The organism is Providencia sp. 6390, assembly GCF_058148425.1.
This window is the reverse complement of the sequence record NZ_JBYVYL010000010.1, coordinates 1-57,671: the sequence shown is the minus strand read 5'-3', so window position 1 is coordinate 57,671 and position 57,671 is coordinate 1. Positions and strand designations below refer to the sequence as shown.

Annotated in this window: 45 protein-coding genes (1 of these 45 running past the window's edge); 29 read left to right on the top strand and 16 right to left on the bottom strand. The window is 40.6% G+C overall.

Going from position 1 to position 57,671, the window contains the following annotated elements; all coding sequences use genetic code 11:
- From AC3Z9T_RS18255 to AC3Z9T_RS18245, 3 genes are all read left to right on the top strand, one after another.
- A protein-coding gene (locus tag AC3Z9T_RS18255) for a DeoR/GlpR family transcriptional regulator (RefSeq protein ID WP_490127520.1) crosses the window boundary here: on the top strand, nt 1–303 show its final stretch. It extends 456 nt beyond the left edge of the window; the window shows 303 of its 759 coding nt (coding positions 457–759); its start codon lies beyond the left edge, outside the window; its stop codon occupies nt 301–303.
- A 273-nt stretch (nt 304–576) separates the two neighbouring features.
- Complete coding sequence (glpD, locus tag AC3Z9T_RS18250) at nt 577–2,085, top strand: glycerol-3-phosphate dehydrogenase (RefSeq protein WP_490127519.1); 1,509 nt, start codon at nt 577–579, stop codon at nt 2,083–2,085.
- 281 nt (nt 2,086–2,366) lie between these two features.
- The gene (locus AC3Z9T_RS18245; RefSeq protein WP_490127518.1) at nt 2,367–3,953 is read left to right on the top strand and encodes an ATP-binding cassette domain-containing protein; all 1,587 of its coding nucleotides are present in this window, start codon (nt 2,367–2,369) and stop codon (nt 3,951–3,953) included.
- An 85-nt stretch (nt 3,954–4,038) separates the two neighbouring features.
- Here AC3Z9T_RS18245 and AC3Z9T_RS18240 read toward each other — a convergent pair whose 3' ends face one another.
- Both AC3Z9T_RS18240 and AC3Z9T_RS18235 read right to left on the bottom strand, forming a co-directional pair.
- Complete coding sequence (locus AC3Z9T_RS18240) at nt 4,039–5,160, bottom strand: porin (RefSeq protein WP_490127517.1); 1,122 nt, start codon at nt 5,158–5,160, stop codon at nt 4,039–4,041.
- Between the two features lie 899 nt (nt 5,161–6,059).
- Complete coding sequence (locus AC3Z9T_RS18235) at nt 6,060–6,275, bottom strand: hypothetical protein (RefSeq protein ID WP_490127516.1); 216 nt, start codon at nt 6,273–6,275, stop codon at nt 6,060–6,062.
- A 973-nt stretch (nt 6,276–7,248) separates the two neighbouring features.
- On the opposite strand from AC3Z9T_RS18235, the gene AC3Z9T_RS18230 reads away from it, so the two are divergent.
- The 3 genes from AC3Z9T_RS18230 to AC3Z9T_RS18220 all read left to right on the top strand — a co-directional run bounded on the left by AC3Z9T_RS18230 (nt 7,249) and on the right by AC3Z9T_RS18220 (nt 14,835).
- Nucleotides 7,249–8,964, top strand: coding sequence for an amidohydrolase (locus AC3Z9T_RS18230; RefSeq protein ID WP_490127515.1), 1,716 nt, complete (start codon nt 7,249–7,251; stop codon nt 8,962–8,964).
- A 532-nt stretch (nt 8,965–9,496) separates the two neighbouring features.
- On the top strand, nt 9,497–9,742 hold the full coding sequence (locus AC3Z9T_RS18225) for an acyl carrier protein (protein ID WP_490127514.1): 246 nt from the start codon (nt 9,497–9,499) through the stop codon (nt 9,740–9,742).
- 893 nt (nt 9,743–10,635) lie between these two features.
- Nucleotides 10,636–14,835, top strand: a complete 4,200-nt coding sequence (locus tag AC3Z9T_RS18220; RefSeq protein WP_490127513.1) for an RHS repeat domain-containing protein — start codon at nt 10,636–10,638, stop codon at nt 14,833–14,835.
- Nucleotides 14,836–14,884: 49 nt separating this feature from the next.
- On the opposite strand, the gene AC3Z9T_RS18215 is transcribed toward AC3Z9T_RS18220, so the two are convergent.
- The 3 genes from AC3Z9T_RS18215 to AC3Z9T_RS18205 all read right to left on the bottom strand — a co-directional run bounded on the left by AC3Z9T_RS18215 (nt 14,885) and on the right by AC3Z9T_RS18205 (nt 16,490).
- Nucleotides 14,885–15,379, bottom strand: coding sequence for a DUF2569 family protein (locus tag AC3Z9T_RS18215; protein ID WP_490127512.1), 495 nt, complete (start codon nt 15,377–15,379; stop codon nt 14,885–14,887).
- A 152-nt stretch (nt 15,380–15,531) separates the two neighbouring features.
- On the bottom strand, nt 15,532–15,891 hold the full coding sequence (locus AC3Z9T_RS18210) for a DUF488 domain-containing protein (RefSeq protein ID WP_490127511.1): 360 nt from the start codon (nt 15,889–15,891) through the stop codon (nt 15,532–15,534).
- A 41-nt stretch (nt 15,892–15,932) separates the two neighbouring features.
- On the bottom strand, nt 15,933–16,490 hold the full coding sequence (locus AC3Z9T_RS18205; RefSeq protein WP_490127510.1) for a DUF2569 domain-containing protein: 558 nt from the start codon (nt 16,488–16,490) through the stop codon (nt 15,933–15,935).
- A gap of 137 nt (nt 16,491–16,627) precedes the next feature.
- Between AC3Z9T_RS18205 and AC3Z9T_RS18200 the strand changes: the two genes are divergently transcribed.
- A complete protein-coding gene (locus AC3Z9T_RS18200) occupies nt 16,628–17,527 on the top strand; it encodes a DNA-3-methyladenine glycosylase family protein (protein ID WP_490127509.1) in 900 nt (299 codons plus the stop codon).
- A gap of 200 nt (nt 17,528–17,727) precedes the next feature.
- Here AC3Z9T_RS18200 and poxB read toward each other — a convergent pair whose 3' ends face one another.
- Nucleotides 17,728–19,452 (bottom strand): ubiquinone-dependent pyruvate dehydrogenase, encoded by a 1,725-nt coding sequence (poxB, locus tag AC3Z9T_RS18195; RefSeq protein WP_490127508.1) that lies wholly within the window; start codon nt 19,450–19,452, stop codon nt 17,728–17,730.
- Nucleotides 19,453–20,338: 886 nt separating this feature from the next.
- Between poxB and proP the strand changes: the two genes are divergently transcribed.
- The 3 genes from proP (at nt 20,339) to AC3Z9T_RS18180 (ending at nt 23,688) form a co-directional block, all read left to right on the top strand.
- Complete coding sequence (proP, locus tag AC3Z9T_RS18190; protein WP_490127507.1) at nt 20,339–21,841, top strand: glycine betaine/L-proline transporter ProP; 1,503 nt, start codon at nt 20,339–20,341, stop codon at nt 21,839–21,841.
- A 26-nt stretch (nt 21,842–21,867) separates the two neighbouring features.
- On the top strand, nt 21,868–23,313 hold the full coding sequence (gene phrB, locus AC3Z9T_RS18185; RefSeq protein ID WP_490127649.1) for a deoxyribodipyrimidine photo-lyase: 1,446 nt from the start codon (nt 21,868–21,870) through the stop codon (nt 23,311–23,313).
- A 63-nt stretch (nt 23,314–23,376) separates the two neighbouring features.
- Complete coding sequence (locus AC3Z9T_RS18180) at nt 23,377–23,688, top strand: monooxygenase (RefSeq protein ID WP_490127506.1); 312 nt, start codon at nt 23,377–23,379, stop codon at nt 23,686–23,688.
- A gap of 59 nt (nt 23,689–23,747) precedes the next feature.
- Here AC3Z9T_RS18180 and paaZ read toward each other — a convergent pair whose 3' ends face one another.
- Nucleotides 23,748–25,811, bottom strand: coding sequence for a phenylacetic acid degradation bifunctional protein PaaZ (gene paaZ, locus AC3Z9T_RS18175; RefSeq protein ID WP_490127505.1), 2,064 nt, complete (start codon nt 25,809–25,811; stop codon nt 23,748–23,750).
- Nucleotides 25,812–26,128: 317 nt separating this feature from the next.
- Between paaZ and paaA the strand changes: the two genes are divergently transcribed.
- The 17 genes from paaA (at nt 26,129) to AC3Z9T_RS18090 (ending at nt 44,205) form a co-directional block, all read left to right on the top strand.
- The gene (gene paaA, locus AC3Z9T_RS18170; protein ID WP_490127504.1) at nt 26,129–27,067 is read left to right on the top strand and encodes a 1,2-phenylacetyl-CoA epoxidase subunit PaaA; all 939 of its coding nucleotides are present in this window, start codon (nt 26,129–26,131) and stop codon (nt 27,065–27,067) included.
- 32 nt (nt 27,068–27,099) lie between these two features.
- Nucleotides 27,100–27,387 carry a 1,2-phenylacetyl-CoA epoxidase subunit PaaB gene (paaB, locus tag AC3Z9T_RS18165; RefSeq protein ID WP_490127648.1) on the top strand — a complete coding sequence of 96 codons (288 nt, stop codon included), beginning with the start codon at nt 27,100–27,102 and terminating at the stop codon, nt 27,385–27,387.
- A 9-nt stretch (nt 27,388–27,396) separates the two neighbouring features.
- Complete coding sequence (paaC, locus tag AC3Z9T_RS18160; protein ID WP_490127503.1) at nt 27,397–28,155, top strand: 1,2-phenylacetyl-CoA epoxidase subunit PaaC; 759 nt, start codon at nt 27,397–27,399, stop codon at nt 28,153–28,155.
- A gap of 4 nt (nt 28,156–28,159) precedes the next feature.
- A complete protein-coding gene (gene paaD / locus AC3Z9T_RS18155) occupies nt 28,160–28,669 on the top strand; it encodes a 1,2-phenylacetyl-CoA epoxidase subunit PaaD (protein WP_490127502.1) in 510 nt (169 codons plus the stop codon).
- Nucleotides 28,670–28,678: 9 nt separating this feature from the next.
- Nucleotides 28,679–29,737 carry a 1,2-phenylacetyl-CoA epoxidase subunit PaaE gene (paaE, locus tag AC3Z9T_RS18150; RefSeq protein ID WP_490127501.1) on the top strand — a complete coding sequence of 353 codons (1,059 nt, stop codon included), beginning with the start codon at nt 28,679–28,681 and terminating at the stop codon, nt 29,735–29,737.
- An 8-nt stretch (nt 29,738–29,745) separates the two neighbouring features.
- Nucleotides 29,746–30,519 carry a 2,3-dehydroadipyl-CoA hydratase PaaF gene (gene paaF / locus AC3Z9T_RS18145; protein ID WP_490127500.1) on the top strand — a complete coding sequence of 258 codons (774 nt, stop codon included), beginning with the start codon at nt 29,746–29,748 and terminating at the stop codon, nt 30,517–30,519.
- Nucleotide 30,520: 1 nt separating this feature from the next.
- Nucleotides 30,521–31,315, top strand: coding sequence for a 2-(1,2-epoxy-1,2-dihydrophenyl)acetyl-CoA isomerase PaaG (paaG, locus tag AC3Z9T_RS18140; protein WP_490127647.1), 795 nt, complete (start codon nt 30,521–30,523; stop codon nt 31,313–31,315).
- A 1-nt stretch (nt 31,316) separates the two neighbouring features.
- The gene (locus tag AC3Z9T_RS18135; protein WP_490127499.1) at nt 31,317–32,855 is read left to right on the top strand and encodes a 3-hydroxyacyl-CoA dehydrogenase; all 1,539 of its coding nucleotides are present in this window, start codon (nt 31,317–31,319) and stop codon (nt 32,853–32,855) included.
- Complete coding sequence (gene paaI / locus AC3Z9T_RS18130) at nt 32,852–33,289, top strand: hydroxyphenylacetyl-CoA thioesterase PaaI (RefSeq protein ID WP_490127498.1); 438 nt, start codon at nt 32,852–32,854, stop codon at nt 33,287–33,289. Before AC3Z9T_RS18135 ends, paaI begins: the two co-directional genes overlap by 4 nt.
- Nucleotides 33,289–34,491, top strand: coding sequence for a 3-oxoadipyl-CoA thiolase (pcaF, locus tag AC3Z9T_RS18125; protein WP_490127497.1), 1,203 nt, complete (start codon nt 33,289–33,291; stop codon nt 34,489–34,491). Before paaI ends, pcaF begins: the two co-directional genes overlap by 1 nt.
- A gap of 277 nt (nt 34,492–34,768) precedes the next feature.
- Nucleotides 34,769–36,082 (top strand): phenylacetate--CoA ligase PaaK, encoded by a 1,314-nt coding sequence (gene paaK / locus AC3Z9T_RS18120; RefSeq protein ID WP_490127496.1) that lies wholly within the window; start codon nt 34,769–34,771, stop codon nt 36,080–36,082.
- A gap of 200 nt (nt 36,083–36,282) precedes the next feature.
- Nucleotides 36,283–37,221, top strand: coding sequence for a phenylacetic acid degradation operon negative regulatory protein PaaX (gene paaX / locus AC3Z9T_RS18115; protein ID WP_490127495.1), 939 nt, complete (start codon nt 36,283–36,285; stop codon nt 37,219–37,221).
- 37 nt (nt 37,222–37,258) lie between these two features.
- The gene (gene paaY / locus AC3Z9T_RS18110) at nt 37,259–37,852 is read left to right on the top strand and encodes a phenylacetic acid degradation protein PaaY (protein WP_490127494.1); all 594 of its coding nucleotides are present in this window, start codon (nt 37,259–37,261) and stop codon (nt 37,850–37,852) included.
- 1,176 nt (nt 37,853–39,028) lie between these two features.
- Nucleotides 39,029–39,607 (top strand): fimbrial protein, encoded by a 579-nt coding sequence (locus AC3Z9T_RS18105; protein ID WP_490127493.1) that lies wholly within the window; start codon nt 39,029–39,031, stop codon nt 39,605–39,607.
- 312 nt (nt 39,608–39,919) lie between these two features.
- The gene (locus tag AC3Z9T_RS18100; protein WP_490127492.1) at nt 39,920–40,612 is read left to right on the top strand and encodes a fimbrial biogenesis chaperone; all 693 of its coding nucleotides are present in this window, start codon (nt 39,920–39,922) and stop codon (nt 40,610–40,612) included.
- Between the two features lie 19 nt (nt 40,613–40,631).
- Complete coding sequence (locus AC3Z9T_RS18095; RefSeq protein ID WP_490127491.1) at nt 40,632–43,124, top strand: fimbria/pilus outer membrane usher protein; 2,493 nt, start codon at nt 40,632–40,634, stop codon at nt 43,122–43,124.
- Between the two features lie 13 nt (nt 43,125–43,137).
- Complete coding sequence (locus tag AC3Z9T_RS18090) at nt 43,138–44,205, top strand: fimbrial protein (protein WP_490127490.1); 1,068 nt, start codon at nt 43,138–43,140, stop codon at nt 44,203–44,205.
- 66 nt (nt 44,206–44,271) lie between these two features.
- On the opposite strand, the gene AC3Z9T_RS18085 is transcribed toward AC3Z9T_RS18090, so the two are convergent.
- On the bottom strand, nt 44,272–45,798 hold the full coding sequence (locus tag AC3Z9T_RS18085; RefSeq protein ID WP_490127489.1) for a DHA2 family efflux MFS transporter permease subunit: 1,527 nt from the start codon (nt 45,796–45,798) through the stop codon (nt 44,272–44,274).
- Nucleotides 45,799–45,814: 16 nt separating this feature from the next.
- Entirely contained in the window at nt 45,815–46,987 is a 1,173-nt protein-coding gene (emrA, locus tag AC3Z9T_RS18080; protein ID WP_490127488.1) for a multidrug efflux MFS transporter periplasmic adaptor subunit EmrA, read from the bottom strand.
- 484 nt (nt 46,988–47,471) lie between these two features.
- Between emrA and glgB the strand changes: the two genes are divergently transcribed.
- Together glgB and glgA are read left to right on the top strand one after the other, a co-directional pair.
- Nucleotides 47,472–49,673 (top strand): 1,4-alpha-glucan branching protein GlgB, encoded by a 2,202-nt coding sequence (gene glgB, locus AC3Z9T_RS18075; protein ID WP_490127646.1) that lies wholly within the window; start codon nt 47,472–47,474, stop codon nt 49,671–49,673.
- 9 nt (nt 49,674–49,682) lie between these two features.
- On the top strand, nt 49,683–51,122 hold the full coding sequence (gene glgA, locus AC3Z9T_RS18070; protein WP_490127487.1) for a glycogen synthase GlgA: 1,440 nt from the start codon (nt 49,683–49,685) through the stop codon (nt 51,120–51,122).
- Nucleotides 51,123–51,154: 32 nt separating this feature from the next.
- On the opposite strand, the gene AC3Z9T_RS18065 is transcribed toward glgA, so the two are convergent.
- The 7 genes from AC3Z9T_RS18065 to AC3Z9T_RS18035 all read right to left on the bottom strand — a co-directional run.
- Entirely contained in the window at nt 51,155–52,450 is a 1,296-nt protein-coding gene (locus AC3Z9T_RS18065; RefSeq protein ID WP_490127486.1) for a type II toxin-antitoxin system HipA family toxin, read from the bottom strand.
- Nucleotides 52,440–52,733, bottom strand: coding sequence for a helix-turn-helix domain-containing protein (locus AC3Z9T_RS18060; protein ID WP_490127485.1), 294 nt, complete (start codon nt 52,731–52,733; stop codon nt 52,440–52,442). Before AC3Z9T_RS18060 ends, AC3Z9T_RS18065 begins: the two co-directional genes overlap by 11 nt.
- A gap of 107 nt (nt 52,734–52,840) precedes the next feature.
- Nucleotides 52,841–53,674: a hypothetical protein gene (locus AC3Z9T_RS18055; protein WP_490127484.1), complete on the bottom strand. Its 834-nt coding sequence runs from the start codon at nt 53,672–53,674 to the stop codon at nt 52,841–52,843.
- A 25-nt stretch (nt 53,675–53,699) separates the two neighbouring features.
- Nucleotides 53,700–55,328 carry a hypothetical protein gene (locus AC3Z9T_RS18050; RefSeq protein ID WP_490127483.1) on the bottom strand — a complete coding sequence of 543 codons (1,629 nt, stop codon included), beginning with the start codon at nt 55,326–55,328 and terminating at the stop codon, nt 53,700–53,702.
- A 90-nt stretch (nt 55,329–55,418) separates the two neighbouring features.
- Complete coding sequence (locus AC3Z9T_RS18045; protein ID WP_490127482.1) at nt 55,419–55,688, bottom strand: PAAR domain-containing protein; 270 nt, start codon at nt 55,686–55,688, stop codon at nt 55,419–55,421.
- Between the two features lie 81 nt (nt 55,689–55,769).
- On the bottom strand, nt 55,770–56,699 hold the full coding sequence (locus AC3Z9T_RS18040; protein WP_490127481.1) for a DUF4123 domain-containing protein: 930 nt from the start codon (nt 56,697–56,699) through the stop codon (nt 55,770–55,772).
- Nucleotides 56,699–57,671, bottom strand: a 973-nt coding sequence (locus AC3Z9T_RS18035) for a type VI secretion system Vgr family protein (RefSeq protein WP_490127480.1), incomplete at its 5' end; no start/stop codon positions are given. The genes AC3Z9T_RS18035 and AC3Z9T_RS18040, both read right to left, overlap by 1 nt.

The window sequence follows — 57,671 nt, the reverse complement described above, 5'->3', positions numbered from 1 at the left end:
GGCGAAGCGACCTTAGACTTTATTTCTCAATTTAGGCTCGATTACGGCATTTTAGGGATCAGCGGCATTGATATGGACGGCTCTTTACTTGAGTTCGATTACCATGAAGTACGCACCAAACGAGCCATTATTGAAAACTCACGTTGCGTGATGTTAGTCACTGACCATTCAAAATTTGGCCGCAATGCGATGGTTAACCTCGGTAACATGAACCTTATCGACTACTTATTCACCGATAAGCAACCACCAGATAGTATTCAAAAAGTCATTGAACAACATAATGTCCAATTAGAACTTTGCTAATCCTTTGAGATGGTAGGCTCTCTATCATCTCATCATTTCCCCCTTATCTCCATTTGTTGCTCTCCTAATGACGATCGCTCGTTAATGTTCGAACATGTTCATTCATTCAAAATAGACTTATAATTTTTGTGGTTATTGAAAAAAAATTGTTACCTTTATCACGCAGTTGTTGTTTTTTGTCGCTAAATAGTTGGCATATTAATCGATTTTGATTACAATGAATGAGCGAAAACGAACATTATAGAAAGTGTTTCGAACATCTCAGGGGGATGCATGGAAACTAAAGACTTGATTGTAATCGGCGGCGGTATCAACGGCGCTGGTATTGCGGCAGATGCCGCTGGCCGTGGACTATCTGTATTGCTGCTTGAGGCTCAAGACTTAGCCAGTGCAACTTCATCTGCGAGTTCAAAACTGATCCATGGTGGTTTGCGTTATTTGGAACACTATGAGTTCCGCCTAGTCAGCGAAGCACTGGCTGAGCGTGAAGTCCTGTTAAAATTGGCACCACACATTGCATTTCCAATGCGTTTCCGTCTGCCACATCAGCCTCACCTTCGCCCAGCTTGGATGATCCGTATTGGCTTGTTCCTATATGACCATTTGGGTAAACGTACTAGTCTGCCAAGTAGTAAAGGGTTAAAATTCGGCCAAAATTCTGTGTTAAAACCAGAACTTAATAAAGGTTTTGAATACTCAGATTGCTGGGTTGATGATGCTCGTTTAGTGGTATTAAACGCTCAAGAAGTGGTCCGTAAGCAAGGTGAGGTTCGTACTCGGACTAAAGTCACTCGTGCATATCGTGAAGATGGCCTTTGGGTTGTCGAAGCTGAAGATCTGCGCACTGGCGAAAAAGAAACCTGGAAAGCAAAAGGTCTTGTGAACGCAACTGGCCCATGGGTAAAAGAGTTCTTTGATGATGGCTTAAAACTCAAATCACCTTATGGCATTCGCTTGATCAAAGGTAGTCATATTGTGGTACCACGTGCTCACGACGAACCACAAGCGTATATTTTACAAAACGAAGACAACCGTATTGTTTTCGTCATTCCTTGGATGGATGAGTTTTCTATCATTGGTACCACCGATGTTGAATACAAAGGTGACCCGAAAGATGTCCACATCGATGATAATGAAGTGAATTATCTGTTGAAAGTCTACAATGATCACTTCAAGAAACAATTAACTAAAGATGACATTGTTTGGGATTACTCAGGGGTTCGCCCGCTATGTGATGATGAGTCAGACTCACCTCAAGCAATCACTCGTGATTACACATTAGATATTCACGATGAGAATGGCAAAGCACCATTATTATCTGTTTTCGGTGGTAAATTAACCACTTACCGTAAACTTGCAGAAGCGGCAGTGGGCAAACTTGCTCATTACTACCCAAATGCAGGCACGGCATGGACAAAAAATGGTGTGCTACCGGGCGGTGATATCGAAGGCTGTGATCGTGACGGCTATGCACGCCTACTGCGCCAGCACTATAGCTGGTTACCTGAAGGGATAGCACTACGTTTTGCGAGAACCTATGGTAGTCAAAGCAAACTGATCCTTGAAGGTGCAAATTCCCTCAGTGATCTTGGCGAAGCATTTGGCCATAACGTCTACGAAGCAGAACTGCGCTATCTTGTTGAACATGAATGGGTCACTGAATTAGATGATGCCATTTGGCGTCGTACCAAATTGGGCATGTGGCTGAATGAAAGTGAAAAACAGCGCATCGCACAATGGTTGGCAGAGCATTTGAAAGCGGCTCAGTCGACTGCAATCTAGCCATAAAAATCTCGTTGGCAATGCACCAAAACCAGTTAGTGTTGAACTAACTGGTTTTTACTTAATTAATATTTGCCTAAACGAGTAGAGTTTGCTTAAATATTTAAATCGCTTTTTCACTTTAAGGTATCCCCCGACGATGATTTGAGATCTGCCAGAAAATGTTCACAAATACCCAATCAGGTATTTCTTTTTCTGTTTTTGGCAGACAATGGTCGTCACTCGCTTTTCTCCCTAAGAGATAATCCAACGTTGTCTGCCCCTGTTCTCAGGAGGTACACATGACTGTTGCGTGTCATTTCTCACAACTTAGTATTGAATTTAGCCAAACCACTCTGTTTTCTCATTTGAGTGGAACCTTGTTATGCCAAAAAAACGCGCTCATTGGCAATAATGGTAAAGGCAAGTCCGTTTTAATGCGTCTGCTCGCAGAGCAAATAACGCCAACATCTGGCCATATAAAGTGGATGATGCCTTTTATCCATGTCGACCAATTAACCCGATTGCAAGGCAATTCGATTGCTGATGCATTAGGTATTAGTCAGCTCACCAACACATTTGCACGGGTTAACGCAGGCCACCCGACGATGGATGATTTGGTTCTATTAGAGGATAAATGGCATTTACCCGCCAAATGGCAAAGCCTATTAGATTCAGCCAAGCTACCCGTTACACTAGATACGCCAATTAATCATCTTAGTGGTGGCGAACGCACACGACTTGCCTTATGTCGTGCCTTTTTAAATAAAAATCATTTTTTATTATTAGATGAACCGGATAACCATTTGGATCATGATGGGCGTCAGTGGCTAAGCGAAAAACTCACAGAACATAGTGCAGGTTCATTAGTGATCACCCATAACCGCGCTTTATTGGCACATATGCACACCCTTTTTGAATTAACCGATAAGGGGTTACATGAATATGGGGGTGGCTATGCGCTGTATGAAGAACAAAAAAGCTTTGCAACCGCGGCAATTGAAGCTAAAACCGAACGACTAGGTAACCAAATTCGCCAAGAAAAACGCCAACAACAAACAACACTGCAAAAAGCCGAACAGCGCCGAAAACAAGGTGAGAAAGTTCGCTATAGCGGCTCACAATCGTTATTACTACTTGATATGAAAACCAATCGAGCACAAAAAAGGCAATCAAACGTTGCGGAGCGCCATCAAAGAGTAATGGGTGATTTGCAACAGCAGCAACAAGAAGCTCAAGATCAACTTATCCATACTAAACAGCAAAAAATGACACTGAATTACCAAGCCGATGGGAAAAAAGTGACTGTTTTTGCCTCTGAGCTACAGCTGCCTTACGGTCATACAGAACCTTTATCATTTACTGCCTATACAGGAGAGCATTGGCATATTAAAGGCCATAATGGCAGTGGAAAATCAACGCTCTTGAAAACCCTTGCAGGAAAAATATCTGCACTAACAGGTGAATATCGTATCAGTCCAATGTTCTGCTATCTCGATCAACACCTAAATTTGTTGGATAAAAGCCTACCTGTCGCCGAAGCATTACAGCGTTATCAGCCTGCATTTACCGTTGAACAATGGCGAACTCAACTTGGTATGTTAAGAATTCGAGGCGATAAATCCCTACAGCCTCTCCATCAACTCAGTGGTGGCGAGCAACTAAAGGCAACACTATTGGCACTGACAAATAGCCCAACGCCGCCCGCGGTTTTGCTATTAGATGAGCCAGACAATCACCTTGATATTGATTCAAAGACATTACTGGAAAGATTATTGCGTGATTACCAAGGCACATTACTGCTGGTTTCACATGATGAAGTGTTTGTTGAGCAGTGTGGGATAACTCATACCCTTTGTTTAGTAAAATCTACCGATACTCTCGATTAGAATAAACTGCTCCCATAAAGAATATAAAATAAATTTTGCTAAAAAGCAGGATACATATCTCGCTTTTTAGCAAAGATAGTATTTATTAAAATTGATATACTAAGCCAAGACCAAGTACATTATCTGTATTGATACCATACTCTTTGGTGAACTCGTTGTTTTTTAGCAAATTAATTTTGTAGTCAACAACTGCTGATATATTTTTATTAAAACTGTAGAAAGAGGCTAAAGAAATATATTTAATCAAATCTTCATTATCATAGCCATTACCTAAATTTTTACCTTTAGATTGACTATAGCCAATAGATGGCTTCAGACCATTATCGAATTGGTATTGAGCAACTAGTTCTATATTTTCAGTTTTATTAGCGATTAAATCCAAATCACCATAGCGAGTTGTATTTAATGTTTCACCATACATAGCTGCTAGATAAATATTATTTGCATCAAATTTACCACCGACGTTCCAAGCCTGAGCGCGACTACCTGTTGCACTATAATAGTTAACTCCATTAGAAACTACCGAGTGAGATTGTTGGCTCGGTGTACGTGAGGAACTTGAGTACCCTCCCCCTACCGTTAATCCCCAACCAAGATCATAGGCAGTAGAAAAACCGAAACCATCGCCATTACTATCTTTAGGTATACCTGTACCTGACTTATTATTATCGCCATTTTTACCTTGATATTGCAGAGCAAAACTTAACCCATCAATATAACCAAACCCATTATTATTACGGTAGGTTAACAAATTACGACCACGTTTAGTCATAAAATTATCCGTTTGGGCCATGGTATCAGCACCCCAATGAGGAAGTACATCTGTCCATGCATTTGTGTCATAGATAACACCGTAGTTTCGACCGTAATCTATCGAGCCAAAATCAGCAAATTTTAAACCGACATAGGCTAAGCGATTTTTATTTTCATTATTAGCTTCAGATTTGTTAGTTTTAGTTTCCCATTCATAACGCCCGAAACCAGTTAATTTATCAGTGATTTGAGTATCACCTTTTAAACCTAAACGGACGCGAGAATCATCACCATCTTCACTCTTTTCACCACTACTATTGGAGAGATAATGGCGTACATCAATTTTTCCGTAAACATCTAGTTTATTACCATCTTTATTATAAACTTCAGCAGCATTGGCTGCATCTGCTGCTAATAAAGCAGTGATGATCATTGTCAAGATACTGTATTTCATTATTAGGTTCTCACATATTAGATTGATTCTATTTTGGTACTTTTGAATTTGAAACTTTAACTCTCATAAGTTCTGAAACTATTATCAATTAACTCCAATTCTCAGATCAAGTTTTATTTCAAAAAATTGAAATTTTGTGATCTTAAAAACCATAAAACAAACAAAATGCAGATGAAATCACCCAAAGTAAAGCAAGAAACAGAACAATGCACTAATGAAGGCTTGCGATTTAAAACAACATTACCGCAAGCATTTATTGAAGTATCACGAATGCTACCTTAGGTAAGATAAAATTACTGATTAATATCGAAACCTCAACTGAGGTATTATCTATGTTGAGAATGACCTTATAGAACTTCTATATAGCCTTTATTTAACGGTAGAACACTCTATGTATCTCTAATTATTACCTAAAATAGTTCATAGCTTATACATATTTAAGGCTACTAAGCTCACATTTTATTTGAGGATAAACAACAGCCTTTTCCACATAATGATCACTAAAATAGTTTATACTTTCGATATAGATATGTATAAAAAATCAATTGTTAATAACTTAATACAATAAGAAACATGGCTCATATTGATGGTAAAGTATATTAACTAGTTAAGCTATCCAATAAAGTTCTAGAAATGTTATGGGCATTAGCCGCCATTGAAGTTGAAGCTGAAGTTTGATTATTCTTAGTAGAATCTGATAGTGTAACTAGCAAAGGAGTAGTAACTAGCGTAATTTTTATTAATAAACGCTGAAAATGATTGGAATGTTTTCTGTTCATTGCTATTTTTTAATCTAGTTTTTTTAGTTCGCTTAATATTCAAATGATAATGTTAGCTGTTTTAGAGTTAACAACGAAAAACGAAAAACCATAATTAGTCGCTTTTCGTTGTATTTGATTTTACTTAATCAGTTTAGCAGTAACGTAGGAATAATCCCCCATTCTAGCGCTAGTTATTTCATAAGATACTCCTAATTTTTCAGCTTCCTGAGCAATCTTACTTTCAGCTTCTCCCATTGTACTTCCCCATGCAGATATAGTATTTCCCGCAGCAAGGCTAGAAAATGATGCTAATCCCAAAATAGAAATTGCGATAAGTTTAAAAATATTTTTCATAATAGTTCCTTTTCTATGTTTGTTCAAAAACGAGATTGCCGTCACAAAATGATAATTGTTTTTTGTAACAAAATGCAAGCAAAAGTAAAATTTTTAGTTTTAATGTTTAATTTTTAATCTATTGATGACTAAAAATAGCTTTATACAATACCTATTTCGACCAAGCAGAATGAGTCATAAAATCGAGTAATTCATTATGCACTCTATTTTCTTGACATACATTAACGGCGGTTCTAACTAGCTATATTAGCTAGAAATTAAGCAATATTCTTAATTCAATTTTCGCTGCTAACTTTCTAGAATATTAATATTCAACATACTCATTATCAACAAGAAATTATTATCTCTTTCAGAGCATGCCACTAGATGTATTTTATATTATCCAATTTCACCTCACTGAATTTAAAAGATCTTGTATTAACAAATTAAATCGGATTGTACTAACCGTTAATTAAACGAATCATTAATAAATTCTAAAAAACACCCACTTCAAGATTGTTATTAAAAATATTTAACTTGTTAAATTTTTGTTAATTATTTATTTGGCAGTGGATACTTTTCAAGAATCAATATTGACAGAAACAAACTAGAATCAACAAATTTTAATATTCATATTAAAAAGTTTATGTAAGCACCAATACTAAAAGTGATTGCAAATCTATTTTCATCACGGACCAGTTAACTTATTGACCAACCTTACAAATATAACTGACAAAGCATGATGATCCCCTCCTAAATAAAGTCATTCACACCAATTAAAATGGTTTTTATAGGTTAATCTTTCATAAACAAATAATAAACAAGATTCATGAACTGGTTGAGGTGTCGGTGGCAAGTTGAATATATTGAAAAGGAGAATTTTTCTGGATTATTAATTCATAAAGATTATTGGATAAGTTCCAGTCTTAGCATTTAAAAGATTGAACAAAATACATAGCAATAACTTGCAATATCTATCTTGTAAGGATAAAAAATGAAACAAAAAAAGCCATTATTTGCACTAATGTTTACAACAGCTCTTCTTAGTAATTCTGGGCTATCCTATGGGCTATCCGGAACACAGCTAGCAGATGTGATTGTAATCAATGGTGACATTCGTACTGTTGATCCTAAAAAACCTCGAGCTCAATCATTCGCTATACGTGATGGCAAATTTATTGCTGTTGGAAGCGAATTTTATGTCAAACAGCTACAAGGTAAAAACACAACGATTATTGATGCGAAAGGACGCACGATTGTTCCTGGTTTTACTGATGCGCATACCCATTTATTAGGAGGAATAGATCTTACCTACGGAGTCGATCTTTATGATATTGCAGATCGCTCAGAATGGTTAAAAATAATATCTAAAAAGGATAAAGAACTGCCAGCAGGTGCTTGGATTGTTGGTGGGCGATGGGATGTCACTTTAACTGAAAACCAAGAGTTACCGACTCGTCAAGAATTAGATGCTGTGGTCAGTGAACGACCTATCGCCCTTCTTGATAGCGATTACCACTCTATGTGGCTTAATACCGCTGCATTGAAACAAATCAATGTCACAAAAGATACAATCTCACCTCCAGGGGGTGAAATTGTCAAAGATCCTAAAACAGGTGAACCTACTGGTATTTTAAAAGAAAATGCAATGGAGCTTGTTGCTGCAGCCTCTAGCTATAAAACCGCTCAGGCTCAATTACCAAAAACGGCTGCATTAAAAGATATAATTCACCATTTCAATAGTTTAGGAGTAACATCGGTTCATGATATGTGGGCTGGCGGGCTAGACACTTATCAAGAACTATTATCACAACCTTATTCTATGAGAGTTTGGTTTGGATTAATGGCTGATAGCTCTGATAAACAAGCTACACCGGAAAGTTTTAAACGATATGCTAAACAACGCGATGACATGAATAAGTTATCCCATAAGCAAGAAAGCTTATGGAAGCAAGGTCCTCAATTCAAATTCGGATATATTAAATATTTTGCTGACGGAGTATTATCAACTTATACCGCAGCATTAAATGAACCTTATTCTGACCGTCTAGATATACACGGTACCCCAATTCACACACAAGAAAAATTAAATAAGCTAGTTCAATTAGCCCATAATGAAAGATTTCCTGTTGCTATTCATGCAATTGGAGATAATGGTGTAGATATGGCTATGGCTTCTTTTATTAATTCGCCATCAAAAACTACACTACCAGATAGAATTGAACACATTGAAGTTGTAAATAAAGAGACAATTCCTAAATTCTCGCAATACAATGTCGTCGCTTCTATGCAGCCAAATCATGCAATCCATGGTAGCTATACTCCATCCAGATTAGGTGAGCCAAGGCTTGAGCGCAGTTATGCTTGGCAAACTTTATTAACTAGTGGAGTACAATTAGTTTTAGGAAGTGATTGGCCAACGGCAGTAGAAACACCAATGTTACAGTTAGGTGATGCCGTATTACGGGAGCGTGATGGTAAGCCTTGGCATGGAGAAAATGCACTCTCATTTGACGAAGCATTATATGCTTATACTCAGGCACCCGCTAATATTGCTGGGTGGGGAGATCAAATAGGTAGTATTAGCGTTGGTAAATGGGCTGATTTTGTCATTATAAATGGAACAGTAACGGATCCATTACCTCAAGACATTCGAAACTGGAAAATAAATCAAACATGGTTCGCCGGTAACAAAGTTTACCAAATGTAATACCTATACTCTAAATAATTCGAGTTGCAGGTAGGCGACAAGTGAAGATAAACGGGGAGCATTGATAAACTATGTGACTCGGCTAGCTGAACGTAGTCAACCCTCCTGCAGCTTGAAGTATGATGAGTATAGAACTTTATTTGGGGTTTAGCTCATATATTGAGCTACCCATATCAAAATAGGATCAGTAAAAATATTAGAATTAAATTATTTATTATATCAGTAGAGTAATTTTTTAATATTATGATATTACATCATAATGTTTAATAAGAATTGGAAATTCTATTAATATAGTTTACCTTATTTATCCCTCTACTGAATATTGCTAATCAATAATTAAATTTAAAATAAAATTATTTAAATTAACCACCAATTAAAGCTAGTTTTATTTAATTAAATCTGAAAATAAAACACTAAGTTAAGATATTTTATCATAATTTATCTATTTTTTCAGGAATAGAAAACAAGCAGGAATTTTATTCTTAAGCGAAAAAAGCCATAAATTTATATCGAAAAGAGTAAGGAGAATGAAATGAATAGTCATATTTTCAAAGAGATAAAGGAAAAGATTTTTCTAATGAAAGATGTAAGTGAAGATAAGATATTCTATGAATCATTATTTTCAACACTAGATTTTGATAGTCTAGATTATGTTGAAATGCAAATTTTTATATTTAGTAATTATGGTGTCCGTATCGTAGATGAGTTTTTCTCTCAACAGAAAATAATATCTATCGAACAACTTGTTAATTACGTCAAAGAAAACATCAAAGTATAAAACCAGTTTTTAAATATAATATGAATAGGTATATATTAGATTCTTGGCATGCCTGTATCCTTTACAAAAATGCTACAGATACTAGTTGGGTTTGCCGTTTAATTTATTCCCATCAAAGGAAAGCATATATCCCTCTGGTGATTAAAAAAAACATGAATGCAGTACGGATAAGCTCTTTTACTATTAAAGAATTATCTAATCGATGCTATGTAAATGGATACCATCCATGCCATATTCAAATATCTATGCTAAAAGAGACGACCACTGGAGATCTTAAAAAAATACCTTTAACTGAAGATGAGATAGAGTTAATCCGACTTGTTACTTTTTCTGCTTCGTTAGATAGTTCAATCCTTCTTTCAGCAATTCCCTCTACGATTATTAATAATATATATCCTACTTTAAAAACAATACAGAGTCGCCAAAAAAATGTGACTAAAAGTGATATGCATCATCAAATAATGGAGCCCTATACTTGGCCACTTCCCTATAACTTACGTTCACTATCTCGCTCTAAAGATAATTAAACAGACTATTTTTGCAATCTTGAAAATACTCATAGTAGTAATCGTTTTTTATTTAAAGGGTGTTTTACACCGTAGGTATATCTCGCGTAAATGTTCGGGATGAAATGGGAAGAAGTTGCGTCTGGGGCTACAGTGTCACTGGGTGCTCATGGGCCAGTCCTTCGTAGACTGGTATATATGAAATGTGGTTAATCGATAATTATGGTACTGAGCATCAGTTTGTGATTTCTCTAGCTGATACAGAAAGAACACTGACTTTAAGTCGAGTGGGTGTCTGACTATATTTTTGAATATATGAAACAACCATTATAAATTTTTATTCATAATGGTTATTCCCCCTTAAATATATCAATGAGGATAATTAATATGGGTGAATTATACTCCAATGCATTTAATTTTAATTCATATCTTTCTGCCGGTGTTGACCCTAGGACAGGTCAATATTCTGCATCACTTAATTTAATTACATTATCACCTTTTAATATACAAGGCTCTTCTTATCTAATTAAATTATCATTTTCTATTTTTAATAATTTAAATAATGGATTTGGTACTGGATGGAATCTATCCTCAACTCGTTATGATCTTAAAAACCGCCTTCTGACAAGAAATAATGGAGAAAGCTTTAAAAGTGAGGTCGTTATACCAGGAAAAGAAGTTGTGTTTTTGGACAAAAAGCTCAATACTTTCCGTCTTCTATCACAAAGTCATAATCTCTTTTATTTATATAATAAAGATGGCACGGTTGAAACTCTACAAAAAGTTGCTCTCAACAGCGAATTATTAGTCACTACTGCTGTAACATTCGAAAATGGTGAATCTTATGATTTTATATATGGGCGATTTATTCTAGGTTCACCTTGCCTGACTGAAATTAGATATCGAAATACTGGAACTGTTATATTTCAATTAGATTACTTGAATCAAGTCTGTAGTCGTGCCAGATATCCCGATGATAATGGTAACATGCTGACAATACTATTTAAGTATAATAATAACCAACTTACTTATGTAAGTTTACCATTTTCTTCATTGGCTCTATCTGTTGGCTATAAATTTAACTATCAAACCTTGCAAAACACTTTTTTAGCAATAAGCCATTTTCATACACCAACCGGTTATTATGAGCAAGTTCAATATGATGCTACAGGAATGAGATTAACTAATACAAAAACAATTCCTTGCGTAACCATGCTTCATGCATTTCCCGGCAATGAACAACCTGCAATTATTAAAAATTATCAATATAGTCCCACATTTAATTTCACGGGCTTTTCCTCCGGTAGGAATCAAATTGATCCAGAGCAGGATAATTTATATCTTGTTACAGGTAATTATAATTATTCATCAACAGAAAATATTGTTGAGAATGGCAATATAGTTTCTAGTATTGAGCGAACATTTAATCGGTTTCATCTACTGATTTTAGAACAAAAAACCGAAGGCAATAAACGCCTAACTCGTCAATTTACCTATAATGAAACTACCGGTTTGAATTACTACTGGCAGCCCGCTAACCTACAACTGCTTGCCAGACAGGATACCATTTATACTGATTTAAGCTCTGGCGCATTTCGTCAAGAAAAAGAACTCTATCAAACAGATATATGGGGAAATACCTTACTCACTAGATACGTAGATGGAACTCAGGAAATTAATGAGTATTATCCTGCTGCGGGTGAAGAGGACAATTGTCCTGCCGATCCCCTAGGCTTCAGCCGTTTCTTAAAATCAACAATTAAAAAACCAGCTTACGGTAATGCACCCAACAAAATTGCTCATTATTTCTGGAAAAACATACCAACCTTTGAAGGCTCAGTAATAACAAAATATATCTGCCTCGATCGACATGAGCTTTTTGGTCTTCTAACTAAACGTTATAGTTATTTCAATTCTCCAGAACAACGTCAACACAGTTTATTGTCTCGTATAGATTCATCAATGAATAATCTCGAAACAATATCTACATTTGCATATCAATTTACGGATTCCACTATTAATTGTACAGAAACCACTATTGGCCACGATAGCGTACAAAAACAGTTTTCAACTACCACTGCGTTAATCTCAAAGCGAAAATTAAAAATCTTAGATGAAAATAACACAATGCTTGATTATCGCTATACGCCTGAAGGTTTACTCAGTGAAGAAATTATTGCTGCGGATACATATCAAGAAGTTAAGCGCTTATATACTTGGCAATATCCTTCTTCTACAGAGGGAAATCTTTGGCCAATCATGACGGAAACTACACCTGAAGGGATTAATCGTCGGATCCGGTTTGATGGAATGTCACGAATATGTTCAATTGAAGAACAGGATGATGATGCCATCCATTTATCAGAAAATTACACTGGAACTTATCGTGAAACACTTTCTCGACAATTTAATGTGCAAGGTTTAGTCACGAGCGAAACTAATACCGACTGGCTATGGGATTTATCGGCCTCAAATCAACAAAGGCAGCTAAGCCCCATCAAAGCCATAAAACACCACCTATATGATGGCTGGGGAGGGTTAATTAGCACTTCTTATAATGATGGACGGATCGAAGAAGATAGTTATGATCCAATATCCATGACTTCTCGACAATGCCAGCCAGGGCTAGGCATCATGATTAGCCAAAAAAATCTATTTGGCAAAATAGAAATAATAAATATGGTGAAGTCTGATAAAACAATATGCGCGAGTACATCATATGAATACGATGGCTTTGGCCGCAAAATAACAGAAATCAACAGTACTGGAGATATAACTCGTTATGAATTGGATATTTTTGATAGATTAGTGAGAACGACCCTGCCAGATGGCACAAGAATGGATTCAACATACGCCAGTTTTTCTGCTGACAAATTTACAACAGGCCTTTCAATAAATAACCACAAATTCGCGGAAGCCAGCTATGATGGTTTAGGAAGAGTAAGTAGTGACATTGTTGGCGGACGGATCACTCAATACGGTTATCACAGAGGGGAATCATTGCCAAATAAAATTATTACTTCTGATAATAATTATCAGTCTCGCCGCTATGAATATCTGCTAGGAGGAGTATTAAGCGACCTTCAAACACCACAAGTCAACCAACATTTTTCTTATTCCCAATTTACAGGCAAGCTAAAAAAAGCATCGGATGGACAACTCAAAAACATACTTGAATACTATCCTTCTGGTAAAATAAAAAATGAGCAACTCAATGAGGAAGAACATAATAAAAGCTCATGTGAATATAAATATTCTATGTTAGGAAAGTTACAGTATTACTGTGATGCACTGAGAAAAGAACATTTTTATGAATATGATGACTATGGTAGATTAAAACAATTCAAACAAGGTGGACAATCGGTAACTTATACTTACGATAACTTTAGTCGCCTAGAAAATATTCTCGTAGTTGGAGAAGATTCTACTCTGAATACAAATATTGGTTATGATGAGTTTAATCGTGAAATCCGTAGAGCATTTAGTACACAAGACTCTATGGAAATTTTAACACAATCTTATACTACAGAAGGTAAATTGAGTCGCCGTATACTAATACGGGATAATCTAATTTTAAATAATGAGCAATTTGAATATGACAGTAATGGTCGCCTACATCATTATTATTGCTCTGGTATAGAATCACCCAAGGATAGTAGTAAACGAAAGTTATTAGGTCAAACATATCATTATGATTATTTTGGAAATATCTGCAGAATGGAGAATTTATATTCATCTGGCTCTGAATCTATCCATTATGAATTTAATAAACTAGATCCTACACAACTTATATCTATTTCTGATCGGACTGGAGTTATTCATCTACAATATGATGAAAAAGGAAATCTGATTAGAGATGAGAAAAAACAAATCTTGATTTACGACAGTAAAAATAGATTGCTTGAAGTAAGAAGTCAAAGTAACCAATTAGTTTGCCGCTATCAATATGATGCTCAAGATAAACTGATTGCCCAATATCTCCCTGATGGCCAAATTAACCGCTATTATTATGCAAACCATCATATTTCTAATGCAGAAATCGGAAACAAAAAAATAACATGGTTTAATGATAGCACTTATAAATCTTTTGGTCATATGAGTGAAACCAGCCATCAAAAGAAGCAGTATCAATATGGGTTATTGACTAATGGGACACCTTGCCTAGTGCAATCTGGTGATGCTATTTCACATTTAAGCTATACACCATATGGTTTTCGCTGTTTATTTTCTAACAGCCCAGGCCAAACAGGGATACATATTGATCCAGTAACTGGCTGGTACTTTTTAGACAATGGCTATCGTGTATTTAACCCTACTCTGATGCGTTTCCATAGCCCTGATAGTTGGAGCCCATTTAATAAAGGTAACATTAACCCTTATATTTATAACCTAGGAGATCCTATAAATCGTATAGGTATTAATGGACATCCCAGTACATCAGATATTATTGGTATCACTTTTGACTCAATCAGCTTATTACTAGCCATTCGAGGGGCCACGACCGAGGCTAAGAATAACAATACAGACTTGAACAATTTTACCAGTTTAACCCGTATTTTGGCCTCAATACAAGACGTTAGCTTTTAGTTAAAGAGAACTTCCTCCTTAGGAGGAAGTTCTGACGACTAATAGAACGTTAACGCGTAAACGTCTGTTTCACTCTTTCAGAAACCAAAAAATAAGGGATCCAAATGAAACAATAAAACCCGCTGTTAACCACCGTCATCACATAACCATATTTGACTTCAATACCAAATAGGTTTGGGAACACGAAGCGAGAAGCGATAATCATCAAACTGTATAACAACATAGTAATAATAAATAAGGTCTTGGCCTTTTTTTGCCATTTTAGTGCAGCCACAAACGCCCATATGAACAATACAGCTAATATGCCATAACTCACTTGTAACGCATAAAACGCCGCAGAAAAACCACTAATATAAAAATCAGAGTTCACATCTGTGACTAAATGCCACACCGTTTTAACTTGATTAATATCGAATAACACCATCATTAAGGTTTGATATAGCATATAAAACAAACCAATCACAGGGAAAATAAGCCATCCACCAATCCCCTGTAGTGGCGCTTTTTGTGAAGCCGTTGCAGCAGTCGGCTGGTTTACATCCATTTTTAATAACCTTATTTCTTAATCTACTCTAAATAATTCAAGATGCAGCTAAGCGACAAATAATTGAGTCGTAAGAAGCATACAGAAGTATGTAACTAGTGCGAACGAGTGCAGTCACTTATACCTCAACTACCTCAACGAAAAGCGGCAACTTAAAGTATGACGAGTATACTATTTTCTAGGTAAGACTGAAGCACCCTAGCTTGATTATGCTCCCGATCCTTAGCGCTGTACAACAATGTTAAATTACCCTGTTGTATCTTTTTTACCAAAGCTTTCCATGCATCTGCATTCTGATCTAGCTCTTGATGATAACGCTCTACAAACTCTTCAAATCGGTCTGTATGTTGATGAAACCATTTACGCAATTCATTGGATGGAGCAACCGCTTTATTCCACTCATCATACTGCAAATCAGTTTTTCTTATTCCACGAGGCCATAACCGGTCAATCAGCACACGATATCCATCTTCTGGTGAAACTGGATCATAGACTCTTTTACAGTAAATCATGCCCCCTCCTTTCAACCATCGAATTATTTAGAGTATATTCGTTAATTCACAAAGGTATTTTTCACCCTAACTGAGACTAAAAAATAAGGTATCCAAATAGCACAAACCACTGCACCTCGCATAATGTCTATAATATCTTTGTCATCGACAGGAACTGAAAGCAATGCTTTGACTAGCATAACATCCGTAATAACTAATACTAATGAAAATGCGTAGAAGAAAATAATTACTTTCACTGTTAATTTATTTTTAGTGAAAAAAAGATAACAGAGGTACAACAGCGTTGCATAAAGAATGGCATTACCCATAACTTCAAAATAGGTTAATTCCTTAAACAACGGCATAAAATAAGAGGATGTTGGATCTGTTAACAAAGTCCAATATTCAAATACATCTGCGTAGGCTGCCCAGAAAGTGAGTGGCAAATAAAATAGAGAGATAATGATGCCAATCATTGGCAATATTAACCACCCACCCAAGCCTGCTGGACTTAAGGACGGTTTAACCTCACAGGTGGTACTTAGTGTATTCGGAATATCATGAAGAAATGCCTTATTGCTACCCTCATGCACTGAGCGATCTTCTGGATCCTTCATCATCACATCCTTGCTTTGTTTTATTCAACAGCATCAGATTAAACTCTAACTCTTTTCTTATCGGATAACTAGGATAACACCCTTGAAATCAAAATTAATAATGCCAAAATGCGTTGTGTCACAATATAAAGGTTCACACCATGCCAACTGCAACCTCACAGCTTATTCTACCTGCTAATTTTCGTGCTGATGATTTTTTTGCATTTCATTTAAGAGATAGACAAAACATTGCAGAAATCGTTGAAAATAATGTGCTCCGTAAAGGCATACTTTGTAGTAACTTGCCGGCGCAATTGATTATTGCTATCAATGAACAGACCGCCTCAATCACACTAGAAGTAGATGGTTCAAATAATGCCACCAGCGATCATAAAATGGTTGAAATTGGTAAGCATATGCTTGGTTTACAACAATCAATTGAACAATTCGAAACGCAATATTTATCTCATCCCGTCATTGGCCAATTAATTCAGCGCCAACGTGGCCTGCGCATCTATCAATCAGCCAGTGCATTTGAAGCATTAGTATGGGCAATTATTGGCCAACAAATTAGTGTAACTGCAGCAATTGCAATACGTCGACGTTTTATCCAAGCGGCAGGAAGTATGCACTCATCGGGTATTTGGTGCTTTCCTGACGAGCAACAGGTTGCCGCCATCGACGATGACACCTTACGGCAAACAGGTTTTTCTGCGGGAAAAATTGTCACGATCCGTGCACTTTGTGCCGCTATTATTGATAAACAGATCGATTTATCGCTGCAAGTGGATCCACACAATCAACAGCAGCTCACAAATCAACTGCTCAGCCTAAAAGGCATCGGCCCATGGACGGTGAGTTATGCACTTTTGCGTGGTTTTAATTACCTTGATGGCTCATTGCATGGTGATGTGGCTGTGAGACGCAATTTACAACCATTATTAGAAATGGAAACACAACCGACCGCAAAAGAGACCGAAAAATGGTTAGCAGAGTTTTCGCCTTGGCGTGCTTTAGTCGCAGCACATTTATGGCGAAGCCAGTCTGCGGCAGGATATTAAACCCGCCATTTTAATCATGGCGGGTGAGGTTGTTGACGAAGCGGGATAAAAGCATGGTTTTTCCCGCTCCGTGTTATCAGTCGAAAATCAATAAATTGATTTTCCTAATTGATGTCAAAAACCCTAACGACCGCCGCCAAACACAATACGTTTGTCAGCGGTCTGACCCGCCATTTTAATCATGGCGGGTTATTTATGTTCTAACGTAACCAGTTAGTTTTTGCTAATTCAACCACTTCATCGCCTCGACCACTGAGGATGGCTTTCAGCATATACAAGCTAAAGCCTTTTGCCTCTTGCGCATTGATCGTTGGTGGCATTGAAAGCTCTTGTTTTGCCGTCACAACATCCACTACCACTGGGCCATCATGGGCAAATGCTTCTTTCAGTGCTGCATCAATGTCTTCACTTTTCTCCACGCGGATCCCTTTAATACCTGCTGCATTTGCTACCGCAGCAAAGTTAGGGTTATGCAGATCAGTTCCTTCTGTTAAGAAGCCACCAACTTTCATTTCCATCGCCACGAAGCCAAGCACACCATTATTCAGGATAACCACTTTCACCGGCAGATTCATTTGCGCTAGTGATAACATATCACCCATCAGCATGCTGAAACCACCGTCACCACTCATTGTCACCACTTGGCGTTTCTTATCGACAGACTGAATACCCATCGCTTGCGGCATCGCATTTGCCATAGAACCGTGGTTGAATGAACCGATTAAACGGCGCTTACCATTCATTTTCAGGTAACGAGCAGCCCATACCGTTGGTGTGCCCACGTCACAGGTGAAAACGGCATCATCATCAGCTAATTCACTGATTCGGCTGGCTAAATATTGTGGGTGGATCACCCCTTCTTTACCCGGTTTTGCCAAATCATCGAGCCCTTTACGCGCCTCAACATAGTGCTTCAGTGCACTATCTAAATGGTGACGATCTTGTTTAACCTCTAAATGAGGCTGCAACGCAGTTAAAGTCGCTTTAATATCACCAATCATACCCATATCGATATGACAATGTGAGCCCAAGCTCCCTGCATTGATATCGATTTGAATGATCTTAGCGCCTTGAGGGTAGAACGGACGATATGGGAACTGAGTACCTAATAGAACAACAGTATCCGCATTCATCATCGCATGATAACCAGATGAGAAACCAATAAGCCCTGTCATGCCTACGCTGTATGGGTTATCCCATTCAATATGCTCTTTACCACGTAATGCATGTACAACTGGCGCTTTCAGAGTTTCAGCCAATTTGATCACTTCATCATGAGCACCTGCACAACCTGCACCACAGAATAGTGTGATATTAGTTGATTCATTGAGTGCATCTGCCAATTTAGCAATTTCAGTATGCTGTGGCATGATCAGGGGAGCCTGTGGCTGATACCATGTATCAACCGCATTTTCAGGCGCATCGCGCAGTGCGATATCACCAGGCAATACAATCACAGAAACGCCTCTTTCCAAGATGGCTTTGCGCATTGCAATACCAAGAACTTGTGGCAATTGTTCTGGATTAGAAATCATTTCGCAATAATGGCTACACTCACGGAACAACTCGGTTGGGTGAGTTTCTTGGAAGTAATTACTGCCAATTTCGCTCGATGGAATATGTGCAGCGATAGCCAATACGGGTACGCGGTTACGGTGACAATCATACAATCCATTAATCAGATGCATATTGCCCGGTCCACAGGAGCCAGCACAAACCGCAAGTTCGCCCGTCATTTGCGCTTCAGCACCTGCTGCAAACGCAGCCACTTCTTCATGACGAGTGCCTAACCATTCAATGGTTCCAAGGCGACGTAAGCTATCACTTAAACCGTTTAGTGAATCTCCGGTAACGCCCCAAATACGCTTAACACCTGCATTATCAAGAACTTTCGCGACATAGGTTGCAACAGTCTGTTTTTTCATAGTGGCACTCTTTTAAAGTCAGATTAGATTAAAATCATTTACGTAGGGTGATAATAAAACCCCTGTCATACTTCATTTTTATTAAATAATACTCTAAATAATTCGAGGTACAGCTAGGCGGCAAGTGAGTATGTCTCTGGGACCATACACAAGTATGTGGCCTGTGCGAATGAACGCCGCTCAACAACGCTGCAACTTGAAGTATGACGAGTATATATGCTGCATTCAGTGTAACTAATTAAACCCACTGTTCCTACCAGCTAAAACCAATAGCCAACAAGAACAGAACAATCATCCACTAATATCAAAAGAAGAGTCTAGGTTCAGCATAAATCAAGTTTTAACTTAAACTTAAAAATGACAAAAAAAATAATATTTACAATTATTTAATAAACTACGAAATAAGAATGTCAAATAAATATTCTAAATTATCGAATGCAAAATAAGGCGAACAATAAGCGAAAAGAATACCTGTAGCCAAGAGCTAATGTATTGAAAATAGTAAGAGAAATAAACGCCATTTTTTTAGACTAAACACACAAAATAATAGCATTAATTAGCATAAACAGCCGGCATTTTACATTTAATCGATATTATTATATAATTACTCAAATGTTAGGTCATATAAAGGTTTAAATTTTGCTTTTTCTATCTCATTTATTACAACAAAATTTCTCTCGTTATTCTCCTGTTCTGTGCACTTCTCCTCGCAATTATTAGCGATAGTTTTACCCTTATTATTAGTAAAAGTTCAACATTACATATTGCCCATATTGAGGGCTTTTAAAAATAATAATTAATTTATTGATGTGTACTGCAAATTATGACTAATCTAATAATGCAGCTCAGCACATTTTTGAAATTCAGACAATAGGATGATGCCATTATGAAGTTCAGAAAGAAAAAAGAAAAACCGCTAAATATTAACGACATCACCATCATTGACGATGGTAAATTGAAAAAAGCAATCACAGCTGCTTCGCTGGGTAATGCGATGGAATGGTTTGACTTTGGTGTATATGGCTTCTTAGCCTATGTACTTGGCCAAGTATTCTTCCCTGGCGCATCACCGAGCGTTCAGATGATCGCTGCATTAGCCACCTTCTCAGTCCCCTTTTTAGTTCGTCCATTAGGCGGCGTTGTTTTTGGGATTTTAGGGGATAAGTATGGTCGACAAAAAGTATTGTCCGTCACCATTATTATTATGGCGGTCAGCACCTTCTGTATTGGCTTAATACCGTCATATGCCAGTATTGGTATTTGGGCACCGATTTTATTGTTACTGGCTAAATTAGCACAAGGTTTCTCTGTTGGTGGTGAATATTCAGGTGCAGCGATCTTTGTTGCCGAATATTCCCCTGACCGTAAACGTGGATTTATGGGAAGTTGGTTAGACTTTGGTTCTATCGCCGGTTTCGTCCTAGGTGCAGGTGTCGTAGTGCTGATCTCCACGATTGTTGGGGAAGAAAACTTTCATGATTGGGGTTGGAGAATTCCATTCTTCTTAGCATTGCCATTAGGTATTATCGGCCTGTATTTACGACATGCACTTGAAGAAACGCCTGCATTCCAACAGCACATTGAAACGTTAGAGAAACAAGATAAAGCCAATATTCAAAACCCTCCGAAAGTATCTTTCCGTGAAGTGGTATCAAAATATTGGAAGAGCCTGATGATCTGTGTTGGCTTAGTTATCGCTACTAACGTCACTTATTATATGTTGCTGACCTATATGCCAAGCTACCTATCACATAACTTGAATTATTCGGCTGATCACGGTGTGTTAATCATCATTGCCATCATGATAGGTATGTTATTTGTCCAACCAATTATTGGTTTAACCAGTGATAAAATTGGTCGTCGCCCATTCGTCATTGCGGGTAGCGTCGGTTTGATCATTTTAGCTTACCCAGCCTTTATGTTGATTGATAGTGGTTCAGTTGGTTTGATTTTTGTTGGCTTACTGATTTTAGCTATTTTACTTAACTGTTTTACTGGGGTAATGGCGTCTATTTTACCTGCGATTTTCCCAACACATATTCGCTATAGTGCTTTAGCAATCGCCTTTAATATTTCAGTTCTGATTGCTGGTGCCACACCAACTGTCGTGGCTTGGTTAGTTGAATCAACCAACAACCTGTATATGCCAGCTTTCTATTTGATAGTTATCGCTCTGATTGGTTTGTATACTGGGATCAAAATGCCAGAAACCGCCAATAAACCACTTAGGGGGGCAACACCTGCGGCATCTGACCGTGCTGAGGCGAAAGAGATCTTAAGCGAACACTATGACAATATTGAACAAAGAGTAGAAGATATTGAGCAACAAATCGCCGAGCTTGAGAAAAAACGCCAATCGTTAATCAATCAGCATCCAAAATTGGATTAAATATTGATATATACCGGAGGTAGATGATGACGCAATTACAAACTTGCCATATAGTCTGGTTTCGTAACGACTTAAGAGTTATCGATAATAAAGCGTTATCCTCTGCCTGTGCTGATCCTAAAGCAAAAGTACTCGCTGTGTTTACCGCCACACCGAAACAATGGCGAGCACATGATCTCTCACCACGGCAAATCACTTTTCTACATCAAAACTTACTTAAGTTACGCCACTCACTGGCTCAATTGGCGATCCCCTTGGTTTGCCATACCACAGATGATTTTTCACAAGCGGCACAATGGGTGCTTGATTTTGCACAACAGCAGCAAGCTGATCATCTGTTTTTCAATCGCCAATACGAGCTGAATGAACATCAACGTGATGAGTGGTTAATCCGTCAGTCGACGTCTTTTCATATCCATGCCTTTGATGATGCCTTGTTATTAGCGCCCAATTCAGTGACAAACCAAAAGGGCGAAATGTACCAAGTCTATACGCCATTCCGCCGTGCTTTTATCGCTCAGTTAGTCACTACGGATTATTCATCATACCCAGCACCTAAAGCTCGAGGGAAAGCGCTCATCGTTCCTCAGTCATCACAACTGTTTGAAGATGATTTTGTCGACATTGCTCCTCATTTCCCCGCTGGTGAAACTGCCGCACTTCAGCAATTGAGGCAATTTTGCCGCATGAAAGTACAGGATTATTCACAACATCGTGATATTCCAGCCATTGAGGGCACCAGCCAATTATCCCCTTATTTAGCCGTTGGCGTATTGTCACCACGGCAATGCTTAAACCGTTTACTGGCCGAAAATCCACACGTTTTCGATTCACCAGACAGCGGTGCATTTACATGGCTGAATGAGTTGATTTGGCGTGAATTTTATCACCATCTGCTAGTCGCTTTCCCTCGCCTATGTCGACATCAACCGTTTATTGAATGGACGCGATATATGCAATGGAATACCTCTCAAGAAGATCTTAAAGCATGGCAAAGCGGTCAAACAGGATACCCTATTGTTGATGCCGCAATGCGTCAGCTCAATGCGACAGGTTGGATGCACAATCGACTCAGAATGATCACCGCCAGTTTTCTAGTCAAAGACTTACTGGTTGATTGGCGCCTTGGTGAGCAATATTTTATGCAACAGCTGATTGATGGTTCATTAGCGGCAAACAACGGTGGTTGGCAATGGTCAGCATCAACAGGAACCGATGCCCAGCCTTGGTTTCGCATCTTTAACCCAACCACCCAAGGACAGAAATTTGATCCCCATGGCGAGTTTATTCGCCACTGGCTGCCTGAACTACAGGCAGTACCTAACAAATATATTCACTCCCCTTATGAATGGGCTGAAGCCAATCAGCTTCAGCTGAACTATCCAAAGCCGATTGTTGATCATAAACAAGCACGTTTAAACACGTTAGAAGCCTTTGAAGCCGCTAAACGTGACAGTTTGAAAACCCATTAATCATCAAAGTAATGATTTAACTTAATCAGTATACTGTGATCAGCAAATCAAAAAGGAGCGGTTATGCAGGTTATTTTACAGGTTGATTTCCCCTATCAAGGGCCTTGGGGTGATGAAATGGCGGGAGCAATGAAAGAGCTTGCCGAATCTATTAATCTAGAGCCGGGTTTTATTTGGAAAATATGGACAGAAAACCCATCCACTAGCAAAGCAGGTGGCATCTATCTATTTGCATCACAGCAGCATGCTGAGGCTTACCTTACAAAACACAGTGCTCGTTTAAAATCCTTTGGTGTGCCTGAAGTACGAGGCGAAATTTTTGCGGTCAATAACGCGCTTAGCCAGCTCAACCAAGCGCAATTTATTAATCATTAATATTGCCTGAAGGGAAAAACCTAACACAACGGTTTTTTCCTTATCGATAGCTATCACGACTACGCAAAATCCCCTTCACGGCGTTCAACTAGCGTCAGAATGCTATATAACGCAACCGCCACACCATGTTGATTGAAAACTTGAACATCCCACTCAACCACACCGTTTGGCTTATCTTCTGCGGTTTTTTGCACTTTTTTAATTTTCTTCTTACAAGTCAAACGCACTTGAATAGTGTCGCCGATTTTCACAGGCTCAATAAAACGCAAATTTTCCATTCCATAGTTCGCAATTACAGGGCCAACAGCTGCATCAACAAATAGGCCAGCAGCGGCAGATACCACAAAATAACCATGAGCGACGCGTTCACCAAACAGTGACTGTGCCGCACCTATTTTATCCATGTGAGCATAAAAATGGTCACCACTGAGACAAGCAAAATTGACCAAATCAGCTTCTGCGACGGTACGCCTTGCCGTTAATAACGTGTCACCAATGACTAAGTCTTCAAAATATTTTCTAAATGGATGCACAGGATCGGTATGCACATCTGCTCCACGGATCCATTGTTTAGTCACCGCGGTCAACATCGAAGGGCTTCCTTGAATGGCCGTTCGCTGCATGTAGTGTTTAACTGCCCTTAATCCACCCAGCTCTTCACCTCCCCCTGCTCTACCTGGCCCACCATGCACTAACAAAGGTAGAGGTGAGCCATGACCTGTCGATTCAGCCGCCGCAGCCTCATTAAGGACCAACATCCGCCCATGGGCTCTGGCACTGTGGCGAATAACCTGTTGGGCGACTGACGCCTCTGCCGTCACCACCGTTCCAGCGAGACTTCCCCCCCCCATAATTGCTAGTTCAACGGCCTGCTCGGTTGTCTGATAGCCCATCAGCGTCGCGACAGGACCAAATGCTTCCGTTTCATGCACGGCCTGATAAGTATAGGGGTCGGCACAGTACAACAAAGTTGGCGGGTAAAATGCTCCTTTTTGGATATCACCGCCCATCACGCTAAAATCTTGAATTGTTCCACCACAAAGTATTTCACAGCCATTTTGTTGCAAGAACAATACTTTTTCTTGAACATCATCACGCTGTTCTTGATTAATCAAAGCTCCCATACGAACACCTTCAACGGCAGGATCACCAACAGTAACCCCAGACAAACGTTTCAGTAGGGCTTGCTTGATAACTTCCAATTGTGACTTGGGTACGATGATGCGGCGAATAGCAGTACACTTTTGCCCTGCCTTTGATGTCATCTCACGTACAATTTCTTTAATAAATAAAGAGAATTCAGGCTGTTCTGGCTGTACATCCACACCAAGAATGGCGCAGTTAAGAGAATCCGCTTCCATAGTGAAAGGAATCGATTTTTCACGTAACCGTGGATGAGATTTTAATTTCTGCCCTGTTGCCGCAGAACCTGTAAATGTCACAACATCTTCAAAATCAAGGTGTTCGAACATTTCACCTATACCGCCACAGATTAGCTGTATTGCGCCTTCAGGCACTAATCCACTTTCAACCATTAAACGCACCATTGCTTGCGTTAACTGCGCTGAAGCTGTTGCAGGCTTAACAATAGCAGGCATGCCCGCTAACCACGTTGGCGCGAGCTTTTCCAACATTCCCCAACAGGGAAAATTAAACGCATTAATATGCAGGGCAACACCACGACGAGAAGTTAAAATATGGCGAGCGATAAACTGCCCTTGCTTGGACAAAGGGATCATGTCATCTTCAGGCCAAATAGTATCATCCGGTAATTCACGATTTGCTAGCCCTGAAAAAGCAAATAGCGTTGCGATCCCCCCTTCAATGTCTACCCAACTATCAGCCTTGGTTGCCCCTGTTTGTGCTGATATTTCATAAAGATAACCTTTACGCTCTAATAAATATTTTGCGACTGCTTTAAGCATTTGCCCACGCTGCTGAAAAGTCATTGCCGCCAATGCATCACCACCGTACTTACGCCCATAAGTAAGGCTATCAACTAAAGGTAAGCCCTCAGTTGTCACTTCATATAAGGCTTCACCAGTCAACGAATGATAGATTTTGCGGCTCTCGCCCTCACCAAATAACCATTGACCTGTTATATAACTTGTTAATTGCTGCATTACGCCCCCAAAAGAAAACAATAATCAACATTGATGTTGAAATATGTATCATAAACTCAAGTTGAAATGCCAATATAAATTTAACAAATAAATAACCAAAACCACCAAAAATCACTCAAAAGCCCTTTAACACCACCATTTGCACAAAATTAACCAAATGAATTTAAATGACATTTTATTTTTAACTGTGAGGTACATCGCAAAACACAAACAATTGGCATTGATTTTTTTGTTAACGATTCCTAGCATTAATGTTAAATAATTATGATTCATTTTTTATTTTAATGAACTAAAATTCGAATCATTTAGGTGAGCAAATGAATAATCAGAACCAAGAAAATTTTGCAAGTAAGCTCGAAACCGACATCAATATTGAGCCAAAAGATTGGATGCCCGATGCCTACAGGCAAAATCTGATCCGTCAGATCGGTCAGCATGCCCATTCAGAAGTGATTGGTATGTTACCTGAAGCGAATTGGCTGACCCGCGCGCCAACACTTAGGCGTAAAGCGATCCTATTAGCCAAAATTCAAGATGAGGCAGGACATGGTCTTTACCTCTATAGTGCCGCTGAAACGCTGGGTTGTTCGCGCCAAGACATCTACCAAAAGATGCTTGATGGCAAAATGAAATATTCCTCAATTTTTAACTACCCCACCCTCAGTTGGGCAGATATCGGTGTGATTGGCTGGCTAGTAGATGGCGCAGCCATTGTTAACCAAGTTGCCTTGTGTCGGGCTTCATACGGCCCTTATGCACGCGCTATGGTGAAAATTTGCAAAGAAGAGAGTTTTCATCAGCGCCAAGGTTATGAAGCAGTTACCGTTCTTGCCAATGGCACTGCACAACAAAAAACTATGTTACAAGACGCCATCAATCGTTTTTGGTGGCCGGTGTTGATGATGTTCGGCCCCAATGACAGTGATTCCCCACACAGTGCACAAAGTATGGCGTGGAAAATTAAAAGATTTAGCAACGATGAGCTACGCCAGAAATTTGTTGATAACACCGTCCCTCAGGTTGAAGCACTCGGTATGACTATCCCTGATCCTGACCTGCAATGGGATGAGTCACTTGGTCACTATCGTTTCGGCGAAATTAATTGGGAAGAGTTTTATCAAGTGATTAAAGGCGAAGGAATTTGTAATTACGAACGCGTTGAAGCTAAACGTAAAGCTTGGGAAGACGGGGCATGGGTTCGTGAAGGTGCAATGGCGCACAGTCAAAAGCAACAAGCAATGCAGTCCGCTGCTTAGTGACAGATTGTATTGATAAAAAAGGAAAAATGATGAGCAATCAAGATTGGCCATTATATGAAGTTTTTGTCCGTAGCAAACAAGGGCTATCCCACCGCCATGTTGGTAGCCTACATGCTGCTGATGACCAAATGGCGTTAGAAAATGCACGCGATGCTTACACACGCCGTAGCGAGGGGTGTTCCGTCTGGGTAGTCAAAGCCACACATTTAGTCGCTTCACAGCCAGAAGATAAAAGTGCCTTTTTTGATCCGGCTGACACTAAGGTTTACCGCCACCCAACGTTCTATACCATCCCTGATGGCATCAAAAACATGTGAGGGTGAAAAATGAACCAATACGAAGCACTCAAACAATATGTTTTACGACAAGGTGATACGCCGTTGATATTGGCACAGCGCCTCTGTGAATGGTGTGGTCACGCCCCTGAGCTGGAGATCGATCTTGCGCTGTCGAATATTGGTTTAGATTTATTAGGGCAAGCCAGAAACTTTCTCGCCTATGCAGCGACGCTGGCAGGCGATGAGTCTGATGAAGACAAAATCGCCTTTCTGCGTGATGAACGTGAGTTCTGCAACTTATTACTCGTCGAACAGCCTAATGGCGGTTTTAATGACACATTAGTTCGCCAATTTTTTATCGATGCCTATCACGTACCGCTTTACCAAGCACTTATTCACAGCGCAGATCCACAGCTTGCCGCCATTGCCGAAAAATCGCTGAAAGAAGCCCTTTATCACTTACGCTTTAGCCGCCATTGGATGATCCGTTTAGGAGATGGCAGCGAACAGAGTCACCAAAAAATTCAACTGTCGGTCAATCAATTATGGCGATTTACGGGTGAATTATTCCATGCCGATGATATTGAAATTGAACTGGCTAAAGTGGGTATTGCCGTCGACCCTCGAAGCATACAGCCACAATGGTTAGCAACCATCAGTGAAACTTTTGATCAGGCGACCTTAGCGTTACCTGAGCAAAATGCCTATCGCACTGGAGGTAAACAGGGCTGCCACACCGAGCACCTTGGTATCCTTTTGACCGAGTTGCAATTTGTTCAGCGCACTTACCCTAATTGTGAATGGTGATGTTATGCAACAGAGACAACCGCTAAGTGGGTTACAACCGCCGCAAATCCATCAAATTTGGCAGCAATTACAGCAAATACCCGATCCTGAATTGCCTGCGCTTTCGATTACTGATCTTGGCATGATCCGCAATGTGTTAGCAACGTCGAATGGCTGGAAAGTCTTGTTTACACCAACTTATTCAGGTTGTCCTGCAACAGAATTTTTACTCAATGAGATAAAACATGTTTTAGGCCGCGCAGGCTTTTCACATATCGAAATAGAAGTGGTTCTTACCCCTGCATGGACAACCGATTGGATGAATCAAAACGCAAAACAGCGCTTGCGCGATTTTGGTATTGCTCCACCTGCTGGAAAATCCTGTGAACATCCAGAACAATCAGGGCCGATCCACTGCCCACGCTGTGATAGTCAACAAACTGAAAAAATAAGCGAATTTGGCTCCACGGCATGTAAAGCCTTATATCGCTGTTGTGAATGCTTCGAGCCTTTTGATTACTTCAAATGTATTTAGGGACACACTATGACTGTATTTCATCGTTTAAGTATTGCGGCTATTGAACGTGACACGCCTGATGCGGTAGCTGTGACATTCAACGTTCCCAACAGCTTACGCAAGCAATATCACTATCGTCCGGGCCAGCACCTCACACTTAAAGCATTAATTAATGGTGAAGATTTACGTCGCTGCTACTCCATCTGTAGCTCACCAGATGAAAACACATTAAAAATTGGTGTTAAAGCAATTCATAAAGGGCGCTTTTCAAATTTTATCAACCAACAACTGAGTGTTGGTGATAGCCTTGATGTGATGATCCCACAAGGTAAATTTGGCTATCAGCCCGAAGCCAATACCCAAGCTCATTATCTTGCCGTGGCGGCGGGGTCAGGGATCACCCCCATCCTCTCAATCATTAAATCCACGCTACAAACTGAGCCACACAGCCATATCACTTTAGTTTATGGCAATAAAAATAGTCGCTCAGTCATGTTTAAAGAAGTTATTGCTGATCTTAAAAATCGTTTTGCCCAACGCTTTCAAGTGCTCTATTTATTTAGCCAAGAACAACAAGAGAGCGCACTACTCAGTGGGCGTATTAACAAATCGCAGTTAATGGCGCTCGGTCAACGATTACTCAATTTCAAACAATACCACCGTGCCTTTGTTTGTGGTCCAGAAGCCATGATGGACGATGTGCAATTAGCATTGATGGAATATGGAATGAAATCAGAGCATATCCACAGTGAACGGTTTAATACCTCAACACTGAAATTTAGGCCACCAGCGGCTGTCGCATCTGATAATCGCCAAGTTAGCCTGCAACTCGATGGGCGAACGATGACAATCACCATGGACAGTCAAGATGACAGCATTCTCGATGCGGCATTACGTCAAGGTGCTGATCTGCCCTATGCATGCAAAGGCGGAGTTTGCGCAACCTGCAAATGCAAACTCCGCTCGGGTGAAGTTGAAATGGGCGTGAATTACAGCCTCGAACCCGATCAGATTGCTGAAGGCTACATATTAAGCTGCCAATCATGGCCGAAAGGCGATGGTGTAGTACTCGATTTTGATGTGTAGGAGGAAAAATGAAAACAGATTGGATCCTAGCACAAACAAACCACCGAGTACGGACATTAACCTTAAACCGTCCAGAGGTACGTAACGCCTTAAGTACTAATTGCCTAGAGCAGCTCGTCGAACAGCTTGAGCAAGCTGATAGCGATCCGCATATTGGCGCGATACTTATCACAGGAAACTCTCGCTTCTTTGCCGCTGGCGCTGACCTGAAAGAGCTACGACAACAGACAGTAGCTTCTGCGATCACGGATAAACGCCCTTCTGTTTGGCGCCGTTTTGCCCAAATCACCAAACCCATTATTAGTGCAGTAAACGGTTATGCATTAGGTGCTGGCTGCGAACTAGTACTTGCCAGCGATATTGCCATTGCCGGTCAATCGGCTCGTTTTGGCCTTCCTGAAATCACATTAGGGCTAATACCCGGAGCCGGTGGTACACAGCGTTTAGTACGTGGCGTAGGTAAATCCCTTGCAATGCATATGGTACTCACTGGAGAAGCAATTGATGCACAACACGCCTTACAGGCTGGGTTGGTAAGCCAAGTTTGTGTTGACGAACTAACCGTTGAATATGCGCAAACAATCGCACAACGCATTGCAACACATGCGCCACTGGCAGTGAAGGCTGCCAAAGCCGCCATTAATGCAGCTCAAGAAATCTCACTTACCGATGGCTTACAGCTTGAGCGCCAATATTTTGTTGGGTTAGCCGGTACAGATGACCGCCAAGAAGGCATCAATGCTTTTTTTGAAAAACGACAACCTAAATTTACAGGACAATAATATGCCAGACAGCGCAATGATACTAACTACGCAACAAGCGGGCGTGCTAACTATCACCTTAAATCGACCCGATAAGCTCAATAGCTTCAATGATGAAATGCATCACCAACTCAGTGAAGCATTGAAAATTGCTGAACGTGATCAAGCTGTTCGCTGTTTAGTGATTACTGGTGCAGGTCGCGGTTTTTGTGCTGGGCAAGACCTCAATGACCGCAATATTACCGCCAGTGACCAAGCGCCTGATTTAGGGTATTCCGTGGAAACCTTTTATAACCCACTCATTCGCCGACTCACTAGTTTACCAAAACCAATAATCTGTGCAGTCAATGGTGTTGCTGCTGGAGCAGGTGCTGCCATTGCCTTAGCGAGCGATATCGTTATTGCTGCTAAAAGCGCCAATTTTATTCAATCTTTTTGCCGTTTAGGCTTAGTTCCTGACTCAGGTGGTAGCTGGTTTTTACCTCAATTAGTTGGACATGCACGAGCCATGGGCATGGCGCTACTTGGCGATAAAATCAGTGCAGAGCAAGCACTCGCGTGGGGCATGATCTGGCAAGTCACTGAAAACGAGCGACTCACCGATACCGTTAATACATTAGCCCAACATCTCGCAATCCAACCCACGTATGGATTGGGGTTGATTAAGAAAGCTATCTACAGCGCTGCTACCAATACACTAGACGAGCAATTAGACCTTGAACGCGATTTACAACGTTTAGGCGGTCGTAGCGAAGACTATCGCGAAGGTGTAAACGCCTTTTTAAATAGGCGCGACCCCATATTTAAAGGGCGCTAACATGACTTCAATAATCAATACTGTTGCTGTCATTGGTGCTGGAACTATGGGTATTGGCATCGCGCAAGTCGCGGCCACCGCAGGGCACGATGTATTGCTTTTTGATATCAATACCCACGCACTTGAGACAGCAAAACAGTCATTAACTGAGCGATTAAATCAACGCGTCCAACAAGGTAAAATGCAAGCTCAAGCAGCGGCAACCCTGCTTTCACAAATTACCTTAGTTCATAGCATAGTGGAGCTAGCGCCTGCTCAATTGGTCATTGAAGCCGTTGCCGAAAAATTAGCTATCAAGCAAGCTATTTTTAGCCAACTTGAAGATATTTGCTCTCAAAGCACCCTCTTTGCCAGCAATACTTCGTCATTATCCATTACTGCAATTGCAAGCCAACTCAAGCACCCCGAACGGTTCGCTGGCCTACACTTTTTCAACCCAGCACCGATAATGAAACTGGTTGAAGTGATCCGTGGAAGAGAAACCGCCGAGCCAGTCATTGAACAGCTAAAAACCCTCGCTTTAGCATGGGGCAAAGTCCCCGTAGTGTGCCGTTCAACACCTGGATTTATCGTTAACCGCATCGCGCGCCCTTTTTATGCGGAAACTCTACGCGCACTTGAAGAACAAATCGCATCTCCGGCTACGCTCGATAGTGTGCTACGTGATGCAGGCGGCTTCGCAATGGGGCCACTACAACTCACTGACCTCATCGGTCATGACGTGAACTATGCTGTCACTGATTCCATTTTTCAAGCATTTGGTTATGACCCTCGCTTTCAAACCTCCTTTGAACAATTAGAGTTGGTACAAGCAGGACATTTAGGCCGCAAAATAGGCCGTGGTTTTTATCATTATCATGAAGCAACACCGCTCCCTAGCGCCAAAATCGCAGAAAAAATCCCTCACAACAATTCAATTTTAATTACCGCTCGAGGCGCTTGGCAAAGTTTACCCACATTTGCGCAATTGTTACGACAAAACGGGATCCTCCTCGAAGGATCTAAATGTGACGCTCATGAACAGCCAACACTTTTTATCGGTAATGTTATGGTTATGTTAACTAACGGTGAATTAGCGTCTATTGAAGCGCAAAAACACCATCAAAGCGTAGTTCAATTTGATTTATCGGCTGACTATTGCAAGGCAACAGCGATTACTATCAGTTGCGCAGCACGAAACAGCCAACAAGAAAATCAAGCTGTCATCGCCTTTTTTCAATCACTAAACAAGGATGTGATCGTGCTACCTGACTACCCTGCATTACTCACAATGCGCACAGTCGCCATGTTATGTAATGAGGCGTTAGATATTGTGAATAAAGGAATTGCGACTCCAAAAGATACCGATAACGCGATGCGTTATGGCGTTAACTACCCAAAAGGCCCTCTCGCTTGGGGATTAGAGATTGGTTGGCAACAAATTCTTTATACGCTAGAACAGCTTACTAAGTTTTATGGTGATGGTCGCTATCGAGCTAATCCATTACTTAGGCAATTGGCGGCAGGTTACCAAACGCTACCAGCTAAGGATCTTCAATGAATACATCAACAGATATGACACTGGCACAACGGTCGGCACAGGTTATGTATTGCGATGATGCATGCGCAAAAGCGATGGAAATATCCATTGAGCAAGTTTCTGAAGGCTTTGCGCAACTGTCTATGAGCATTACGGCACAAATGCTAAATGGCCACAAAACCTGCCACGGCGGGCAATTATTTAGCCTAGCAGATACCGCTTTTGCTTATGCATGCAACAGTCATGGACTTGCTGCCGTGGCATCCAGTTGCTCGATTGATTTTATCCGCCCAGGCTTTGAAGGCGATACGCTTACTGCAATTGCGCAAGTGAAACATCAAGGCAAGCGTACTGGGTTATATGAAGTTGAGGTGACCAATCAACATGGAAAAACCTTGGCTTGGTTTTCAGGACGAGCTCATCGCCTCGGCCATTGCTTAACAGGAGAAGAGTGATGAGAGATGCCTTTATTTGTGATGGGGTCAGGACTCCTATTGGGCGTTATGGTGGTGCACTTTCCTCTTTACGCCCTGATGATCTTGCCGTTATCCCCTTAAAAGCACTAATGGAAAGACAACCTCAGCTCGATTGGTCACTCACTGATGACATTATATTAGGTTGCGCAAATCAGGCAGGTGAAGATAACCGTAATATTGCAAGAATGGCAGGTTTGTTGGCTGGCCTTCCATTATCTGTCTCAGGCACGACAATTAACCGCTTATGTGGCTCAGGGCTTGATGCAGTTGCACTCGCAGCAAGAAGCATCAAAGCGGGCGAAGCGAATTTAATGATTGCAGGTGGCGTTGAATCAATGAGTCGCGCCCCTTTTGTGATGAGCAAATCAGAGTCTGCTTTCTCACGGCAACCACAACTGTTTGATACCACAATTGGCTGGCGTTTTATCAACCCATTAATGGAGCAGCAATTTGCAACTGACTCTATGCCTGAAACAGCAGAAAATGTTGCTCAAGAGTACGCTATCAGCCGAGCTGATCAAGACCACTTTGCCTTACGCAGTCAACAACGCACCGAGCAGGCACGGCAACATGGTATTTTTGCGCAAGAAATTGTTCCTATCACCATCACACATCGCAAAGGTGACATTGTGGTCGCAGAGGATGAGCACCCTCGCCCTGAAACCACTTGGGAACAATTACAGAAACTCAAAGCACCTTTTCGCCATAACGGTTCAGTGACTGCGGGTAATGCATCTGGGGTAAATGATGGTGCAGCGGCACTGATTATCGCTTCTCAAGAAACGGCGAAGACACAAGGGTTAGTTCCAAAAGCACGCATTATCGCTACCGCAACCTGTGGAGTGGAGCCACGATTGATGGGGATTGGGCCACTCCCCGCAGCACAAAAAGTACTGAAAATGGCGGGGCTCACAATTGAGCAAATGGATGTCATTGAGCTCAACGAAGCTTTTGCCGCTCAAGCACTCGCCGTGCTGAGAGGATTAGGGTTAGCTGATGATGCACCACAAGTGAATCCAAACGGAGGGGCTATTTCCTTGGGTCATCCACTGGGTATGAGCGGGGCGAGATTAGCGATCACCGCCACCAATGAGTTACATCGCCGACAAGGCCGCTTTGCTCTATGCACCATGTGTATTGGTGTCGGCCAAGGAATAGCGATGATTATTGAACGTGTTTAATCAGTAAATCGCTGTCTGTATCTGGTCGTTGTTCTATTTATACTCTAAATAATACGAGGCGCGGCTAGCCGATAAATAAATAAGTCGCTAGGGGCATACATAAGTATGTAACTGAGACGAATAAGCACCACAAATCAAGTATGACGAATATATAAGGCCTGAACCCTACATTACTTTCTCAGGCTATAGCTGCACTCAGCTCACTCTACCCACCCTGACTCGGTATATGAGTAAAGCTTCAAGATGCAGTAACCTATAATTATAAGGATAAGCAATTATGAGCATACAACTACAACACACTGCCGACTCGATTGAATTTGCTTCTCGAAATGAAATTGAGGCTTTACAGCTATCACGACTGAAGTGGACACTCACTCACGCTTATAAAAATGTGCCTATGTATCGCAAAAAATTTGATGAGGCAGGTGTTCACCCCGATGATTTTAAACAGCTAAGCGACATCGAAAAATTTCCTTATACCACCAAGCAAGATTTACGCGAAAACTACCCTTTTGGCACCTTTGCAGTACCTATGAATCAAATCATCCGTATTCATGCATCATCGGGTACAACAGGGCGCCCAACCGTTGTCGGTTATACACAGCAAGATATTGATAATTGGGCTGATTTAATTGCCCGCAGCCTACGCTCGGCGGGTGCCTGCAAAGGTGACAAAATCCATGTTGCCTATGGTTATGGTTTATTCACTGGCGGTTTAGGAGCACATTATGGTGCAGAGCGTCTTGGTGCTGCGGTAATACCGATGTCTGGTGGGCAAACAGAAAAACAAGCTCAACTCATCGCGGATTTCAAACCTGATGTCATCATGGTAACGCCATCTTACTGCTTAAGCATAATCGATGAACTTGAGAAAATCATGGGTGGAGATGCAAGTAAGTGCTCACTTAGATTAGGGGTATTTGGTGCAGAGCCTTGGACTGAAGCTCTGAGAACTGAAATTGAGACTCGCCTTGGTATTAAAGCATTGGATATTTATGGCCTATCAGAGGTTATGGGCCCTGGGGTTGCCATGGAATGCGCTGATTCAGGTGAAAGCGGCCCGACTATCTGGGAAGACCACTTTTATCCAGAGATCATTTCACCTGACACATTGCAAACTTTAGCGGCTGGCGACAAAGGTGAGTTAGTATTCACTACCCTTACAAAAGAGGCCATGCCAGTTATTCGCTATCGAACTCGTGATTTAACTCATCTCATGCCAGGGGTTAATCGCCATATGCGTCGTATTGGGAAAATTACCGGCCGTTCTGATGACATGATGATCATACGAGGTGTGAATGTTTTTCCATCGCAAATCGAAGAACAAATCATGCAATTCAAAGAGCTTTCCCCACACTATCAGTTGGAAATTAGCCGTAAGGGGAACATGGATAGCTTATCTATTCGGGTTGAATTAAAACAGCCCGATGCACTCACTTATGATGAACGCTGTAATATCTGTCACAACCTTAAGCATCGCATAAAATCAATGATTGGGGTCAGTACGCGTATCAGTATCGTAAACTGTGGCGATATTCCTCGCTCACAAGGCAAAGCAGAACGCGTTATTGATGCAAGAGTTGCAATATAAGCTATATATACTCTATATAATTCCAAATACGGCTAGGCGACAAGGAATGAGTCGCTAAGCGTATAGAAAACACGGAGGCTGATACGAGCAAGCGACGTCACTATATTGCAAGTCAGATGCTGTAGCTTGAAGTCTGTAAATAGATATTGTCTACTGTTCGCATACTTTTATGATACAAAAATTTGCCGGATAATCAAAAAATGGATACCAAACTTAGCCAATTTATACAGCATGCGCTCACAAGCCAACCTATTAGCGGCACATCGCTGATTATCTCTCTTTACGGTGATGCTCTGCATCACCGTGGCGGTGAGGTCTGGCTAGGCAGTCTGACTAACTTATTAGAACCGATGGGTTTTACTGACCGTTTTGTGCGCACTTCGGTATTTCGTTTACAAAAAGAAGGCTGGTTGGATACTGAGAAGATCGGTCGACGCAGCTACTATCGGATCTCTGGGCGTGGTCAAAACCAATTTCGCCATGCAGAAAGTAAAATTTATCAAAGTGAGCAACCTGATTGGGATGGTAAATGGGATTTGCTATTGCTAGAAACCGCAGATAAAGACGAAAGAATCAGGTTAAAAAAAGAGTTAAGTTGGTTAGGGTTTGGGCAATTTAACACCTCATTAATGGCGGCTCCTAGCAGTGCTCAAGGTGACATCCCAACTTTGCTTAATGAACTGAATGCCACTGAGCAAGTCATTTATTTTCGCGCCGATTATCCCTATAGCCGCTCCGAAAAAAACCTCAAACAACTGGTTTCAGACAGTTGGTCATTACAACAAGTCGCAGAGCATTATCACCACTTCATTACCTTATTTCGCCCACTTGCCTTATTACTTAAAGAATTAACTGATGAACAAATCTCCCCTGAACACTGTTTTCAACTACGCTTATTACTGATCCACTTTTACCGTAGAGTGGTATTAAAAGATCCACAATTACCCGACGAGCTACTTCCTGCACCATGGGAAGGGCAAATCGCAAGGAACTTATGCACGAATATTTATCAACGCGTCGAGCTAGCAGCAACACGCTATATTAGTGAAATGTGTGAAACGACAGTTGGGGAGCTACCTCAGCCAACGACGTTATATTTCAAGCGGTTTGGTGGTGCATTAAAAGAGATCGCCGCATAAACAGGTGCAATGCAAAATTAAACGGAAGGAGTTCACGATGCCTTTTTACCAAATAGATGGGCTCACACCTGTTGTCAGCCCTGACAGTTTTGTTCATCCAACCGCTGTGATCATTGGCGATGTAATCATTGGCAAAAATGTTTATATTGGCCCAAATGCAAGCTTACGAGGGGATTTTGGTCGTTTAATTATTAAAGATGGCGCGAACGTTCAAGACAACTGTGTTATGCACGGTTTTCCACAATTCGATACCATCATTGAAGAGGATGGCCACATTGGTCATGGCGCTATCTTACATGGCTGCCATATTAAGCGTAATGCATTGGTAGGTATGAACAGTGTCATTATGGATGGTGCCGTTATTGGCGAAAACTCAATTGTTGGCGCATGTGCCTTTGTCAAAGCGGAAGCTATATTTGCCGACAATATGCTCATTGTTGGTACTCCAGCAAAAGCTCTCCGAGCACTCTCAGAACAAGAAATTGCATGGAAAAGCAGTGGCACCGCCGACTACCAACACTTAGTGATCCGCTGTAAACAAAGCCTTCATGAAGTTGAGCCATTGACTCAAGAAGAACCAAATAGGCCAAAGTTAGTTTTCAACGGGGTTATTCCCAAATCAGCTATTTAACTTTTCTGCAACTGCTCATGTGTCGCACTGAAAAAAGAATATCACATAAATAATTAACAAAATGATAGTAACGCAGTAAATTATCATGCACTATCAAAATAAAATGATTAATATTTTTGCCATATTTTCTCGGTAGCCGATAAGTAAAGTTAGGCGGGGAGCATAGGTAAACATTGTAGCTCGGCGAGCGTAACATGGTCACTTATACCTTAGCAAAAGGCCCTGCAAATTGAAGGATGACGAGTCTATTCTGTAGGTATTAATAAAATAACTAATTAGTCATAAAGTTTACTAGCTCGGTGCCGATATTGTTATATGTAAGATATAAAGCAAATGATATTTGAGTTAATTTGGTTTATTTTTAAAATAAACCTTGTAAATAATATGGCTTTATTACGGTTTCATCTATTGCTGTAATAGAAAAAACCTTTCAAAGGTTAATAATTAACCAGCCTTAAATTAACTTATGAACTAGAAATACGATTTTTGTAAGTAAATATAATTATTAACAACTATATTTTTTGTTGATAATTACCAATTTATATAATGATTTATTTTTATATAACAATATTTGTTGGACGAAAATATCACAATAACACATATGTTTAGATTAAAAATCATAAGGAAATTTTATCGTTTATCATTATTATTAGACTACCTCAAAAGAGGTATTTCATTTAACGTATTGATTTAAAATAAATAAAAAAACATAATTTCACAAAAAGAAATAGTTAGTAACAAGTTTTTAACCCTACATTTAAAGGTAAAGAATACACATAACTCTGAAATAAATAAAATTTCAAAATAAAACTCCAATCTCATTTCTTATTACGCCTTTTTACACGTAATAGGTGACTATTTAAGAGCGTAACTCGATATTTAATTTTTAAATTTAATTAGCGTAAATTTCACCCTCTTTTTAAACAGATGATTACACGTATAATAGCCGCCTATCAAAATTGATATAAATCAAATTTATCTCAAACTTAAATGAGAACTAAATACCAATACACCTTTGCCAAAAGCGTGATTTGGTATTTTTATATTTAATTTAAAATTTAGATAATTAATAAATATTTTTACACGAGCTTCGTTTAAATTCCCGTAAATAACAGGAATTTAATGATTTGCTATTACTTTTTATTGACATACACACAGCTCTTCTCGGAGAAGAAAATGAATAACAAATTTGCATTATCTGCTGCGACAGCATTAATCCTTGCAGCCACCCCAGCAATGGCTGAAGATAGCTCAGCAGGTGGTGTGATCAACTTTAGCGGTGCTATTACTGATACGACTTGTACCATCAATGGTGGCAAAAGCGCTGATTTTACCGTGGCTTTGAACCCTATCAGTGTAGATGAAGCAGGTACCAAGCCAGGTATCATCACTAAGAACAAAAAAACAGTTTCTTTAACTTTTTCTAACTGTACGCCTGCTAGCAAAACAGCAGATGCACCGTTAAAAATTTACTTTTCTTCCGCCAATAATATCTCTACAGACGGTAAATATTTGCTGAACACAACAGTAAATGAAAGTGATGTAAAATTTGCGCGCAATGTTGGCTTTGCTATTACAAAAACAACAGATCAAACTCCTCTAATATTAAACCAGCCATTGGTCACAAATATTAAAGGCAATGAAGCAACACCTGAAACTTTAGCATTAGATATTTATTACTACAAAACGAATGCATTGCCGGCTCAAGTCGGTAGCTTAAGTTCTAATGTAACTTATACCATTTCTTATCTGTAATAGACTCGTTATATTTCGAAGATGGCATAATACGGTTAAGAGCATGAAAAAGTATGCAATTAACATGAATAATTAAACTCGTATAATGTTTCTTGAAATAATATATAACCTACTAATATACCGAAAATAATTCGAGCTACAGCAAGACGTCAAGTGAGTGAGTCGCTAGGAGCATAGAAAACTATGTGACTGGCGCGAGTGAGCGTAGTCACATATACCTTAACGAAAAGCGCTGCAACTTGAATTATAACGGGTATATATAGCCAAGTTAATATATTAGCTTGGCTAGCTTATCTCTCTGAGTTTATAAAAATGCGCTTAATTATTTTATTTTCCTTACTTATAAGCATTAATACAGCATTCGCTAATATCGTTGTTAATGGTACTCGTGTTATTTATCCAGAGAAAAATAACGAAACCATCATTCAATTAATTAATAACGGTGATGATCCCGCATTGGTTCAATCATGGATTGATGATGGTGATATCAATTCTACCCCTGAAACAGCAAATGTTCCTTTTTTACTGTCCCCACCTGTTGTCAAAGTTTCAGGCAACGCAGGTCAACAATTACGCATTAAAAAACTACCTGCGACGTTACCAAGCGATCGCGAATCTGTTTTTTATTTGAATGTGTTAGACATTCCACCAACCCCTGATCATCTGCAAGGTAAAAATACCATGCAGCTAGCCATTAAAACACGTATCAAACTTTTTTACCGACCAACATCATTGCAAGCAGGTGTAGAACAAGCTGTCGAACAACTGGCGGTTAAAGCAGAAAATCAAAGTTTCCGCATTACCAATAACAGCCCTTATTACATCACTATCGCAAATATTAGCGATAAAAACGGTAATAAAATGCTTGCTGATTCTCTGATGATTGCCCCATTTTCCAATAGCTTAGCTCCGGCAAAAACAGCTGTGACGTCAGAGCAAAACTACAGTTTGTTATATGTTGATGATCTCGGTGCTTACAAAACTAAGTCAATGATTGCGAAATAGAAAAAGAGAATCTGTAATAATGAAGTTGCATGGCTATCATTGGCGCCTAATGGCAGTTTTCCTGCTTCTCGGAACATCGGAAAGCTGGGGAGTCAATTTTGATACCTCTTTGCTCGCGGGTGATTCAGCGAAATCCAACCTGTCTCGCTTTTATAAAGAACAAAGTATGCCTGCCGGTATCCAAGAAATGGATGCCTATATTAATGGCGACTGGAAAGGCCGCTATCCATTTGTTTTTACAGATGAACACAACACAATTCTGCTTAGTAAAACAGAAGCTGCATTACTAGGCATTAAGCTACCAGAAGCAACAGAAGAAACTCAAGATTATACATTAGAACAACTGGTTCAGGGTGGTAGCTATGATGTGGATATCAGTACACTCAGTATCAAAATGACCATCCCACAAAGCTTTTTACTACGAACTGAGGTCGGTTATGTTCCACCCGAGTCATGGGAAAGTGGCATCCCCGCCGCTATGCTGTCATATAACGCCACTTACTATAAAACTAACAATAAAAATGGTGATAAGTCCTCTAGCGATGATATCTATGCAGGCTTTGAATCAGGCATTAACCTTAGCTCTTGGCAGTTTCGTGATAGCAGTTCAATGCGCAAACACTCAGGCAGTAGCCTGAAGTGGGAGAACAATACTCGCTACTTACGCAAAGCCTTACCTCTCTATAAATCTAACTTTATGGCAGGTGATTTTTACTCTCAAGGTACCCTGTTTGACTCAGTACGTGTCCGCGGCATTTCCCTTGCATCAGATATCAATATGCGCCCCACATCACAACAGGGGTTCGCACCGGTTGTAAGAGGTGTTGCGCAAACTAACGCCCTAGTAAAAGTGATGCAAAACGGTAGCGTTATTTATCAAGAAAACGTTCCACCGGGGCAATTTACTATCGATAATATCCAACCAACAGGCTCAGCCGGTGACCTGCTAGTTATCGTAAAAGAAGCCAATGGGCAGGAGCAGTCGTTCACCGTACCGTTTTCTGCTGTACCGGGTATGTTAAAAGAAGGTGTGAGCAATTATGCGTTGCTGGCTGGTAAGGTGAATCAAGAAAGTGGCCATTATCAACCAGAGTTTATCCAAGGCACTGTTGAGTATGGTTTTAATAACTTGATAACAGGTTATGCAGGCACTATCTCCAGTGAAGATTATCAAGCCTATCTGCTTGGAACAGGTTGGAACCTACCTATTGGCGCTGTTTCTGTCGATGTTACCCATGCGAATACTAAACTACCTAATGAAACTCACCGCGGGCAAAGCATGCGAGTTTCATACAGCAAATTCTTAGATACCACGGCCACTAACTTCACTTTAGCGGCCTACCGTTATTCAACAAAAGGCTATTACAGTTTTAGCGATTCAATCCATGCTCATGAAGGTTATCGCTTCTATCAAGATGCTCTTGATAAGCAGGCTCAAGAGTCTCGCCCTAATCAAGAGGCTCCCACTTTTGATATGAATACATGGGACTCAATGCGTGGCGTGCGCCCTAAAAATACGTTTACGATTAACTTAAACCAGCGCCTCCCTGAAAATTGGGGGACCACCTATATTTCAGGCTCTCAGAGAGACTACTGGTCTACGACACCAACCACACGTGAATATCAACTGGGATACGCGAACTCATATGCCAATGTCAGCTACTCTATTTCCGCCAGTAGAGTCCGTGATGGTAAAGGCAAAGAAGAGAACCGTTATTATGTTTCCGTTAGCCTACCAATGACCTTGTTCGATAATAATGTCTGGGTCAGTACGGGTTTAACCACCACAGACTCTCATTATCAACAAAGTACCGTTTCTTTAAGTGGCACTGCACTAGAAGCCAACCGCCTCAGCTATTCCTTATCTGGAAGTAACCAGCAAGGCGGACAAAACATGGCTAGCGCAAACGTCGCTTATCGCTCAACAGTCTCGACTGTCGGTAGCTCTCTCAGTGAATCAAATGATTATCGCCAAACAGGTTTAAGCGCTCGTGGTAGTCTAGTCGCCATTCCTTGGGATGTGCTTGCCTCCAATGAAATTGGTAACACCATGACCATAGTACAAGCGCCAAAAGCACAAGGGCTGATGGTTAATGGTGACCAAAGTATTGTAACCAATAAAGAAGGTCTTGCATTGGTACCTTACGCCACACCTTATCGTAAAAATTCTATCACCCTCTCGAACACAGAAAATGTTCAAGGTGCTGAAGTAATTGGCAATATTGCTAATAGTGCGCCGATTGAAGGCTCAGTGAATTTAGTGAAATTCAAAACAGATACTCGCAACACTTGGGTCAGTCGTGCCCTCCAAAAAGATGGCAAAGCCTTGCCTTTTGGCGCTGAAATTACTGACCTCAGCGGTAATGCTATCGGTTATGTTGGCCAAGCCAGTGTCTTGTATTTGAAAGCTGAGGCTTTCCCTGAAACCGCCGTTATTCAACTGAATGATGGTGACTGTGTGATCAATCATTTGCCTGAAAATTTAGATAGCGTTGCTGGCATTTGCCAATAATGGAACTCATATTATGATAAAACACACACTTTTATTATTGTTGATGGTCTTTAGTGGCTATAGCTATGCAATTTGCCATGAACAAGGCGTCAGCTATGCACCGCCAATTAGTATCGATCTGTCAGATAAATTGACGCCTGCAACACCTGAATGGGTAACCACAATGTCGACCCAGTATTCAGGGAGTTTCAATTGTTCCACTGTACAAAGCGAATTTGGCTACACCAAGATCCTCAATACCGATGAAAAGTACGCTACCATATTAAGTTTTAATAATGGAAAATATAATATTAGGGCGCAAATCATTAATGATATTCCTAATAAAAAACTGAAAAAAACTGGCAGGCACTCTGCTTCTGAACTCAATACTCCAGTCACGATTAAATTTTCTCTGGTACCAAAAACAGGTACCATGGTGAGTGGTGATACCGTCAATCTGCATGATATCTTATTTGTCACAGATTTAAGTGGCATGTCATTTTTTGACATTGTGCTATGGCCAGTAAAACAAATTATTAAGATATTACAGTGGTTATTTAACGGGTTCCATTGGCCTTATGATGATCGCGATATGTTTGGTCAGCCATTGATTTTAAAGTACGCCCCAAAATTAACCACCTGCGTATTCAAAAACTCGGGTCTTGTCGTTACCCTGCCCACATTGAGTCGCCAACAAGTGATCAACGATCCTCATGCAGGCTACACACCATTCGCCTTAAATATGCGTTGTGAAAACCTTGGAGGGGGAAACAATATTGCAGAGCGGTCGATTGATATCTTTTTATCTAGCAACAACCTACTTGCTTCCGATAATTCAGTCTTGATCGATAAAACAGCGAATGCGGCACAAGGTATTGGCATACGTTTAGTCAAAACCAGCACGCCGAACACACCTATTGTCATCTCACAAAATCCAAATAGCCGTGGCAATGCAACATCACTGTTTTATGTCAATGCAGGGGGGCAATTAGAGCCTAACTTTAGTATTCCAATGGCGGCTTATTATTATGCATGGGATCCAAAGCGAGCCACCCAAGGCACCATAAAGACGTCAGCGACTTTAAATATTGTTTATCCATAAAAATATACTCGTCATACTTCAAGCCACAGTATAAATAATTAGGGTGCTAGTTAGCACCCTAATCCATTATTTATTCGCTTTGCTACCAAATGGCGGCTTGGCAAACCAAACAGTAATAATCAACGCAATAAACACCCATCCACATAACCAGAAGATTTCATTAGCGGCAATAATCAGCCCTTGGCTAGTGATCTCTTGCGCAATAAAACCTGATGTTTGCTCATTACTTAAACCATGTGCACCCATCTCTTTATACATCTCAAGGGACTCTGGATTGTAATCAGTAATGTAATCCGTTAACTGACTATGATGAACGGCTTCCCTATCACTCCACATGGTCGTCGTAATAGAAGTTCCAATTGAGCCTGCAAGGGTACGGAAAAAGTTAGCCAGACTCGATGCAGAAGCTAATTTTTCAGGTGGCAGCCCCGATAATGTTAATGTCGTTAATGGCATAAAGAAGCAAGCAACTGCCATCCCTTGCACCAACTGAGGCCAGACGACCGCAGTAAAGTCCATACTTGGTTCAAAAGTATAGGCTCGCCAGAAGAAACAGATCGCATAGAACACAAAGCTAAAGGTGACTATCCAACGTATATCAAGGAAGTCAGAAAGTTTGGCAACCGGCGCAGAAAATAGCACGGGCAGCAACCCGATTGGAGCCAATGCCAAACCAGCCCAAGTCGCAGTATAGCCATACACCTCTTGCAATAATTGCGGCAACAAGACAATTGCCCCAAAGTAGGCCATATAGGCTAAGCTGACTGAGATGGTGCCGATGGTAAAGTTTCGTGATTTAAACAGCGCTAATTCGACAATCGGGTTTTTATCGGTCAGTTCCCAAATCACTAAGAACACCAATGCAATCGCTGAGATCACCGCTAAGATGACAATTTCATTCGATGCTAACCAACCTAACTCTTTCCCTTTATCCAGTAGCACTTGCAAACAACCAACGCCAACAGACAGCAATGCTAAGCCAATCACGTTGAACGGGACTTTCACTACCTTCGATTCCATGCCTTTCAGAATGATTGAGCCAACAATCACCACAAAAATCCCAAGAGGAACGTTCATAAAGAAGATCCAACCCCAATGGAAGTTATCGCTAATATAACCGCCAAAAATAGGACCGAATACAGGAGCTAAAATGATAGTCATCGACCAAAATGCTAACGCCATGTTTTGCATTTTAGGTGGATAGCAACGCATGATCAGGCTTTGTGACAACGGGATAACCGGCCCCGCCACAGCGCCTTGCAGCACACGATACATAATCAGCATGCCAAGACTATCAGAGAAGCCGCACAACAATGAGAAAATGGTAAATAATGCCGTTGCCCACAAAAATACACGAACTTCACCAAAACGTTTGGCTAGGAACCCTGAAATCGCAATTGAAATGGCGTTGGAAACACCAAACGAGGTGATCACCCATGTCCCTTGAGACATCGAAACACCGAGATCACCTGCAATCGTTGGAATGGCAACGTTAGCAATGGTCGAGTCTAGCACCTGCATAAAGGTTGCCAGTGACAATGCAATCGTTGCCCATACCAGTTTTGAGCCCTTTAGTGGTTGAATATCGGCCACATCCACTCCTTTCGGGCTAATCCGCGTTTTGGTTAATGATAGTGTCGATAACGACATCGACCTCATTGAGCTTCAGTACCAATACATCACTCTCAAATGCAGGTGTTTCACGCTGAACCTCAGCCAATACCGGACCATTTTCATCTTTAATATCAATGGTTGCGTTCATCGACAAGCCGATGCGCAATGGGTACTTAGCCACTTGTTCAGGATCTAACTCCACGCGAACAGGCAGACGCTGAACCACTTTGATCCAGTTACCGGTTGCATTTTGTGCAGGTAACAAAGAGAAAGCACTACCGGTTCCCATATCGAGACCGACGACTTTTCCTGTGAAGATAATATCGTCACCATAAAAATCACTGGTCAATGTGACAGGCTGCCCGATACGCACTTTTTCTAACTGAGTTTCTTTAAAGTTAGCATCTACCCAGACAGGCTGCACAGGTACTATCGCCATTAATGACCCTTGTGGGCTGACTTGTGAGCCTACTTGCACGTTACGACGCGACACATAGCCCGTCATCGGGCTTTTAACATCAGTACGTTGCAAATTAATCCATGCACTGCGCACGCTGTCAGCTGCTTGCTGGATAGCAGGTTGCTTTTTCAACTCAGTATTGCGCAATAATGCGCGGTTAGCATTATATTGCTGAATAGAGATATCAAGGGCCGCTTGTGCTAGCTGTACCGCTTCTTGAGAATGTTGCAGATCTTCTTTTGATATCGTACCGCTACGCCCTAAAGCCACGCGACGTTGGTAATCTTGTTGTGCTTGTGTAAGTGAGACTCTATTTTTTTGGATCTGAGCTTGATACTCATCACCATTAATATACAGCTCTTTAGTTTTACGTACGGTGGTCGCTAAATCATGTTTCGCTTGCTCATAAGCTAATGTTGCATTGGTTTTGTCTAATACCACCAACACATCACCCGCTTTAACTAAATCGGTATTTTCGAAATTAACTTGCGTTACATTACCGGTTGTTTGCGCAATAATGGGAATTTGCAACCCTGAAACATACGCATCATCAGTATATTCCTGAAAACGTAATACCAAAAACCAGTAAGCGCCATAGGCAACAAACAGTAAAACAATAATAATGGAGGCTATTACCATCCAAAGTTTTCTACGCGTTTCATTTTTCGTTTTTTGATTGGTTTCTGTTGAATTTGTCGGTTGATCCATAATAACTCTCTGGGTCTTAATCATTTATTAATCACTACCCTTATCTTTACGGAGGAATACTAATAAAGCAATAGCGATTTCCATTTAACAATATTAATTTTTGATATTGCGTCTAATTAGAGTGTTATATTTTTCATCTATAAATGATAATAATGTTTAATCAAGAACATCTTAAATGGAAAGTCATTAACATAATGAATTATAAAGATTATTTTTATTGACTTTTTACTCTGCCGATTTATTATCATGACAAACAAGATTATTTTTAATTCATCTATTTTTGATTACTTTTACCAACACCTCTCGTTAACACTTATTCTTATAATTATATTTGCTGACTAATTCGATAACTTTTGATTTATCTCAATCTTTCTTAGCATCAAATTAGTGAGCCATATCGTTATATAGAACAAGAAAAATCAAGTTGCCTTCTAGCAAGATCACTATACTTAAAGGCGTTAACTTCGATCATTCAGGAGAGATGATGAAAGCAATTGAGCAGCAACAGATCATTGATCAGTTATTTGCAGGGAAATATCGTGACCCATTCTCATTTCTCGGTATGCATCGCTCGGGAGAAGTGACCTATTTTCGCGTATTACTGCCTAATGCCCAACAAGTGACTATTTTAGATCGATTCACTGCGGCACCGGTTATTCAATTATCTCAAATTGACCCACGTGGTTTCTTTTGCGGTCATACTGCCTCTTTAGAGGCCAACTTTACCTATATCTTGCAGATTAACTGGGGTGATAGCCAGCAAATCATTGAAGACCCCTACCGCTTTGGTGCATTACTTAACGATGCAGACACTCTGCAAACTTTTTCATTTGAGAAGTTAGGTGCACATTTACGGCAACTCGATGATATCAGTGGGACACATTTTTGTGTGTGGGCACCCAACGCACAACGAGTTTCCATCGTTGGTGATTTTAATTTTTGGGATGGTCGTCGCTACCCAATGCGTTATCGTCCTGAAAGTGGTGTCTGGGAAATATTTTTACCTGCCATCAGCGCAGGCACACGTTATAAATATGAAATACTCGATGCTAATGACGAATTACAGTTTAAATCAGACCCATACGCCTTTCGCAGCCAATTACGACCTGATACCACATCGATTGTTTCTCCTCTTCCACAAAAACGTTATCCAACTCAACAACAAGCTCAAGCAAATCAACGCAATGCCCCTGTGTCTATTTATGAAGTTCATTTAGGTTCATGGCGACGCGCACAAGATGGCACAACATGGCTAAGTTATCGTGAGCTGGCAGCAACATTACTGCCTTATGTAAAAGAAATGGGGTTTACCCACCTCGAAATCTTACCTATCAGCGAACACCCTTTTGATGGCTCTTGGGGCTATCAACCATTAGGCATTTACTCACCAACCAGCCGCTATGGCTCACCACAAGACCTAATAGATTTTATCGATGAAGCACATCAACAAGGTATCAATGTGATCCTCGATTGGGTGCCCGGCCATTTCCCATCTGATGCCAGTGGTTTAGCAAACTTCGATGGCACCGCACTCTATGAATATGCCGACCCAAAGGAAGGCCGGCATCGTGATTGGGGCACTCTGATTTATGACTACCGTAGCCCTGAAGTTCGCCGATTTTTAGCAGATAACGCAGTGTATTGGGTCGAACGTTTTGGATTTGATGGATTAAGGGTCGATGCGGTTGCATCCATGGTCTACCGCGATTATAGCCGACCTGATGGTGAGTGGATCGCCAATGAATATGGCGGTAACGTCAACCTTGAAGCGGTTAGCTTACTACAACACACCAATGAGTTACTGCATCAAATTCAGCCAGATGTGTTAATGGCAGCAGAGGAATCAACCAACTTTTCAGGTGTCACACTCCCCCCTTCTATTGGTGGATTAGGCTTCAACTACAAATGGAATATGGGTTGGATGCATGACACCCTCGATTATTTAGAGCTCGACCCGATTGCTCGCAAATTTCATCACAATAAAATGACCTTCAGCGTGATGTATGCATGGAGCGAAAACTTTATTTTGCCGTTATCCCACGATGAAGTGGTACATGGTAAAGGCTCATTGTTGCGTAAAATGTCAGGCTCCCCTGAGCAAAAGTTTGCCACACTGCGTGCTTACTATGGCTTTATGTGGGCACATCCAGGCAAAAAACTGCTATTCATGGGAGGGGAAATTGCGCAATGGCGTGAATGGGATCACGATGGACAACTAGATTGGGAGCTGATCGACATCCCCACTAGCCCCCATGCAGGCATGCAACGTTTTGTGAAAGATCTCAATTTCATCTATCGCGACACGCCTGCACTATACGATCATGATCATCACCCAGAAAGTTTTGAATGGCTGATCGTCGACGATCACGATAACTCTGTGTTTACTTTCATTCGTTACGCTGCCAATGGCGATGCACTCTTTGTGGTGAGCCATTTCACCCCAGTGATGCGTGAACATTACCGTATTGGCGTCAAAACCGCGGGTGAATACCAAATCATACTCAACAGCAATGCTCATGTTTATGGTGGAAGTGATGCGCAAACCACGGCATCAATGACCAGCCAGCCGATCAAAACTCACGGTTGCGACCACTCAATCGAGTTAACGCTTCCTCCGCTATCAACACTGTATTTCAAGCTTAAGTCACCAGTAAAAAATATACGGCTAGCCTCGAGACAGAAGTAAGGAGTCAAAATGAAAATATTACATGTTTCTGCCGAATTTTTTCCTTTAGTCAAAACCGGTGGCTTAGCGGATGTGGTCGCTGCGCTACCTGCCGCACAAAGACAACATGGTACCGATGCAAGGGTATTGCTGCCCGGTTTCCCTGCGATCATCAATCAAGCCACCAATAAACAAAAAGTCACCACATTGAATACTTACGCAGGCGAAATCACGCTCTATTACAGCCAATATCAAGACATACCCATGTATATCATTGATGCGCCACACTTATACCAACGTGAAGGTAGCCCATACCACGACGGCTATAACAATGCTTATCATGATAACTATCGCCGATTTGGGGTATTAGGTTTTGTTGCGGCAGAGCTTGCTAGAGGTTGTGATTCACTATGGCGGGCAGAAATCGTCCATGCGCACGATTGGCACGCGGCACTGGCTTGCGCCTATCTGGCCGCCTATGGTTACCCTGCCCGTTGCATGTTCACCATTCACAATATCGCCTATCAAGGGCTATTTTCGCCACATCATATTCATGAATTATGGTTACCACCTGAGTTTTTTAATGTGAATGGTTTAGAATTTTATGGCCAGCTTTCTTTTATGAAGGCAGGTTTGTTTTATGCTAACCACACCAATGCCGTCAGCCCAACCTATGCAAAAGAAATTTTAGATCCCCATTATGCGTATGGTTTCGATGGCTTATTAAACCAACTCAATCAAGAACAGCGGCTGAGTGGAATTTTAAATGGCATCGATACTGCCGTATGGTCACCCGTTCACGATAAATTGATTGCGCAAAAATATAGTAGCCGCAGCCTAAAAAACAAACCGAAAAACAAACTTGCTATCCAAAAATTACTTGGCTTAGCTCAACAAACTGATCAGCCGCTGTTTGCTGTTGTCAGTCGCATGACTCGCCAAAAAGGTTTAGATCTGATCCTCGATGTTTTACCTGATCTCCTTAGCGCTGGCAGCCAATTTATTTTACTCGGTAGTGGTGATCACGATCTGGAAGATGCCTATCGCCATGTTCAATCACAGTACCCCGATCAGATCCGCGTGATTATTGGCTACGACGAACCCATATCTCATCAAATTATTGCCGGAGCGGACGTGTTGATGGTGCCAAGCCGTTTTGAACCTTGCGGTTTGACTCAACTGTATGCACTACACTATGGCACCTTACCTCTGGTGCGCCATACGGGTGGCTTAGCGGATACGGTGACAGACTGCTCACTGGAGGCGATTAAACATAAAACCGCAACCGGATTTGTGTTTCATGACAGCGATCCCGCGGATTTAAAAGCAGCGATTGATCGCGCATTTGCGCTGTGGGAATCGCCAACACAATGGCAGCAAATACAAAAAAATGCGATGGCAAGAGATGTCAGTTGGCATAAATCCGCCGAGAGGTATTTAACGATTTATCGTAAGTTGCTGGGTGAGTGATGTTTGGGAGAGATAAAGTGGTCTCCTCCACTTTATCTCTCAAATAATACAGCATTACTCTTACGCCTTTCAGTAAGAGTTTGTTCAATCTCTTTTTGTATTGTTTTTGATACTGATATTTCTTGAGCCAGTTTTGGAAAGTAAGATAACGCATCAACAATTTTTTGAATACAAATACGTGCTTGCTCCCAATTAGCAAAGCCTGCATCCTCTGCCAACTTTTGTATTGTCTCTCGTGGAGGTTTCTTGCCAAAACCCAAAAATGATGTTGTATGTTCATTCATCGCGTTCGGATTATATGTAACATCATAGAATGGGGCTGGTGACCATCGGCCATCATCAGCCTGTATAAACGACCAATTTTTACTATGATCGTCTTGGTTAGCTGCGAATAAATTAAAAATCGCTCTTGTAAATTGCAATTGCCCTGCATATACAGACTGGCACAAAATACGGTTCACTTTTATCAGAGTTGCATAATCCAAAGATGGCTCTCTAAAATCAGCATCAAGCAAACCACATGCACTATGCATCACTAATCTACCAGATGGGCCACTAACACCATTGCTCACCCAATCAAAACGTTTCAACGCTATCCATGCTTTCGCACCACTTTGCGCTGGAGCATCAATCAAGCGCCATTCAGGGGGATCAAGATCAGCCATTTTGGCTAGCGTCAGGTAAATAGATTCACATAAACCTTCATCATGACCAAGAGGCAAGTTTTTGGAAGTAAACTTAACCAACCAAGCTTCATCACCTGATTTTTCATAAGTACGACAATGTGCAAAATCACCTTTTGCAAAATACAATTGAGCTTTAGGCCTAGCACCGCCTGAACTACCTGCCGCGACTAATTGAGCAAATACTTCATCAGTTTGCCCATCAAAAACAGCCTGAGCTTCTAAGCCCAAATTTGCCAATGAAACATCATATTCATCACATGGTGTATAGTCTGACGTAGGTTTATAAGATAAAGCACCCATGCCACGATCACCCACAAATGCCAATCTGTCCATCGCGGTTATTTCATGAACTGGTATCCCCTGCTGTCTGAAAACTCTATCTTGCAATAGCCTCCCCCAACCATCAGGTAAACTATCCGCAAATATTCCATACAGCCCCCCATGAGGCTTTTTAGGTGATAATTGTAATTCTGAGTTTGCCTTTAAATTAAAAGGAGATAAGTTGTGATAGTTAGCAATATAATCAGCATCATATTGAAAAAATACATCTCGTGTATTTTGAGCCAAAACGCCAACAACGACCTCTTCACCCGTAGACAATTTTCGCGTCACTTGTAACTGCTGAATGGGCTTAAAAACCATCTTTTAATACCTCTTCAATTGTCTTTGGCATACGATTTTTTTGTATTTGCACAGGATCAACTAATGTATACAGCCGAGTTAAATCATCAAGGCATTGCCATAATAACAATAGTTGCCGAAAAGAAATTTTGCCTGTTAATTCAAACTTTTTGATAGTTGATGCAGGAACCGTACTGCGATGAGCAAGTGCATCGCGCGACATTTTTGCTTTTTCACGCTGCGAGCGCAAATGTGCAGCAAACGCCTTACTGACATCAACATCATTGATTAATAGTAACTGCATATCGCCCTCACAATAGACACTATAATATCCATTATAGGCTAGAAACCCCAAAAATAGATACAATAATGTCTGTTTATGGGGTGCGAAAAATAGTAATTAAATGCCAGTTAGCGAACTACTGTTACTTTCCCATCAATGATAGATAAATAAGGGTCTAATGAGAAAAAATCGCCATTCGGAGTTTGAATTTCGATTGGTGATATCCGACCATAACCAACTTCATAACGAAAAATTCGTCCATTCATATATGAATTTAATTCATATTCATTCCAATCAACAGGAGAATACCTATAACCTTGCTCAAAGAATTTTTTGAAATTCATCGAATCCCACATTTTCTGTGGAGTACTTCCCTGTTCCTTTGCTAAAATTTCCCACATACCTTTAGTCATTTCATAAATTTTATCTAAATCTTGCTGCTTAAACGCTTCTTGTAAAGATTGATAGAAGGCTTTAACCTGTGGGATGTCTCTATCAGTAATAGGCTTTCCTTTAGTCCAATTCCAATCAGGCAAATCCTTCACCAAGAATGTTTTTGTTATTTCAAGCATACCTTCTTCCGTACTATTAGCTCTAGGGCTACTACCGAAATAATCTACTTTACTAGAATGGAATTTTTCATCTGGCTTAATTTCTTTATCTTCAACTATTAATTTAACACCAACCAAGGTAGTTTGATTATTTATCTCTTTAATTGTAGCAGAGCACCACATGTTATTTGTTAAGCTATCACTTGGCATCGTGACACTTAATGTATTAGCTCCATTATTAAGTAATGAGCTAATTGTTTTACTAACCATATAGTTACCTTGCGTCGCATCTGTATTATCTGTTATCAGTATATCATTAACTTTCACCATACAAAAAGCATCATGGGTATTAAAGCTTACTACATAGTTTGTCTTCATTATACTTTCTGCATTTGAATTTGCTGTTAACATTATAACTCCACTGAAATAAATAAATTTAACCCAATGTAAAACGCCACTCTGATTCATCTTTGTCCATCGCCTCATAAATCACCCATTTTTTAATATCTTTATCAACGCTAATTTTTCCATTTGTATTTCCCTTTGACTTTCTAGAATCTTTATTATTACCAACACTATAATTATTATAAACTTTTGCAGTAATACCATCATGATAAATAACAGCAGTTAAATCATCACCTTTTTCTTTATCAAACTCGATCTGTAAAGAAGTTGTAATCTCAGCTCCGATCTCGAAAAACCCTTGAATCCCCCAATAATTCACCCCAGCTTCTAAATGAGCCTTGCCAATTAGTTCCCCTTGAAGTTTGATACTACGCCCATCTGACTCAAAATCTCCCTCATCATTAGTTTTGAAATTAAAATTACCATGTAAACCGAAACTAAAAGTTAGCGTGAGTTCCATTGTCGCGTAATAACCTTCTTTTCCCTCTTCAACTTCTTCCTTTTTTTCTTCCAAAGATGCTCTCAAATCACTAACAATAAAATCAATATGAGCATATGCTGCAAAAACAGTTAATAGATCTAATGTAATTTGGAAGCCAAAAAGAGGAGCAAATCCAACTGACAAATTTCCTTGTGTGATAACACCATAATCAGAAGATTGATGTGTTTTTATTCCACCATTGATACTTAGTGTTGGATAACAAAATTCAGTCTTAACTATAGGATATTTTACTTTATTTCCACTGCTTAATACTGAGTTTATTTTATCAAAGGCCACATCTATGCTATTGGTAAAGCCAAGCTTATTTTTATGTTGAATAAATTCCTTTTTCAATTCTGCATTAAATGTAACTTCTTCATCCCCAGTAATACTCGTGATTTCACCTTTAATGCCTAATCCTCTCGTTATATCATATTTATGTGTTCGTTTAGTCCACCCTCCATGTGTAGGTTTATATCCCCGAGCAATATTTTTAGCTTTTTGCTCAGCTTGTCTATCACCACTTTTTTTATCTTTTATTTCTGATTCAAAACCTATTTCAACGCCAACCTTAAGTTCCCTATATAAAATAAGATCAAATTGCGCTGATGCTAGATGTCGTCGCCCTTCTTGAAAAAGCATGACAGCACCATGCGTCATTGGGCTAAAAGATGCTCTCAGCAACTTCATTGCTTTTGGGATAGTTAAAAATGGTACAGCTCCGCATTCAGACAATCGCATACTATAACGCTGCCGATAGCGAGGGTCATCAATAAAAGACTGACGATAAATAAAACTGTCTAATAATGAGATAGGATTATTTTCCCCAAGAGAAAATCCAGACATAGGTTTACGGTAACTAAGCACTCCATCTAAGCTTTTTTGAGCTGAAAAATCCGCGTATAGTGAACCATCTTCATTAAAAACATTTCCCATAGGACAACTCGGGTTATGAGAAACACAATTCATGGGCGTAGCTGTGAGCTTTAGTGGCGCATTGTGCCCTTTCTTTGGTTCTATCAAATAGGTATATCGCTTAAAAAAATGATTTTCTTTACGATAAACATCTGTTTTATCTCCGAAGGTTATTGAAGCCTCCAGTATACAATTAGGTGGAATATTACATTCCTGACAAGCCTTCCCCATCACTCCGGAGTATATCTTTTTTAATGATGACATAATCATTCCTTATGATTAATACACACTCAATACAATCAACTGTTATAACAGTTTTGAATGCTATGGTAAGTAGATCATTGAAATAGGTTTTTAGCCAATATTCACACTAGAATTCCCGATCAATAAGCCACCACAGCTGACAGCATCTCCATCTCTAGCAGCGGGTAGCCCATCAATAAACACAGATCCTGAACCACCTGAAATAACGCGAGAATGACCACCATGCGAAGCTAATCTATCACCTTGTCTGGCTACAGAACGCCCATCTACTTTTACCGTTGAAGAGCCTGAAATAACTTGTGTTGCTCCATATTTACCATGTCCTGTATCCGTATCATCTATGAGAATTATTGCAGACATAATTTCACCTATTTTGGCTTAAAATCATCTTCATTAAGGTACTAAATAAGTATAAGAGCCATTATTTACTTCATAGTGACACTAATTACTAAAGCTAGGAATTTCAAAAAGCACGTCAGTTGCTAGCTTAGATACACGATAGTCCCCAGAACCAACCTCACTCGCTAAACTACTTTTCCAATCCTCTGGCACATCTTCAAACCGATAAATACGGTAAGTGATCAAGATGTAGCACAGCAACATATAGGAGTGCTTATCGTGGATGCCGTTGGCTTGGCAAAAATTCACCAATGCGTATGCCATTTCCCAACTGATCACTTGCGATTGGTCACTGTAATATTGATCTAACTTCACGCTGTTTAATGGTGGGCGTTCAAACGCTTTGACAATCCATTCATCTAAGCAAAACGATTCATCTTCATCAATAATCGACACTCGCGCATTAAGGAAAAAGTAACTGACGCGTCGGATAAATTGACGCTCAAACACCCCCTCAATGTCAGCGTATTGGCTTGCAGTAAACTTCATCAACTTACCGCTTTGTTTGACGCTTTCAGGGTAGCGGCGGCGTTCTAATTCAAAATCAGACTCTTCGTGCTCACCCCATAATTGTGTTTCCAGTTTTTTGATTGGCCCTAAAAAAGTATGTAAACGCCAGTTATCAAACGTGCGGAGCACATCCCATACATTGCGTGGGTCGTAATAGCGCCAAAACACTGGTTTGTCTTGACCGGGGATCATCACCATCAAATATTTACGCAGGTGTTGCCGCAGTTCACGCATGGTGGCTTGGGTATACACATAAATGCCCCATGGCGTATCGCGTTGGTTGAGCCACTTTCTCACCTCAGGTGTCGCTTCCACCAAATACGGCGCAAGTTCAGCAATCTCAGGTTGGATCGGCTCACTGTATAAGCAACTGGCAGGTGGATCGAACTCTTCCAACAAGGTAAAAACATCCGGTTCAGAAGCCGCATCGATAATGGCATAGCAGGTATCCAATTTAGCCATTATTCCTCCTCTTGGGTTTCTTTCATTGGGCAATGTGCCACAAAGGCAGCACCGGTGCTGGCTGCGGCTTTCAATACGGCTGGATTAGTCGCTTGTAAAATATCCCCTGGGCTGCCCCCTGAATTGAGGTTTATCGCAGGGCCTTTAATATCAACACCACCACTGTGGATCACCACAAAACTACCACCGACTTTCAGGGTAATTTTACTGCTGCTTTGCAACGTGATATCCCCTTGTGCATTGGTGCTAATCACCCCTTGCACGGCTTCAACGCTATCGCCCTCAATCGTGGTGTGCTGGTCACCATCAATTTTGTTTTGATAATTGCCCGTGGTTTTATGCGCTTGATGACCTTCAACAGTAACAGTGCGGTTATTGGCGATCACCAACTCATCGTCATGACCAATACTGGTTGTGCGGTCATAATTAATCCGTTCGCCACGCGAATTCAGGACATTAATGGCTAAGTTCTTCTGCGCATGCAGGTAGATTTCTTGCCTGCCGTTATCATCTTCAAAGCGCAGTTCATTGAACCCTTCGCCTTTGTGGGTTTTTGAGCGAAATGTGGTGCGCGTCTTGTCTTTCGGTAAGTCTATTGGCGGACGATTTCGGCCGTTATAGGTACATCCAACCACGATGGGTCTATCTATATCATTGTTTAGATAGGATATTATTACCTCTTGCCCTATTCTGGGGATCGCCATAAAACCAAACCCGTCGCCGTTCCAACCCTGTGCGACTCTCACCCAACAGGAGGCGCTGTGGTCAGCTTTTCCACGTCTGTCCCAATGAAAATAGACCGTCACCGCACCTTGCGCGTTGGTGTAGATTTCTTCACCCGGGGGTCCAACCACCGTAGCTAATTCATTGCCATCCGCCGTCGGTTTATAACGATACGGCGGTCGCCACTCTTGGGTACTTGGCATAAACGTAATGGTGTTGGTCAGTTGAGTCCCTTCACCGCCACTGTTA

Bases quoted from the DNA above. Each gene is read 5' to 3' on its own strand.
- AC3Z9T_RS18180 (WP_490127506.1), top strand. From the start codon at position 23,377: ATGCAGGTTATTTTACAGGTTGATTTCCCCTATCAAGGGCCTTGGGGT.
- AC3Z9T_RS18090 (WP_490127490.1), top strand. From the start codon at position 43,138: ATGATAAAACACACACTTTTATTATTGTTGATGGTCTTTAGTGGCTAT.
- AC3Z9T_RS18105 (WP_490127493.1), top strand. From the start codon at position 39,029: ATGAATAACAAATTTGCATTATCTGCTGCGACAGCATTAATCCTTGCA.
- AC3Z9T_RS18225 (WP_490127514.1), top strand. From the start codon at position 9,497: ATGAATAGTCATATTTTCAAAGAGATAAAGGAAAAGATTTTTCTAATG.
- glpD (WP_490127519.1), top strand. From the start codon at position 577: ATGGAAACTAAAGACTTGATTGTAATCGGCGGCGGTATCAACGGCGCT.
- paaD (WP_490127502.1), top strand. From the start codon at position 28,160: ATGCAACAGAGACAACCGCTAAGTGGGTTACAACCGCCGCAAATCCAT.
- proP (WP_490127507.1), top strand. From the start codon at position 20,339: ATGAAGTTCAGAAAGAAAAAAGAAAAACCGCTAAATATTAACGACATC.
- AC3Z9T_RS18050 (WP_490127483.1), bottom strand. From the start codon at position 55,328: ATGTCATCATTAAAAAAGATATACTCCGGAGTGATGGGGAAGGCTTGT.
- paaK (WP_490127496.1), top strand. From the start codon at position 34,769: ATGAGCATACAACTACAACACACTGCCGACTCGATTGAATTTGCTTCT.
- paaX (WP_490127495.1), top strand. From the start codon at position 36,283: ATGGATACCAAACTTAGCCAATTTATACAGCATGCGCTCACAAGCCAA.
- emrA (WP_490127488.1), bottom strand. From the start codon at position 46,987: ATGGATCAACCGACAAATTCAACAGAAACCAATCAAAAAACGAAAAAT.
- AC3Z9T_RS18235 (WP_490127516.1), bottom strand. From the start codon at position 6,275: ATGAAAAATATTTTTAAACTTATCGCAATTTCTATTTTGGGATTAGCA.
- glgA (WP_490127487.1), top strand. From the start codon at position 49,683: ATGAAAATATTACATGTTTCTGCCGAATTTTTTCCTTTAGTCAAAACC.
- pcaF (WP_490127497.1), top strand. From the start codon at position 33,289: ATGAGAGATGCCTTTATTTGTGATGGGGTCAGGACTCCTATTGGGCGT.
- AC3Z9T_RS18065 (WP_490127486.1), bottom strand. From the start codon at position 52,450: ATGGTTTTTAAGCCCATTCAGCAGTTACAAGTGACGCGAAAATTGTCT.
- paaE (WP_490127501.1), top strand. From the start codon at position 28,679: ATGACTGTATTTCATCGTTTAAGTATTGCGGCTATTGAACGTGACACG.
- paaY (WP_490127494.1), top strand. From the start codon at position 37,259: ATGCCTTTTTACCAAATAGATGGGCTCACACCTGTTGTCAGCCCTGAC.
- phrB (WP_490127649.1), top strand. From the start codon at position 21,868: ATGACGCAATTACAAACTTGCCATATAGTCTGGTTTCGTAACGACTTA.
- paaC (WP_490127503.1), top strand. From the start codon at position 27,397: ATGAACCAATACGAAGCACTCAAACAATATGTTTTACGACAAGGTGAT.
- paaZ (WP_490127505.1), bottom strand. From the start codon at position 25,811: ATGCAGCAATTAACAAGTTATATAACAGGTCAATGGTTATTTGGTGAG.
- AC3Z9T_RS18135 (WP_490127499.1), top strand. From the start codon at position 31,317: ATGACTTCAATAATCAATACTGTTGCTGTCATTGGTGCTGGAACTATG.
- AC3Z9T_RS18040 (WP_490127481.1), bottom strand. From the start codon at position 56,699: ATGGCTAAATTGGATACCTGCTATGCCATTATCGATGCGGCTTCTGAA.
- AC3Z9T_RS18215 (WP_490127512.1), bottom strand. From the start codon at position 15,379: ATGGATGTAAACCAGCCGACTGCTGCAACGGCTTCACAAAAAGCGCCA.
- paaG (WP_490127647.1), top strand. From the start codon at position 30,521: ATGCCAGACAGCGCAATGATACTAACTACGCAACAAGCGGGCGTGCTA.
- AC3Z9T_RS18230 (WP_490127515.1), top strand. From the start codon at position 7,249: ATGAAACAAAAAAAGCCATTATTTGCACTAATGTTTACAACAGCTCTT.
- paaA (WP_490127504.1), top strand. From the start codon at position 26,129: ATGAATAATCAGAACCAAGAAAATTTTGCAAGTAAGCTCGAAACCGAC.
- AC3Z9T_RS18100 (WP_490127492.1), top strand. From the start codon at position 39,920: ATGCGCTTAATTATTTTATTTTCCTTACTTATAAGCATTAATACAGCA.
- AC3Z9T_RS18200 (WP_490127509.1), top strand. From the start codon at position 16,628: ATGCCAACTGCAACCTCACAGCTTATTCTACCTGCTAATTTTCGTGCT.
- AC3Z9T_RS18205 (WP_490127510.1), bottom strand. From the start codon at position 16,490: ATGATGAAGGATCCAGAAGATCGCTCAGTGCATGAGGGTAGCAATAAG.
- paaF (WP_490127500.1), top strand. From the start codon at position 29,746: ATGAAAACAGATTGGATCCTAGCACAAACAAACCACCGAGTACGGACA.
- AC3Z9T_RS18220 (WP_490127513.1), top strand. From the start codon at position 10,636: ATGGGTGAATTATACTCCAATGCATTTAATTTTAATTCATATCTTTCT.
- paaB (WP_490127648.1), top strand. From the start codon at position 27,100: ATGAGCAATCAAGATTGGCCATTATATGAAGTTTTTGTCCGTAGCAAA.
- AC3Z9T_RS18210 (WP_490127511.1), bottom strand. From the start codon at position 15,891: ATGATTTACTGTAAAAGAGTCTATGATCCAGTTTCACCAGAAGATGGA.
- glgB (WP_490127646.1), top strand. From the start codon at position 47,472: ATGAAAGCAATTGAGCAGCAACAGATCATTGATCAGTTATTTGCAGGG.
- AC3Z9T_RS18095 (WP_490127491.1), top strand. From the start codon at position 40,632: ATGAAGTTGCATGGCTATCATTGGCGCCTAATGGCAGTTTTCCTGCTT.
- AC3Z9T_RS18060 (WP_490127485.1), bottom strand. From the start codon at position 52,733: ATGCAGTTACTATTAATCAATGATGTTGATGTCAGTAAGGCGTTTGCT.
- poxB (WP_490127508.1), bottom strand. From the start codon at position 19,452: ATGAAAAAACAGACTGTTGCAACCTATGTCGCGAAAGTTCTTGATAAT.
- AC3Z9T_RS18045 (WP_490127482.1), bottom strand. From the start codon at position 55,688: ATGTCTGCAATAATTCTCATAGATGATACGGATACAGGACATGGTAAA.
- AC3Z9T_RS18055 (WP_490127484.1), bottom strand. From the start codon at position 53,674: ATGTTAACAGCAAATTCAAATGCAGAAAGTATAATGAAGACAAACTAT.
- paaI (WP_490127498.1), top strand. From the start codon at position 32,852: ATGAATACATCAACAGATATGACACTGGCACAACGGTCGGCACAGGTT.
- AC3Z9T_RS18240 (WP_490127517.1), bottom strand. From the start codon at position 5,160: ATGAAATACAGTATCTTGACAATGATCATCACTGCTTTATTAGCAGCA.
- AC3Z9T_RS18245 (WP_490127518.1), top strand. From the start codon at position 2,367: ATGACTGTTGCGTGTCATTTCTCACAACTTAGTATTGAATTTAGCCAA.